Consider the following 53919-nt stretch of genomic DNA (forward strand, 5'->3'; position numbering starts at 1 on the left):
GCATCATCGCTGATCTCAACCGTTTCGATTATTGGTTTTTCTATTTCGATCATCAAATATACCCTCCTTCAAAACGTCGAAACCCCGGCAGGCTATCTGCCTATCCGAAAGTCCCCATGTATACGTTCCCGTATGCGCACAACAACTGGACAAATTTTCTGTATTAAATATTTTGTATCATATCCCATTATAGACAGTGATACAAAATCTATACAGAAAAATTAAACACGGCGACGTTTTGGTGGGCGGCAGCCGTTATGAGGTACTGGAGTTACATCTTTGATCGCAGTTACTTCAAGTCCTGCAGCCTGAAGAGCACGGATTGCAGCTTCACGGCCTGCACCAGGTCCTTTAACGGTTACTTCTAAAGTTTTCATACCATGCTCAATGGAGGTTTTAGCAGCAGTTTCAGCAGCCATTTGCGCAGCGAATGGAGTGGATTTACGAGAACCCTTAAATCCAAGCGCACCTGCACTTGACCAAGAAATTGCGTTACCATGAACGTCAGTGATTGTTACGATTGTATTGTTGAAAGTTGAACGAATATGCGCAACTCCTGCCTCAATATTCTTTTTGACGCGGCGTTTACGAGTATTAGTTTTACGAGCCATTTGTAAGTTTACCTCCCTTACCTATTATTTTTTCTTGTTAGCTACAGTCTTACGAGGACCTTTACGGGTACGAGCGTTGTTCTTGGTATTTTGTCCGCGAACAGGCAATCCACGACGGTGACGAAGACCGCGGTAAGAACCGATTTCCATTAAACGCTTGATATTTAGAGAAACTTCACGGCGAAGGTCACCTTCAACCTTTAGTTTGTCAACGATATCACGGATTTTGTTAAGTTCATCTTCGGTAAGATCACGAACACGAGTGTCTTCGGAAATACCAGCTTCAGCAAGAATCTTCTCAGCAGTTGGTCTGCCGATACCAAAAATATACGTTAAAGAAATAACTACACGTTTTTCACGTGGAATATCTACACCAGCAATACGTGCCATTTGGAAGCACCTCCTTCATTATTAGCCTTGTTTTTGTTTATGTTTAGGGTTTTCACAGATCACCATTACTTTGCCGCGTCTGCGTATGACTTTGCACTTTTCGCAGATCGGTTTAACCGATGGTCTCACTTTCATTACTCTAACCTCCTTGATAGTACGGAGCAACAGATTATTTAAAGCGGTAGGTAATTCTTCCGCGAGTCAAATCATATGGAGAAAGCTCAACTGTTACCTTATCTCCTGGGAGAATGCGGATAAAGTGCATCCGAATTTTTCCGGAAACATGAGCCAACACGTTATGACCGTTCTCTAATTCTACCTTAAACATGGCATTGGGCAAAGTTTCAACCACTGTGCCTTCAATTTCAATTACATCATCTTTCGCCATCGAACTTAGTCTCCCTTCTTCACGTCATATGTGTTTTACAAACGGGGCGTTCGTCAACCTTATGATTATATCACATTTGACTGAATCCGTCTGCTTATTAGGCTAACAATTTATGCTAGCTTCGGTTTTGAAAAACAGTGAGCAAACCAATCTCTTCTAGTCATGGTTTTGTCAGAATCTCATAACCGGTTTCAGTAATTGCGATTGTATGCTCGAAGTGAGCACACATTTTCCCATCGACTGTCACCACGGTCCAATTATCGGATAATGTACTTACATATCGTTTTCCTGCATTTACCATAGGTTCGATACACAGAACCATGCCAGGCTTCAATATTGGACCTCGTCCAGGTGGACCAAAATGAGGGATTTGCGGGTCCTCATGTAATTCTTGCCCGATTCCGTGTCCGACATACTCACGCACAACCGAAAAGCCGTTTGTTTCCACATACGTTTGAATAGCATGGGAGATGTTCGTAAGTCGTTCACCCGGCTTAGCTTCTTTCAGTCCTTGGAAAAGAGACTTCTCTGTCACGTCCAAAAGACGCTTTGTGTCTTCACCGATTTCCCCAACAGGATAGGTCCAGGCAGAATCGCCATGATATCCATTGAGCTTCGCACCGATGTCAATACTGATAATGTCGCCTTTATTCAGAACCCCTCCGCCAGGTATCCCGTGAACTAGTTCATTATTTACCGACGCACAGATGCTGCCCTGAAACCCATTATACCCCTTGAAAGAAGCTTCAGCCCCATGCTTCCTGATATACTCTTCAGCAATGAGATCCAATTCTTTCGTAGTGATACCCGGAGCAACATATTTTTTAAGCTCCTGATGAGTTTGCGCCACAATCCGTCCGGCTTCTCTCATAATATCTATTTCACGAGGAGTTTTGCAAATGATCATTAATTCAAGACCCCAAGCAACTCTTCAATTTCAGCAAAAACTACATTTATATCCTGCTGTCCATTGATATTTCGCAAGTAGCCCTTATCTTCATAAAAGTTTAATAGAGGTTTTGTTTGTTTAATATTGACATCAAGTCGATTTTGAACAGTGTTTGCATTATCATCCGCACGCTGGTAAAGCTCTCCGCCGCAACGGTCGCAGACGCCCTCTTTGGCAGGCGGATTAAACACTAGATGATAAGTAGATCCACAGCTCTTACAGATTCTGCGTCCTGTAAGGCGATCCATCAAAATGCTTTGGTCCACGTCAATATTAATGACAAAATCTATTTTTTTATTAAGGTCTGCAAGCATATGTTCAAGGGCATCTGCCTGAGCAACCGTACGCGGAAAACCATCAAGCAAGAAACCTTTCTCGCAATCAGGCTTGCTTAGGCGCTCACGAACAATCCCGATAGTAACTTCATCCGGAACAAGTGCACCTTGATCCATGAAGGACTTAGCTTTTAAACCTAGTTCCGTTCCTTCTTTCATTGCCGCACGGAACATATCTCCTGTTGAGATATGAGGGATGTTGTATTTCGCAACAATTTTTTCGGCTTGAGTACCTTTACCAGCACCCGGCAGCCCCATTAGAACTAAATTCACAAGAATTCCCCCTAGTCTCTAATGAAGGCCTAGGGAACAGCTGTTCCCCAAACCTTATTTTATAAAACCTTTATAATGACGCTTCACCAATTGGGACTCGAGCTGTTTTTGCGTTTCAAGCGCTACACCGACAACGATCAACAGACTTGTGCCTCCAATTTGAACGGTTTGCGGAAGTCCGGCAAACTTAATAAAGAAAACCGGGAGAACAGAAATAGCCGCAAGGAACAAGGCACCAACAAATGTCAGGCGGTACAGGACTCTGGTCATGTACTCCTGAGTGTTTTTGCCTGGCCGGATTCCAGGTACATACCCGCCTTGTTTTTTCAGGTTTTCAGCAACCTTTTCAGGATTAACCTGAATGAACGCATAAAAATAAGCAAATGCGATGATCAGAGCCACATAAATGATCATACCAATTGGCTGTGTATAATCAAAAGTGTTCTGGATCCAGGCCGTTACATCATTTGTACCGAAGAACTGAGCGATCGTCGGAGGTGTAATGATGAACGAAATAGCAAAGATAACAGGGATAACACCTGCCGCATTCACCTTCAGTGGAAGGTGAGTCGACTGGCCTCCAGCAGGATTGTTTCCTGCAGCCATCCTTTTTGCATACTGAATCGGAATCTTACGCACGGCTTCCTGAATGAAAATGACACCAACAATAATGGCAATCACAGCAAGAGCAAGAAGTACAACAGTCAGAATGCGAAGGAAGAGTGCTTCACCTGCATCTTCAAACTGCTGGGCATAAATCTGGTTAACAATCGTAGGCATACCGGCGACAATACCAGCAAAGATAATAATGGAGATGCCATTACCGACCCCTTTAGCAGTAATCTGCTCACCGAGCCACATAAGAAATGCAGTACCTGCAGTAAGCACGGTGGCAATCAATAAATAATTGCCTATACCGCTATCAGTAATCAATAGACCACCAGCCATATTATTAAAGCCGTAAGACATACCTAATGCCTGGATAAATCCAAGTACAATTGTTGAGTAACGTGTAAACTGGGCAAGTTTCCTACGCCCAACTTCACCTTGTTTGGACCATTCCGTAAATTTCGGGACAACATCCATCTGCAAGAGCTGGATAATAATTGAAGCCGTAATGTAAGGCATGATCCCCATGGCGAAGATTGAGAAGTTCTGCAGCGCTCCGCCGCCGAACGTGTTTAGGACACCGAATACACTTAAGTCATCCTGTGCCTTTAATATATCAGAATTCACTCCAGGCACTGGTATAAAAGCGCCTAAGCGAAATACAATCAACATTAAAAGGGTGAAGAGAATTTTATTTCTAATTTCACCCACGCGCATAAAATTGGAGATTGTCTGAAACATTAAATCACCTCAGTTTGACCCCCAGCAGCTTCAATTGCTTCTTTGGCTGCAGAGGAAAACTTATGAGCTTTAACAGACAACTTTTTCTCCAAGTTTCCTTTAGCAAGTACTTTAACACCTGCTAATTCCTTTTTGACAAGGCCTGTTTCAATCAAAAGTTCTGGAGTCACTTCGGTTCCATCTTCAAAACGGTTTAAAGCATCTAGGTTCACTACTGCGTATTCCTTGCGATTAATGTTCGTGAAACCGCGTTTAGGCAGACGTCTCATTAAAGGTGTTTGACCACCTTCGAATCCTGGACGTACACCTCCGCCTGAACGGGCATTTTGACCTTTATGACCTTTTCCAGCTGTTTTACCATTACCGGAACCGATACCACGGCCTTTACGCTTACGCTCCTGACGAGAACCTTCTGCAGGCTTTAATTCGTGAAGTTTCATGTTGGCACCTCCTTATTCTATAGAAAAATAGATTACTTTTCGTTTACCTTTACAAGATGAGACACTTTGTTGATCATGCCGCGGATAGCTGCATTATCTTCGTGTTCCACTGTGTGGTTAACCTTTTTAAGGCCAAGGGCTTTAACTGTTTCACGCTGGTCTTGCGGACGGCCGATCAAGCTGCGTGTGAGGGTAACTTCCAACTTAGTTGCCATTTTGATTTCCCTCCTTATCCTAACAGTTCTTCTACTGATTTACCGCGTAATTTCGCAACGTCTTCAGCACGCTTTAGTTGTTTAAGTCCATCAACAGTAGCACGAACCATGTTGATTGGAGTGTTAGTGCCAAGAGATTTAGACAGGATGTCAGAAACACCGGCTAATTCAAGTACCGCACGGACTGGTCCACCTGCGATAACTCCTGTACCTTCTGAAGCAGGCTTAAGCAGGATTTCACCAGCACCAAAGTGTCCGATAACTTGGTGAGGAATCGTTGTACCAACCATTGGTACGTGAACCAAGTTTTTCTTCGCATCTTCAATTGCTTTACGGATAGCATCAGGTACTTCTTGTGCTTTCCCAGTACCGAAACCTACATAACCGTTCTTATCACCAACTACTACAAGTGCAGTGAAACGGAAACGACGTCCACCTTTAACGACTTTAGCAACACGGTTAACGGTTACTACGCGTTCTTCTAGTTCAAGTTTGTTTGGATCAATGCGACGCATCTAATTGTGTCCCTCCTTTTTCTATTAAAATTGTAAGCCGTTTTCACGAGCAGCATCTGCAAGGGCCTTAATACGGCCGTGATACAAATATCCGCCACGGTCAAAAACAACTTCGCTATGACCTTTTTCTACAGCACGCTTTGCAACTAATTCTCCGACCTTTTGCGCAGCTTCAAGGTTGCTTGTAGATTCAAGATTGATTTCTTTATCTAAAGTGGAAGCACTCGCTAGAGTAACTCCATTCACATCGTCAATAAGTTGAGCATAAATGTGTTTGTTTGAACGGAACACATTTAAACGAGGACGAGCTTCAGTACCGCTGACTTTCGCACGGACACGAGCGTGTCTTTTGCGGCGAGTAGCGTTTTTATCAGCCTTCGTAATCATTTACGTCACTCCTTTCGTTAGCTTTAAGCGGCATTACTTACCAGTTTTACCTTCTTTACGGCGTACAAATTCGCCTTCGTAACGAATACCTTTACCTTTATAAGGCTCTGGTGGGCGTACTCCGCGGATGTTGGCAGCAAGCGCTCCTACACGCTCTTTGTCAGCTCCCTTTACAATCACTTTTGTGTTTGAAGGAACTTCGATTTCAAGGCCTTCTTCTGCCTCGATTTCAACTGGATGAGAATATCCAACACTCAACACAAGTTTCTTACCTTGCTTAGCGGCACGGTATCCGACACCGATAAGATCAAGGGATCGTTCAAACCCTTTTGATACACCTTCCACCATGTTGGAAAGAACTGCGCGAGTTGTTCCGTGCAATGCGCGGTGTTCTTTAACATCAGATGGACGTGTGATTGTGATAACATTCTCTTCAATGCTAATTTGGATGTCCTGATTAAAAGAACGAGAAAGTTCGCCTTTTGGACCTTTTACTGTTACGTGATTGTTTTCGTTCGTAACTGTAACCCCTGCAGGGATTTCGATTGGTTTTTTACCTACGCGAGACATTTATTGCACCTCCATTCATTAAGGAAATCTATTACCAGACGTATGCTAATACTTCTCCGCCCACTTGCTTAGCGCGAGCTTCTTTATCAGTTAATACGCCGTTTGATGTAGAAACAAGAGCGATACCTAGTCCGTTAAGTACACGTGGTACTTCAGTTGACTTAGCATAAACGCGAAGTCCAGGCTTGCTAATGCGCTTAAGACCTGTAATTACACGCTCATTGTTAGCACCGTACTTTAAGAAGATACGGATAATGCCTTGTTTGTTATCTTCGATATATTCAACGTCACGTACGAAGCCTTCACGCTTTAGAATTTCAGCGATTTCTTTTTTCATGTTAGAAGCAGGTACTTCTAATTTTTCGTGACGAACCATATTCGCATTACGAATACGAGTAAGCAAATCTGCAATCGGATCTGTCATGACCATTGTTTTTACCTCCTTCCCAAACCTTGTGTTTTACCAGCTAGCTTTTTTCACACCAGGAATTTGTCCTTTGTATGCTAATTCACGGAAACAAATACGGCAAAGCTTGAATTTACGGTATACAGAGTGCGGACGTCCGCAGCGCTCACAGCGTGTGTACTCTTGTACCTTGAATTTAGGCGTGCGTTTTTGTTTCGCAATCATTGATTTCTTAGCCACGTTTTCGCCTCCCTCTATTTAGAGATTACTTTTGAAATGGCATTCCGAATGATGTTAATAGTTCACGAGCTTCTTCATCAGTGTTAGCAGTCGTTACAATAACAATATCCATGCCACGTACTTTGCTCACTTTATCGTAATCAATTTCAGGGAAGATTAATTGTTCTTTTACACCCAACGTGTAATTTCCGCGGCCGTCAAACGACTTTTTGGAAATACCGCGGAAGTCGCGGACACGTGGAAGAGAAACTGAAATTAATTTGTCGAGGAATTCATACATACGCTCGCCACGAAGTGTAACCTTCGCACCGATTGGCATACCTTCACGAAGACGGAAGCCTGCGATGGATTTTTTCGCACGTGTGATGACTGGCTTTTGACCAGAGATCTGTGCCAATTCCTCAACTGCATTATCCAATGCCTTTGCATTTGCAACTGCATCGCCTACACCCATATTGATTACGATCTTTTCAAGCTTTGGTACTTCCATTACGGATTTATAGTTAAACTTGCTCACTAGAGCAGGAGAAATTTCTTTGTTGAACTTTTCTTTTAGGCGGTTCATTTATGAGTACCTCCCTTCATCTATAGACTATTTATCAAGAACTTCACCGGATTTTTTCGCTACGCGTACCTTCTTGCCGTTTTCCTCAGTATATCCAACTCGGGTTGGTTTGCCGGATTTCGGATCGATAGGCATAACATTTGATACATGAATAGGTGCCTCTTGGCTGATGATTCCGCCTTGCGGATTCAATTGAGATGGCTTAGCGTGTTTTTTCACGATATTAACGCCTTCTACTAGGACACGGCTTTGCTTTGGATAAGCTGCAAGAATATTGCCTGTTTTACCTTTGTCCTTACCAGAGATGACCATTACTTTGTCACCTTTTTTGACATGCATCTGCTGCACCTCCTTAAAGCCATTTAAATTTGAATTACAATACTTCTGGAGCTAATGAAACGATTTTCATGAAGTTGTTTTCACGAAGTTCACGTGCAACTGGTCCGAAGATACGAGTTCCGCGTGGGCTCTTATCGTCACGGATGATCACACATGCGTTTTCATCAAACTTGATGTATGTGCCGTCTGTACGGCGTGCACCGCTCTTAGTACGAACGATAACAGCTTTAACTACATCACCTTTTTTAACAACGCCACCTGGTGTTGCTTGTTTCACTGTACAAACGATGACGTCACCGATATTCGCAGTTTTGCGACCAGAACCGCCAAGGACTTTAATAGTAAGTACTTCACGTGCACCTGAATTATCAGCTACTTTTAAACGAGTTTCCTGTTGGATCATGTGAGTAACCTCCCTTCGGAATAAACCTTATACCGAACGATTTAGATAATAACTGCTTTTTCAACTACATCAACAAGGCGGAAGCGTTTAGTTGCAGATAGCGGACGAGTTTCCATGATGCGGACTACGTCTCCTACCTTCGCTGTGTTTTGCTCATCATGAGCCTTAAACTTTTTAGAGTACTTTACGCGCTTGCCATATAGAGGATGTTTTTTATAAGTTTCTACTAGAACAGTGACTGTTTTGTCCATCTTGTCAGAAACAACGCGTCCTGTATAAATCTTGCGCTGGTTGCGTTCACTCATTGTGAGGTACCTCCTCTCTGGTTATCGATTGTTAACGCCGATCTCTCTTTCACGAATCACAGTTTTCATACGGGCAATCGCCTTCCGTACTTCACGGATGCGAGCTGTATTTTCAAGTTGTCCAGTCGCTAGTTGAAAGCGTAAGTTAAAAAGTTCTTCTTTTAAAGATTTCACTTTTTGTTCAATTTCGGCAGTGGTAAGGTCACGAATTTCATTAGCTTTCATTGGATTCACCACCAATTTCTTCTCGTTTTACAAACTTGCACTTAACAGGAAGTTTGTGTGCTGCAAGGCGTAATGCTTCACGAGCGATTTCTTCAGAAACACCTGCGATTTCGAACATTACTTTCCCTGGTTTTACAACTGCTACCCAGCCTTCAGGTGATCCTTTACCGGAACCCATCCGCACTTCAAGAGGCTTTGCAGTATATGGCTTGTGTGGGAAGATTTTAATCCAAACTTTACCGCCACGTTTCATGTAACGTGTCATCGCAATACGAGCTGCTTCGATTTGGCGGTTTGTGATCCAGGAGGCTTCCGTAGCTTGAAGGCCGAACTCACCGAATGCTACTTCTGTGCCGCCTTTTGCGCGTCCGCGCATTTTTCCGCGATGTTCGCGGCGATATTTAACGCGTTTTGGCAATAACATAATTATTTGCCTCCTTCCTCAGTTTTCTTCTTCGTAGGAAGGACCTCTCCCTTATAAATCCATACTTTTACGCCAAGCTTGCCGTAAGTTGTATCTGCTTCAGCAGTAGCATAGTCGATATCGGCGCGAAGAGTATGAAGGGGAACTGTTCCTTCGCTGTAATGTTCAGAACGAGCGATGTCTGCACCGCCCAGACGGCCGGATACCATTGTTTTGATTCCCTTAGCACCAGCACGCATTGCGCGTTGGATTACTTGCTTTTGGGCACGACGGAAAGATACACGGTTTTCTAATTGACGAGCAATATTTTCCGCTACCAATTTCGCATCGATATCAGCTTTTTTAATTTCAAGAATGTTTATATGAACGCGTTTGCCAGTAAGCTGGTTAAGTGCTTTACGAAGTGCTTCGACTTCTGTACCGCCTTTACCGATCACCATACCTGGTTTCGCAGTGTGTACTGTTACATTCAAGCGGTTAGCCGCACGCTCAATCTCAATCTTAGAAAGAGAAGCATCGCGTAAGCGCTTAGTGATGTACTCACGGACCTTAAGGTCTTCGTGTAAAAGATCAGCATAGTCTTTGCCTGCGTACCACTTGGACTCCCAATCACGGATGACACCGATACGCAAACCGACTGGATTTACTTTTTGACCCACTGATTATCCCTCCTTCTTCTCTGATAAAACGATTGTAATGTGGCTTGTGCGCTTGTTGATTGCACTTGCACGGCCCTGTGCGCGCGGACGGAAGCGTTTCAATGTCGGTCCCTCGTTAGCGTAGGCTTGTGCTACCACCAGATTGTTTACATCCATCTCGTAGTTGTGCTCTGCGTTAGCAAGTGCAGACTTCAATAATTTTTCAATGACTGGAGAAGCAGCTTTCGGGGTGAGTTTTAAAATCGCCACCGCTTCACCAACTTGCTTTCCTCGAATTAAATCTAGTACTAAACGAGCTTTACGAGGAGCAATACGAACTGTTTTAAGAACAGCTTTAGCTTGCATCAAAATGCCCTCCTCTCATTAACGTCTTGTTTTCTTGTCATCATTACCATGGCCTTTGTAGGCGCGTGTTGGAGCAAATTCCCCAAGCTTGTGGCCTACCATGTCTTCTGTCACATAAACAGGCACATGTTTACGACCATCATAAACAGCGATTGTATGGCCGATGAATTGTGGGAAGATCGTAGAACGGCGAGACCAAGTTTTTACCACTTGCTTGCCTTCAGTTTCATTTAACTTTTCGATCTTATTGATCAAATGCTCATCAACAAAAGGTCCTTTTTTCAAGCTGCGACCCATGATTGAACCTCCCTTCGTGATTGTCCTACGGTTCTTTTGAACCGTAGCTCAATCCCGTTATTTTTTACGACGACGTACGATAAACTTGTCGGATTTGTTTTTCTTCTTGCGTGTTTTGAATCCAAGTGTTGGCTTGCCCCATGGAGTCATTGGAGACTTACGTCCGATTGGAGCACGACCTTCACCACCACCATGTGGGTGATCGTTAGGGTTCATGACAGATCCACGAACAGTCGGGCGCTTGCCTAACCAGCGAGAACGACCTGCTTTACCAATGTTAATAAGTTCATGCTGTTCATTACCTACTTGACCAACAGTCGCGCGGCACTCAGAAAGGATCATGCGGACTTCACCAGAATTCAACCGGATCAATACGTATTTACCTTCTTTACCAAGAACCTGTGCACTTGTACCAGCGGAACGGACCAATTGTCCACCCTTGCCAGGCTTAAGTTCGATGTTGTGAATTACTGTACCGACAGGGATATTGATTAATGGAAGGGCATTACCCACTTTAATGTCAGCTGTTGGGCCAGACATAACTTCCATACCCACTACCAGGTTTTTTGGAGCTAGGATGTAACGTTTTTCACCGTCTACATAATTAATTAATGCAATGTTTGCTGAACGGTTTGGATCATACTCAATTGTGGCAACGCGTCCTGGAATGCCATCTTTGTTACGCTTAAAGTCGATGACACGGTATTGACGCTTATGGCCGCCACCTTGATGACGAACAGTTAACTTACCTTGGTTATTACGGCCGCCTTTTTTGTGCAAAGGAGCAAGCAAGGATTTCTCCGGCTTGTCAGTTGTAATTTCAGCGAAATCAGACGCTGTCATGTTACGACGACCATTGGAGGTAGGTTTGTACTTTTTAATCGCCATTTCTTTTCCCTCCTCTTCTATTTAAATGAATTAAACTTCAAAAAGTTCGATTTCTTTGCTGTCTTGAGTCAACGTAATAACAGCTTTACGGCGTTTGTTTGTATATCCACCGAACTTGCCCATACGCTTGAACTTGCCTTTATAGTTCATGATGTTAACGTTCTTTACTTTAACACCAAAGATTTCTTGTACAGCATCTTTAACTTGTGTCTTGTTCGCTCTGACGTCAACTTCAAAAGTGTACTTTTTGTCAGCCATCAACTCAGAAGAACGTTCTGTAATTACGGGGCGCTTAATGATATCGCGTGCATCCATTATGCAAGCACCTCCTCTACTTTTTCAACGGCTGCTTTAGTCATGATCAACTTGTCATGATTTAAAACATCCAGTACGTTGATCCCTTCAGCGGAAACAACTGTGATTCCAGGAATATTACGCGCAGAAAGAGCTACATTTTCTTCAACACCAGCAGTTACGAACAATGCTTTTGTATCAATAGAAAGTCCCTTTAGTACGTTTTTGAATTCCTTAGTCTTTGGCGCTTCAAAAGCAAGGCTCTCAAGCACTAGAATATTTTCTGCTACTACCTTTGAAGAAAGCGCAGATTTGATAGCCAGACGGCGTACTTTCTTAGGTAACTTGTAGCTGTAGCTGCGTGGAACTGGTCCGAATACTGTACCGCCCCCGCGCCATTGTGGTGAACGGATAGAACCTTGACGTGCGCGTCCAGTACCTTTTTGGCGCCATGGCTTGCGGCCACCGCCTGCTACTTCAGAACGAATTTTAGTTTTGTGAGTTCCTTGACGCAAGGAAGCTCTTTGCATAACAACCGCTTCGAACATTACATGGTTGTTTGGTTCGATACCAAATACAGAATCATTAAGTTCAACTTCCCCAACTTGTGATCCAGCTTGGTTAAATAATGCTACTTTAGGCATTCCTTTTCCTCCTTTCTCTAGGCGTTACTACGCTTTAATCGCGCTTTTGATTTTCAATAAAGCTTTTTTAGGACCAGGTACGTTACCTTTGATTAATAAAAGGTTACGCTCTGCATCAACTTTAACGATTTGCAGGTTTTGAACAGTGATTCGCTCTCCGCCCATGCGTCCTGGAAGCAATTTGCCTTTGAATACACGGTTTGGAGCAACTGGACCCATTGAACCTGGGCGACGGTGATAGCGGGAACCGTGAGCCATAGGTCCGCGGGATTGCCCGTGGCGCTTGATAGCACCCTGGAACCCTTTACCTTTAGAGATTCCTGTTACATCTACTAAATCGCCTTCTGCGAAAATATTAACTTTGACTTCCTGACCAACTTCATATTCTGCTAAGTTAACTCCGTTGAATTCACGTACGAAGCGCTTAGGAGCAGTGTTTGCTTTTGCGACATGCCCTTTTTCAGGTTTGTTTGAAAGCTTTTCACGCTTATCTTCGAAACCTAACTGAACTGCTTCATAACCGTCAGTTTCTGTGTTCTTCACCTGAAGAACTACGTTTGCAGCAGCTTCAACAACTGTTACCGGGATAAGGTCGCCGTTTTCAGCAAATACTTGAGTCATACCGATCTTTCTTCCTAAGATTCCTTTGGTCATTCGTCACACCTCCTAATTTCTTTAATTTAATTTATTTCATTATAATTTGATTTCAATATCAACGCCGGATGGCAGGTCTAAACGCATCAATGAATCCACTGTTTGTGGAGTTGGGTTGATGATGTCGATAAGACGCTTGTGCGTGCGCATCTCGAACTGTTCGCGTGAATCTTTGTACTTATGCACCGCTCGTAGAATTGTGTATACATTCTTTTCTGTTGGCAGTGGAATCGGACCTGACACAGCCGCACCAGAACGTTTTGCTGTTTCAACAATCTTTTCTGCAGACTGATCAAGGATCCTATGATCATAAGCTTTTAAACGGATACGAATTTTTTGTTTTGCCATTATTTTCCCTCCTTTTCGCCTATTTTAAAATAGACATTCTCCGCGAAAATTTCCCACACACTCGCCATGGCAAAGCGGCCGGGTGTGTCGGCAACCTTCCGCATCATCGCAGTCGAAGACCAACATTGTCTATTATACATAAAACATAAAGGGTACGCAAGTAAAATTACGCATTTCTTTATGTCTAACACACTTTTTCTATTATAGCGGCTGTAAAGACGGTTTTCAAGTGGCTCATTAAATAATTATTCATTTCTTTTTAAGCAACTCTTTCCAATTGAATAATAAAAGGCTGGCAGATGCCAGCCTTTTATTATTCTCATAACCTGGTTCCATTTAATGCCTCCCTGGCCCGGTCATGGAGGATTCCTTCTATTATATGATGATATCCAAGCTCATCACACAAAATGAAGCGCTGATTATCATCCAAACTTACTATAGCCTTTTCGATTGTTTTCATTAAGATTCCGGTAAACAATAAATATGGGATGACAAATACCCTGTCTGCTGTGCTGGCACTTGCCTCCATTAGAGCTTCATCGAGGCCAGGGTCTGCAGCCGTCAGAAAACAAATATCTACCCTTTTTAATCCCGATTGTTTTTTAAGCATTTTTGAAATGGTACTTAAATCCCTTTTTACATCAGGGTCGCTGCTTCCCCTTCCGACAAGAATAACCATTGAATGTTCCGTTATTTCTTTTCCTGTTCTCCCTAACTTATCAACCAGAATTTGAACCATAGCATCATGAACCCCAATCGGACGCCCGTACCTCACTTCAATATTGCTGTAATTGGCCGCAATATTTTTTATCTCATTCGGAATATCCTCTTTCGCGTGAGCAGCAGTTAATAGAAGTACAGGGACCACAGCAATCTTTTTTGCCCCTTTTTCAACACAGCGGGCAAACCCTTCCTCCATGGTAGGAGCTGCAAGTTCAAGAAAGCAATATTCCTGGATTTCAGCTGGATTCTTATCCATGCATTTTTCTATAAAAGCTACTGCTTGTTCTTTGGCTTTTGGTACCCTGCTTCCATGGCAAACATACAGTACAGCCTCCATTATTGTTTCCCTGCCTTTCTTCATTCAATTACCCTGTGTCTTTTATACCCTTCAAAGTTCAATATAATAGAAGAACGCAGGGCGTTCAAGCCCTGCGTTCTTCTATTATATATAATTCCTGGACTGGAGAAATTGAATGACCTGTTCCACACAACCCTCAACTGAGCTAAGGTTTGTTTCAATCACCAGTTCGGGATTTGATGGCTCTTCATATGGTGAGTCTATGCCTGTGAAGTCACGGATCAAGCCTTTTCGCGCCTTTTCGTAAAGACCCTTTGGATCGCGTTTTTCACACTCATCCACCGGACATTTCACATACACCTCAATGAACTCTCCATCCTCCAGAAGGTCCCGGACAAGTCCTCTGTCCGCCTGAAATGGTGATATGAAAGCAGTAAGCACCACTTGTCCTGCATCTACAAACAGCTTTGATACTTCACCAATTCTCCGGATGTTTTCTGTTCTGTCCTCATCGGAAAATCCTAAATCTTTATTTAAGCCATGACGAATATTGTCACCGTCCAGGACATAGTTTTTAATTTTGTTGTTATACAGTTCTTGGGCTACCGCATTAGCGACTGTTGACTTTCCTGAGCCTGAAAGCCCTGTGAACCATAGAACAAAACTGTGATGTCCGCTTTGTTTCCTGCGCATCTCTTTTGTCAGTGATGCATCATGCCAGGTAATATTGGTACTTTTATTCAAGATAATCTCCTCCGATGCTCTTTATGCCTTCACGGACTTTTCCTGGAGTCCTTCAATCAATACCTCAACCACTTCTTTACGGCTGAATGTGCTTGGCGGGATTTCTCCATTCCTCAGTAACTCGCGAACCTTTGTTCCAGATAGGATAACATGATCTTCTTTTCCATGCGGGCAGGTTTTTGTAGATGCCATATTCTCACATTTTGTGCAGTAGAAACTGTGCTCAAAAAATAGCAGTGTGATGCCAAGCTCGTCTGCGGTGAACTGGCTGAAAATCAGCTGTGCGTCATATGTTCCATAATAATTGCCTACTCCGGCGTGATCACGGCCAACAATGAAATGTGTGCAGCCATAATTCTTTCGTACCATCGCATGGAAAATAGCTTCACGAGGCCCAGCATAGCGCATCGCTGCAGGAAATACCGCCAGGAAGACACGATCCTCCGGGTAATAGTTTTCAAGAAGCACTTTATAGCTCTTCATTCGGACATCTGCCGGGATGTCATCAGATTTAGTTTCTCCTACAAGGGGATTCAGGAACAATCCATCTACAATTTCTAGTGCAGATTTCTGAATGTATTCATGGGCACGATGTACAGGGTTCCTTGTTTGGAAACCAACAACAGTTTTCCAGCCTTTTTCTTCAAACTCCTTTCTGGTTTCAGCAGGGTCAAGATAATAGCTTTGGAATTGGTCCCTTTTTACTCGTTTCAGAAGTTTAATTGGCCCGCCCACATATACATCGCCGCGTTCGAACATCTTTGCCACACCCGGGTGGGCTCTGTCGGCTGTCTGATATACAGCCAAAGCCTCCGCTGTTTTATCAGGTGTGAAAATCTCGGTTATAGTCAAAACCCCGTATACTTCACCGTTGGCAACAAGTTTTACTTCGTCACCGACTGACAGGTTTTCCGAAGTTGCTTCCGTAACCGGCAATGTAATTGGAATACTCCATACAGAGCCATCGGCGAGTCTCAGGTTGTTAACGACAGACTCATAATCTTTTTGGCCCAGAAATCCAGTTATGGGACTGTAAGCTCCCGATCCAATCAGTTCAAGATCACTTAAAGCAGTGGCGTCTAAAATGATTTCCTTTTTTAGCCCATCTGTTGAATAGTTTGGCTCCCAAAGATTGATCAGTTTTCCTCCGTGCGGCGTGCTCAATGTCATATTGTACTCCTCCTAAAATATAATAGTTATCTTATTTAAATAGTGGGAATTAAAACTAAATTCCTCCACTATTCTCAAAATAGTTTCTGCTGTCTTCCTTTATTGTTTTGGCAAGGGAAAGTGTCCCCAATGTAGCTGTGCAAACTCCAAAAAGAACAAAAAGAGTGTAGATATCAGCATGAACAAACAGCTTTACTAATCCGTATGAAAGAACAAGTGATAGTACAGGTGAAACAATCCATACTTTTAAAATTTTAGTAATTACTCTCTCCTTAAAAATCGCGCTTCCCCTTTGTGCAGCACCAATACCGATAATAGCTGAACTTGTGACCTGTGTTAAAGGAACTGGAAGGCCAAATATGGAAGCGAGTATGACAAGCGTGGCACCTGTTCCTGATATGGCTCCTCCTTCAAGAAGAGAAAAGCTTGTGATGTTCTTTCCATTTGTTTGCAAAACCCTTCCACCCATAAAAATTGCTCCAGCTGCAATGAACAGTCCACCGACAATGACTCCAGTGCTAACAGTCACGATACCGGCGCCTACAAGAGGACCGGCCGTATTGGCAACATTATTCATCCCCGCAGAGAATGCCTCCATAAAACCGACAATGATAACAAAAATAGATAAAGGTTTTCTCATTCCGGAGCTCGTCAGCTTTGGATAACGCTTTTCCAGTTTTTTTATGCCTTTACCTGCCCCGAGGGCTAAAATGAAGGCTACTACGGGAATAATGAACCAAAAACTTACGATAACCAGGATGTTATTGATGAATAAGGCTTTATAGGCAATTCCGACGCCTACAACTGAACCGACTGTAATCTCGCTTGTCGATAAAGGGATTCCCATTAAATTAGCAATGAACAGCGACAGCGCTGCTGATGAGAGTATGATCAAGACAATCTTGGCATCAAGGATGGACTGCGGGATAATATCTGAACCTATTGTCTTAACAACTTCACTTCCCCCTAATGCCGCACCAGCAAATATAGCGATACCGCAAACAAGCAATGCTTTCCTTCTATTCGGAAGGGCACCTGAGCCATAGGCGATGCTAATTGATGCTGCCGCACCACTTGCCCCAATATTCATGGCCAGAAAAAGTGCAACAGCACATGCAGCGTACATAATTATCATATTAGCTGCTCCTTATTGATGAAGTCCGCACTCAATTTTGCCAGTTCCTGTCCACCTGCCAGAACGTAAATCGTCAGCATTGAAGGCAGGTAACGTACAAGTCTGGCAGCCTATGCTTGGATAACCATTGTCATGGAGGAGATTATAAGGGAGATTGTTTTTATGCGCATATCTCCATACATCCTTCCAGGTCCAATGAATCAGCGGGCAAACTTTTACAGATTTAAACTTATTGTCCTTATTCGTAAACTGAGTATGCTTCCTGGTTTCGGATTGTTCCCTTCTTAGTCCGCTAATCCAGGCAGTTGCACCGGATAATACCTCGCCAAGCGGGATGACTTTTCTAATTTCACAACACTTATTTGGGTTGGTCTCCCATAAGTTATCGCCAAACTCCTTGGCCTGTTCTTCCAGTGTCAATTTTGGCTTTTTAATCTCGATATTTAGATTCGGATATCTCTCCCTAACCCTTTCAATAAGATCATAGGTTTCCTGGAAATGTTTATCTGTATCTAAAAAAGCAATATGCGCACGTTCATTTACTTGAGAGATTAAATCAATCAATACCATTCCCTCAATACCAAAACTACAGGCATAGACCAATTCGTCCTCGCTGTAATGGGTATAAGCCCACTTCAGGACTTCCAAAGCCCCCTTTGTTGGATTGTCTATCGGAAATTCTGGAGCTTGATATTCATCAAAGGTGGTATAAGTTAGTTTATCAGCCATCGTAGATCCTCCTCTTCAAAAACCCGTTTGTAAGACCGACAAAAAAGGCAGCCTTAATCAAACAATTGATTAAGACTGCCTCTAGTTTGTCTAGTCAGCAGTGCCCTATTTCATTCTTACCTTTTCATTCCGTTCTATTTGAACCACTTTTCCATCCTGAACAACAAGTGTTATGGATCCGTATTTCAATGACTCTAATAATTCCTGAACTTTTAAAAGAACCTCTTGGTAATCCCGACTTTTTTCCACTCTAGTCCCCCCGTCATTCTACGCTATAAGAATGGCAGACTGTAAATTTTTAATCCCTACTTTATTTATCGGTTTAATTAAATTTACCAAGATAAACATCATTAGTCAACTATTTTTGAGAAAATTTTATTATTTCACTTTATATTTTTTAAGAGGCTGTATTTAAGTCTCTGAAGAATCTGTTTGCTTTTTATTTGTAGCGGGTTAAATTTAAATAACGAGAATTCACGATCTCCACTGGAAAAGAGTTAAGCTTAATTTATCTAAAAAGCATCTATCAAAATAAAACTAAAGAACGAGAACAACAAAAAAACCAGGCGGATTAAAATCCGTCTGGTTTCTTAATATTAATTATTCAACGATAGTTGCAACAACGCCAGCGCCTACTGTACGTCCACCTTCACGAATAGAGAACTTAGTTCCTTCTTCGATCGCGATTGGAGCGATAAGCTCAACGTTCATTTCGATGTTGTCTCCAGGCATAACCATTTCTACACCTTCAGGAAGCTGAACGATACCAGTTACATCAGTAGTACGGAAGTAGAACTGAGGACGGTAGTTAGTGAAGAATGGAGTATGACGTCCACCTTCTTCTTTTGATAATACGTAAACTTCAGCTTTGAACTTTACGTGTGGAGTGATTGAACCTGGCTTAGCTAGAACCTGACCACGTTGGATATCTTCACGTGCAACACCACGAAGAAGGGCACCAATGTTGTCACCAGCTTCAGCATAGTCAAGAAGCTTACGGAACATTTCTACACCAGTTACAGTTGTAGATTTTGGCTCTTCAGTAAGACCGATGATTTCGATAACATCACCGACTTTAACTTGTCCACGCTCTACACGACCAGTTGCAACAGTTCCACGTCCAGTGATTGAGAATACATCCTCAACTGGCATCATGAATGGCTTTTCAGTATCACGAGTTGGTTCTGGAATGTACTCGTCAACTGCTGCCATTAGTTCAATGATTTTTTCTTCCCAATCAGCTTCACCTTCAAGAGCTTTAAGAGCAGAACCTTTGATAACAGGAATGTCATCGCCAGGGAAATCGTACTCAGAAAGAAGGTCACGGATTTCCATTTCAACTAGTTCAAGAAGTTCTTCGTCGTCAACCATATCACACTTGTTCATGAATACAACTAGGTAAGGTACGCCTACCTGACGAGATAGAAGGATGTGTTCACGAGTTTGTGGCATTGGGCCGTCAGCAGCAGATACTACTAGGATTCCGCCGTCCATTTGCGCAGCACCAGTGATCATGTTTTTAACATAGTCGGCGTGTCCTGGGCAGTCAACGTGTGCATAGTGACGGTTTGCAGTTTCATACTCAACGTGAGAAGTGTTGATTGTGATTCCACGCTCTTTTTCTTCAGGAGCGTTATCGATTTGATCGTAACCGCGTGCTTCACCGCCGCCTGCTTTTGAAAGAACAGTAGTGATTGCAGCTGTTAAAGTAGTTTTACCATGGTCAACGTGACCGATTGTTCCGATATTAACGTGCGGCTTAGAGCGATCGAATTTAGCTTTTGCCATTTTAGGAAGTCCTCCTTTGATTTTAAAAAGTTAAGTATTTTGAAGGCTGTAAAAGAGGAATTCCTCTTTTACAGCTGTGCCTACATTAGTAGTTATACTTGATATAAAAGCGAATTGCAATTATTCGCCTTTATTTTTTTTGATGATTTCTTCTGAGATAGATTTCGGTACTTCTTCATAGTGGTCAAAGTGCATGGAGAACACTCCACGGCCTTGTGTACTAGAACGCAACGCAGTTGCATAACCGAACATTTCGGAAAGTGGGATCATCGCCCGAACTACCTGTGCATTACCACGAGCGTCCATACCTTCAACACGTCCACGACGGGAAGTAACTTGACCCATGATGTCTCCCAGGTATTCTTCCGGAATAACAACTTCTACTCTCATGACCGGCTCAAGAATGACTGGCTTACATTTTGAAGCAGCGTTTTTAAGGGCCATTGATGCAGCAATTTTAAACGCCATTTCAGATGAGTCAACATCATGGTAAGAACCGTCAAACAGTCTTGCTTTAATGTCAACCAATGGATAGCCTGCAAGTACTCCTCGATCTAGTGAGTCTTCAAGTCCGGCTTGTACTGCTGGGATATATTCACGTGGAACTACCCCACCGACGATGCCGTTCTCAAATTCAAAGCCTTTTCCTTCTTCGTTTGGAGAAAACTCAATCCATACGTGTCCGTATTGTCCGCGTCCACCAGACTGGCGGGCGAATTTACCTTCAACCTGCGCTGAAGCACGGAAAGTTTCACGGTAGGCAACCTGAGGGGCACCAACGTTTGCTTCCACTTTAAATTCACGGCGCATACGGTCAACGATGATATCCAAGTGAAGCTCACCCATTCCGGCAATGATAACTTGTCCAGTTTCCTGGTCAGTGTGCGCACGGAAAGTTGGATCTTCTTCTTGAAGCTTTTGCAGTGCAGTAGTCATCTTATCTTGGTCAGCTTTTGATTTAGGTTCTACAGAAAGCTGGATAACTGGCTCTGGGAACTGCATAGACTCAAGAATAACAAGATTCTTATCGTCACAAAGAGTGTCGCCAGTTGTAGTGTCTTTTAAACCTACAGCTGCAGCGATATCTCCTGCGTAAACTTTAGAAATTTCTTGTCGGCTGTTTGCGTGCATTTGAAGAATACGACCGATACGCTCACGCTTTCCTTTAGTAGAGTTCTGTACATATGAACCAGACTCTAGTGTTCCGGAATAAACGCGGAAGAATGTCAGTTTACCAACATAAGGATCTGTCATAACTTTAAATGCTAGAGCAGAGAATGGCTCATCATCGCTAGAATGACGCTCAACTTCCTCATCTGAATCTGGAAGAGTACCTTTGATTGCAGGTACATCCAATGGAGATGGAAGGTAGTCAATAACTGCATCAAGCATTAACTGAACACCTTTGTTTTTAAATGCTGAACCACAGATAACTGGGTAAAATTCAACATTTGTTGTTCCTTTACGGATAGCAGCTTTAATCTCTTCGATTGTAAGCTCTTCACCGCCAAGGTACTTTTCCATTAATTCTTCATCAAGCTCTGCTACTGCTTCAATCAGCTTTTCACGGTATTCTTCTGCTTGTGCCATGTATTCTTCTGGGATTTCACCTTGAGTGATTTCTGTACCAAGGTCATTTCCGTAGAAGATTGCCTTCATTTCAACAAGGTCAATGATTGCTTCGAACTCATCTTCAGCACCGATTGGAAGCTGGATTGGATGAGCGTTAGCTTGAAGGCGGTCATGCAGTGTGCTTACAGAATACAGGAAGTCTGCCCCAAGCTTATCCATTTTATTAACGAATACAACACGAGGAACACCATAAGTAGTAGCCTGGCGCCAAACAGTTTCGGTCTGAGGCTCTACACCTGACTGTGCATCGAGTACTGCAACAGCTCCATCAAGGACACGAAGGGAACGCTCAACTTCAACTGTGAAGTCTACGTGTCCTGGTGTGTCAATGATGTTTACACGGTGTTCTTTCCATGATGCAGTAGTGGCAGCAGAAGTGATTGTGATACCACGCTCTTGTTCCTGCTCCATCCAGTCCATTTGAGAAGCACCTTCATGAGTTTCACCGATCTTGTGGATACGGCCGGTATAATAGAGGACACGCTCAGTTGTTGTTGTTTTACCAGCATCAATGTGAGCCATGATTCCAATATTACGTGTTCTTTCCAAGGAGAACTCTCTTGCCATTTGGTCTTTCTCCTTCCATGTATGAGTGTTTTATTTTTAAAGGTAAGATTACCAACGATAGTGAGCAAATGCTTTATTTGCTTCAGCCATTTTGTGTGTATCTTCACGCTTTTTAACTGATGCTCCAGTGTTGTTGGCTGCATCAAGAATTTCGTTAGCCAAACGCTCTTCCATGGTCTTTTCACCGCGAAGACGAGCGTAGTTAACCAACCAGCGAAGACCTAAAGTAGTACGGCGGTCTGGGCGCACCTCAACTGGAACTTGATAGTTAGCACCACCCACGCGGCGTGCTTTTACTTCTAGTACAGGCATGATGTTCTTAAGCGCTTGGTCGAATACTTCGATTGCCTCTTTTCCTGAACGCTCAGCGATGATATCAAATGCAGAGTATAAAATCTTTTGGGATTTACCTCTCTTGCCATCGATCATCATTTTGTTAATTAAACGAGTAACTAACTTTGAATTGTAAATCGGATCCGGTAATACGTCTCTTTTTGCAACTGGACCTTTACGTGGCATATTATTTCCTCCTTTCAAAAAGGGTGTTTATAGTTTAATTATTATTTCTTTGGTGCTTTCGGACGCTTAGTACCGTATTTTGAACGGCCTTGCATACGGTTGTTTACGCCTGCTGTATCAAGTGCTCCACGAACGATATGGTAACGTACCCCTGGTAAGTCCTTTACACGTCCGCCACGGATAAGAACAACACTGTGCTCTTGCAGGTTGTGGCCGATACCAGGAATATATGCTGTTACCTCGATTCCGTTAGTCAAACGTACACGGGCATACTTACGAAGCGCTGAGTTTGGCTTCTTTGGAGTCATTGTACCAACACGAGTACATACACCACGCTTTTGTGGAGAAGTAAGGTTGGTTTGCGCTTTTTTAAAGCTGTTATAGCCTTTGTTTAGCGCTGGGGATTTAGATTTTTCCTCGGCTGATTTACGAGGTTTGCGTACTAATTGGTTAATTGTAGGCATTATTTTTCCTCCTTTCACTTCTTTGGTAGACCCACACATCCAGGTGGTTCATTTTTTGCCAAAAAACAAAGTTCTTGCAGGCTCAAGGCACCACAAAAACAGTTTTTACATTTGTATCGCAACAGCAGCGGCTCCAACATTGATCCCGCATGCTATACCTAGTTTCTTCATCGAATCTGCATATGTCACTGGTACATCTGCTGTAGAAGCGGCCTGCAGCAACATGGATTTGATAACCGGGTCTGCATCCGAGGCCAGGACTAACTCGTTAACCTTGCCAGCCTTCAGAGCTTTTACTGTTTGCCTAGTTCCTATAAATAGGTGTTTCGCCTGTGCTACTTTTTCGTAAGACATTTGCATCCTCCAAAGTAACAGGTAAATAGGAGCACCTTTGATATAGTAGCATCTCCCGGAATAGATGTCAACATTGTTATCGTATTTTATTCATATTCCTTAAAATGCCAATACCATTGAAACAGGACGGCACTCCCAAATATCAGGAAGTGCCGTATGTTTAATGGGAAATTAATGCTTTAATCTACGGTAACTGTGTCATCTGCAGTTTCACTGTTCAGTACCGGCTCTGCTCTGCGGTAGCGCTGCATGCCTGTACCAGCTGGCACAAGTTTACCGATGATAACATTCTCTTTCAGGCCAAGCAGTTCATCCCGCTTGCCTTTGATTGCAGCATCGGTAAGAACCCTTGTTGTTTCCTGGAAAGATGCAGCAGACAAAAATGAATCTGTCTCAAGAGATGCCTTGGTAATACCAAGAAGAACCGGACGTCCAGTAGCTGGCAATCTGCCTTCCAGCAGTGCCTTGCGGTTTGCTTCTGTAAATTGATGGATCTCCAGAAGCGTACCTGGAAGAACTTCAGTTTCTCCGGCATCAATAACTCGGATTTTCCTCATCATTTGTCTAACCATTACCTCGACGTGCTTGTCGCCGATTTCAACACCTTGCATCCGATAAACCTTTTGTACCTCACGAAGCAGGTACTCCTGGACAGATTTAACGTCTTTAACCCTTAACAGCTCTTTTGGATCAATTGAACCTTCTGTCAGCTCCTGACCACGTTCAACCTGACTGTTTACAGCCACTTTGAGCCTTGCCGTATACGGGGCCGTGTATGTGCGGGATTCAACTTCACCCTGCACAACAATTTCATGCTGCCTGTCGCGGCCTTCATTAATCCCTACGACTACACCGGAGATTTCCGAAATAACGGCCTGACCTTTAGGATTACGGGCTTCGAACAATTCCTGGATACGAGGTAGACCCTGGGTAATGTCATCACCGGCAACCCCGCCTGTATGGAATGTACGCATTGTAAGCTGCGTTCCTGGTTCACCGATTGATTGAGCTGCAATAATACCTACGGCTTCACCAACCTCAACTTCCTGACCGGTAGCAAGGTTACGGCCATAACACTTCTTACATACTCCGTGCTTTGTATTACATGTAAAGGCAGATCGAATCCAGACTTCCTCAATGCCAGCTTCAACGATTTCAGTGGCAAGATCCTCGGTAATCAGGTCATTTTCAGCAACAAGCACCTTGTTTGTTTCAGGGTGTTTGATTGCTTTTCTAGCATAACGTCCAATTAAGCGCTCATCCAACGGCTCGATGACTTCAGTGCCATCTTTCAATGCTCTGACATCCAGGCCGCGGTCTGTTCCGCAATCATCTTCACGGACAATGACATCCTGGGCTACGTCAACAAGTCGACGTGTCAGGTAACCTGAGTCAGCTGTTTTAAGAGCTGTATCTGCAAGACCCTTACGTGCACCGTGCGTGGAAATAAAGTATTCCAATACTGTCAGACCCTCACGGAAACTGGACTTGATAGGCAACTCGATAATCCGGCCAGCCGGGTTAGCCATCAATCCGCGCATTCCTGCAAGCTGAGTGAAGTTGGATGCATTACCACGGGCACCAGAGTCACTCATCATGAAGATTGGGTTCGTTTTGCTGAGGGATTTCATCAGCTTAGACTGAATGGTATCTTTCGCAGCACTCCAAATGGAAATAACACGGTCATAACGCTCATCCTCGGTAATTAGACCGCGTCTGAACTGCTTCATGACATTGTCAACCTTTGTTTGTGCTTCATTGATGATTTCCTGCTTCTCTCCAAGGACCACGATATCAGCAACACCGACAGTGATTCCCGCTTTGGATGAATAGCGGAAGCCAAGATCCTTCATCCGGTCAAGCATTTTAGAAGTTTCCGTGATAGCAAAGCGCTTGAATACTTCCGCAATGATATTCCCCAGGATTTTCTTCTTGAATGGATCAACAAGCGGCATATCTTTAATGATCGCCTTAACATCAGTACCTTTTTCAACAAAGTACTTTTCAGGAGTTTTCTCCTCCAGGTTTGTTTTAGTAGGTTCGTTGATGTACGGGAACGAAGACGGAAGAATTTCGTTAAAGATCAGCTTTCCTACTGTTGTCAGAAGGAGCTGGCTGTTTTGTACCTCATTAAATGTCTGGTTGCCAAGTGACCCGGCATGGACCGCAACTCGAGTATGAAGATGAACATATCCGTTCTGGTAAGCAATGAGAGCTTCGTTGGTATCTTTAAAGATCATGCCTTCCCCAACTGCTCCTTCTCTCTCAAGAGTAAGGTAATAGTTTCCTAAAACCATGTCCTGGGATGGAGTAACAACTGGCTTACCGTCCTTAGGATTCAGGATGTTTTGGGCCGCAAGCATTAGCAGGCGGGCTTCAGCCTGTGCTTCAGCAGAAAGCGGCACGTGAACAGCCATCTGGTCACCGTCGAAGTCCGCATTATATGCCGTACATACCAGCGGATGAAGACGGATTGCACGTCCTTCCACAAGGGTAGGCTCAAATGCCTGGATTCCAAGCCTGTGAAGAGTAGGTGCACGGTTAAGCAATACCGGATGCTCCTTAATGACATCTTCAAGGACATCCCATACTTCCGGCTGCACTCTTTCAATCTTGCGTTTCGCCGATTTGATATTATGCGCCAACCCTTTTTGTACAAGTTCCTTCATAACAAAAGGCTTGAAAAGTTCAAGGGCCATCTCTTTTGGCAAGCCGCATTGATACATCTTCAAGTTAGGGCCGACAACAATAACAGATCGGCCGGAGTAGTCAACACGTTTACCCAGCAAGTTCTGACGGAAACGGCCTTGTTTCCCTTTTAGCATATGAGATAGAGATTTTAACGGACGGTTACCCGGTCCCGTAACAGGACGGCCGCGGCGGCCATTGTCGATCAAAGCATCAACGGCTTCCTGAAGCATCCTTTTCTCGTTTTGAACGATAATGCTTGGAGCACCCAGATCCAGAAGTCGCTTTAAACGGTTATTACGGTTGATAACACGGCGGTATAAATCGTTTAAATCGGAAGTAGCGAAACGTCCGCCATCCAGCTGAACCATTGGGCGGAGTTCAGGAGGAATTACAGGAAGTACATCAAGGATCATCCAAGATGGCTCATTTCCTGAGTTGCGGAACGCCTCCAGAACTTCCAGACGCTTGATCGCACGGGTTCTGCGCTGACCCTGGGCAGTTTTCAGTTCCTCTTTCAATGCATCTACCTCTTTATCAAGGTCGATATCGGAAAGCAGCTTTTTGATTGCTTCTGCACCCATCGATGCCTGGAACTTAGTGCCATACTTATCTCGATAAGCACGATATTCTTTTTCTGAGAGCAGCTGCTTTTTCTCTAAAGCCGTATCTCCCGTTTCAGTAACTACATATGATGCAAAGTAGATCACTTCTTCCAGGGCACGCGGCGACATATCAAGAACGAGTCCCATACGGCTAGGGATTCCTTTAAAGTACCAAATATGAGATACAGGAGCAGCAAGCTCAATGTGGCCCATGCGTTCACGACGAACTTTAGCACGAGTTACCTCAACGCCGCATCGGTCACAGACGACACCTTTGTAGCGCACTCGCTTGTACTTGCCGCAGTGACATTCCCAATCCTTGGTTGGTCCAAAGATACGCTCGCAGAACAATCCGTCCTTTTCCGGCTTAAGCGTACGGTAGTTAATTGTTTCCGGTTTTTTGACTTCACCAAAAGACCATGAACGAATCTTGTCCGGTGATGCAAGGCCAATCTTCATGTATTCAAAATTATTGACATCCAGCAAGGGGCCTACCTCCCTTTTAATCTAGGGTTTTACCCGAAAGCGGAAGCGCCTTGACAGAGATGAGCCGGCCAAGGCCAGCTTCACATCTCCGTTCAAGTCCGCCAGGCATAAGCTAGCAATCTAACTTCAGCCCGGCGTCCAGACGCTATAGCTATATAAATATCGAATGCGACAGCCAGGTGCCAAGAGCACTGGCCATCTCTTTAAATTATTCTTTAGATCCTACTTTTTCTGAATCAATATCCTCTGATTCAGGGGCAATGGTCAAAGTTTCAGCATGCTGCAGATCATCGTCTTCATCGAAGTCCCGCATTTCGATTTCTTTTTCGTCACCTGAAAGGATTTTCACGTCCATACCAAGGCTCTGCAGTTCCTTCATCAATACCTTGAATGATTCAGGGACACCTGGTTCTGGCACGTTTTCTCCTTTAACAATTGCTTCATACGTTTTCACACGTCCGACGACATCATCCGACTTGACTGTCAGAATTTCCTGAAGTGTATAAGCAGCTCCATAAGCCTCAAGTGCCCAAACCTCCATCTCTCCGAAACGCTGTCCGCCAAACTGGGCTTTACCGCCAAGTGGCTGCTGTGTAACAAGAGAATAAGGACCTGTAGAGCGGGCATGAAGTTTGTCATCAACCATGTGTGCCAGTTTGATCATATACATGACCCCGACAGATACACGGTTATCAAACGGTTCTCCGGTACGGCCATCATAAAGGACGGTTTTGGCATCCCTGGCCATTCCTGCTTCTTCAATTGTATTCCATACATCTTCTTCACGGGCACCATCGAATACAGGGGATGCAACATGAATATTAAGATAGCGCGCTGCCATTCCTAAATGAAGCTCCAATACCTGACCGATGTTCATCCGGGATGGAACCCCCAATGGATTCAACATGATATCAACAGGCGTTCCATCAGGAAGATAAGGCATATCTTCTTCTGGAAGGATACGGGAGATAACCCCTTTGTTACCATGGCGTCCGGCCATCTTATCCCCTTCATGGATTTTACGCTTCTGAACGATATAGACACGTACAAGCTGGTTTACACCTGGAGGAAGCTCATCTCCATCTTCACGGTTGAACACCTTCACATCATGAACGATACCGCCGCCGCCATGTGGTACACGAAGGGAAGTATCGCGTACTTCTCTGGCCTTTTCACCAAAGATAGCATGCAGCAAGCGCTCCTCTGCAGTCAGCTCGGTCACCCCTTTTGGTGTAACTTTACCGACCAGCAAGTCGCCGTCCTTGACTTCTGCACCGATGCGGATAATTCCACGCTCATCCAGGTTGCGAAGTGCATCTTCACCAACATTCGGGATATCACGTGTAATTTCTTCAGGTCCAAGTTTTGTATCACGTGACTCAGACTCGTATTCTTCAATATGGATAGATGTATATACATCGTCTTTTACAAGACGTTCACTCATGATGATTGCATCCTCGTAGTTATAGCCATCCCAGTTGATGAAGGCTACAAGGACATTACGGCCAAGGGCAAGTTCTCCCTTTTCCATAGAAGGTCCATCAGCAAGGATCTCACCTTTCGTCACCCGGTCGCCAACACTTACAATCGGCCGCTGGTTATAGCAGGTTCCCTGGTTAGAACGAACGAATTTGAGCATACGGTACTTATCCAGGTCGCCTTTTACTTCCTGCCCGTCAACTTCCTTGACACGGCGGACCCAAACTTCGCGTGCTTCCACGTGCTCAACGATTCCCTCATGCTTACAGATTACAGCAGCACCTGAATCCTTCGCGGAAACGTGCTCCATTCCTGTTCCTACTCTTGGAGCTTCCGGCATTAACAACGGAACTGCCTGCCGCTGCATGTTCGCTCCCATAAGGGCACGGTTGGAGTCGTCGTTTTCCAGGAAAGGAATACATGCAGTCGCTGCAGATACTACCTGCTTTGGCGATACATCCATATAATCAATGCGGTCACGCGGAACAACAGTGTTTTCACCCCGGAAACGGGCTACCACCATTTCGTCCAGGAATGCACCGTCTTCGGATAGAAGGGCATTTGCCTGTGCAACTACATAATTATCTTCTTCATCAGCTGTCAAATAATCAAAGTGAGAAGTAACTTTGCCTGTTTCCGGATCAACACGGCGATATGGTGTCTCAATGAAACCGAAGCGATTCACTTTCGCAAAGGACGACAATGAGTTAATCAACCCAATGTTCGGACCTTCAGGAGTTTCAATCGGGCACATACGTCCGTAGTGGGAATAGTGAACGTCACGCACTTCAAAGCCGGCGCGTTCACGTGTTAAACCACCAGGTCCCAATGCAGAAAGACGGCGTTTATGCGTCAATTCAGCAAGCGGGTTGGTCTGATCCATGAACTGGGAAAGCTGGGAGCTTCCGAAAAACTCTTTGATGGACGCAATAACCGGTCGGATATTAATAAGCTGCTGTGGCGTAATTGTGTTCGTGTCCTGGATGGACATCCTTTCACGAACCACACGTTCCATTCTGGATAAACCAATACGGAACTGGTTTTGAAGGAGCTCACCAACAGAGCGCAGACGTCTGTTCCCCAAGTGGTCGATGTCATCTGTATCTCCAACACCATGAAGAAGGTTGAAGAAATAACTGATTGACGCAATGATATCGGCAGGAGTGATATTTTTGACTGGCTCTTGGACATATGCATTGCCAATGACATTAATCACTTTTTCTCCCTCATCATTTGGAGCAAAGATCTTTATGGATTGAAGCAGGATGTCCTCTTCTACCACACCGCCAACAGGTCTGTGTGTGCCAAAGCCCACATCTTTTTCTAAATTAGGAATAATTCTGTCAAGTGTGCGGCGGTCAAGTGTGACACCTTTTTCCGCAATGATTTCACCAGTTTCAGGATCGACAAGAGTCTCAGCTAATTTCTGGTTGAACAAACGATTTTTAATATGAAGCTTTTTATTGATCTTATAGCGACCAACATTAGCCAAATCATAGCGCTTTGGATCGAAGAATCTAGATACTAGCAGGCTTTTCGCATTGTCTACTGTTGGCGGTTCACCAGGGCGAAGACGCTCATAAATTTCAAGAAGCGCTTTTTCAGTACTTTCTGTGTTGTCTTTTTCAAGAGTGTTGCGGATATATTCATTATCACCGATCAACTCAATAATTTCCTGATCGGAACCAAAGCCAAGAGCACGCAAAAGAACCGTAACAGGGAGCTTCCTCGTACGATCGATCCTTACATATACAACGTCTTTCGCATCTGTTTCGTACTCGAGCCAGGCTCCGCGATTAGGAATAACGGTGGCAGAAAAGCCTTTCTTTCCGTTCTTATCCATTTTCCCGCTGTAATATACGCTCGGAGAACGTACTAGCTGGGATACGATAACCCTTTCGGCACCATTGATAACGAAAGTTCCAGTTTCAGTCATTAAAGGGAAATCACCCATAAAGACATCCTGGTCTTTAACCTCACCAGTTTCTTTATTAACAAGGCGGACTTTTACCCTTAATGGAGCAGAGTACGTAACGTCCCTTTCCTTGGATTCTTCCACTGGATATTTTGGTTCGGCTAAACTGTAATCAATAAATTCAAGCGACAAGTTACCAGTAAAATCTTCAATTGGAGAAATATCCTGGAACATTTCTCTTAGTCCCTCATCAAGGAACCATTGATAGGACGCCGTTTGAATTTCAATCAAATTCGGCAAATCCAATACTTCACTGATGCGTGCGTAACTTCTGCGCTGGCGGTGTCGTCCATACTGAACTAGTTGACCTGTCAACTGATTCACCCCTTAAATCAAGCGTAATATTCCATAATCGTGTCCATCTCTTGCTGATCACTCACAAGACAAAAAGAAAAAGGGTTTTCTCGTCCAAAAACCACATTTCCTTCAACGAACAATTATTTTGTTAGTTTTCCCTTAATGACCAAAATTATACTTAATTCGTTTATTTTAGCATTATAGAGAAACCTAATCTATTGGCATTTTACAATATTATCATAGCCCTATACGGGAGTCAACTTTTTTTGCACGTGCACGGATAATAAAATACCCTTTCTTCTTCTCTACCACGTCTACCTGTCCAAATAACGTTTCGAGCTTCTCAATTGCAGAAGGGGCTCCTTGTTTTTTTTGGATGACTACCCATAATTCTCCTGTATCCGCAAGATGTCCCGCACTTTGCTCAAATATTTCATGAACGACCTTTTTCCCAGCCCTGATTGGAGGGTTCGTCAAAATTGCCTGGAATTGAGTTTCCTCCACTTGAGTGAGACGATCACTTTCATATATCTTAACATTATCCACCTGATTCAAGATGGCATTCTCCCGGGCAAGCCCAAGAGCTCTTTCATTGACATCGACCATATGTACCGTAGTTTCCGGAAATGACTTTGCCAGAGAGATACCTATAGGACCGTAACCGCAACCGACATCTAGAACCAGGCCATTCTGCTCAAGCTGAAATGCTTCTATTAATAAACGTGATCCATAATCCACTTCTTTTTTGGAAAATACGCCTCTGTCGGTCTTAAACCGAAATGACCGGCCCTTTAATTGAAAGTCCCAGTAGACAGGAGCACTTTCCGTTTCAGGATTCTTTGAATAGTAGTGATTTGACACAACAGCCACCTCCGCACATTTTATGGGAAAAAGGGCTTATATTCTCATTTTTCTCCAGTCAAAAAAAGCCCGCTTGACAGCGAGCTTTTTTCAGGTTTTTATTACTTAACTTCAACGTTTGCTCCAACTTCTTCAAGCTTAGCTTTGATTTCTTCAGCTTCTTCTTTAGAAGCTCCTTCTTTAACAGCTTTTGGAGTGTTGTCAACAAGTTCTTTTGCTTCTTTAAGTCCAAGGCCTGTGATTTCACGAACAACCTTGATAACTTTGATTTTTTGGTCTCCTGGAGAAGCAAGTACCACGTCAAATTCAGTTTGCTCTTCAACAGCAGCGCCGCCAGCAGCTCCGCCCATCATTGCTACAGGAGCTGCAGCAGTTACGCCGAATTCTTCTTCGATTGCTTTTACTAAATCGTTAAGTTCTAAAACAGTCATGGATTTAACTGCTTCAATGATTTGTTCTTTAGTCATTGTTAAATTTCCTCCTTAGAGTGGTTGTTTTTTTATGGTTAAACGTAGATCAGCTTACGCGCCTTGTTCTTCTTTTTGTTCTGCAACTGCTTTTGCAGCAAGAGCAAGATTGCGGATAGGTGCTTGAAGCACGCTGAGTAGCATAGAAAGCAAGCCTTCGCGAGATGGTAGGTCTGCAAGAGCCTTTACATCTTCAACTGTAGCAATATTTCCTTCGATGACACCAGCTTTGATTTCCAATGCATCATTTTGCTTAGCAAAATCATTAAGAATTTTTGCTGGAGCGACAACATCGTCAGCACTGAATGCAATTGCATTAGGGCCTGTCAATGCATCATTCAAGCCAGCAAGATCAGCAGCTTCAGCCGCACGGCGAGTCATTGTGTTTTTGTACACTTTGAATTCTACGCCTGCTTCACGAAGCTGTTTACGAAGTTCTGTTACTTGTGCAACAGTCAATCCGCGGTAATCAACAACAACTGCTGTTTTGCTTGATTTTAACTTATCGGTAATTTCATCAACGATCAGTTTTTTTGTTTCGATAACACTGCTCATCTTTACACCTCCTGTTAAATTCATTTATACCGGGCAATAAAAAGCCTCCGTGCCTTATGCAGACAAGGAGGCATATACAATAGTGGTACAAGTTTATCTATCGTATGACCTCGGCAGGAGATTAAGCCATGTGGCACCTGCTGTCTGCGGTACAAATGTTTAGTTTATTTTCACAACAGAATCTATTATATAAAATCTATTATAGATTGTCAATTGGAATTATTTTGCAGCTGTAGTTGAAGGATCTACTTTTACGCCAGGTCCCATTGTAGTGGAAACAGTAACGTTTTTGATGTATGTTCCTTTTGCTGCAGAAGGCTTAACCTTCATCATTGTATCAAAAATTGTGTTGAAGTTTTCAACAAGCTTTTGATCTTCGAAAGAAACCTTGCCAATAGGCACATGAATATTACCGGCTTTATCAACACGGTACTCAACTTTACCTGCCTTGATTTCATTGACAGCTTTTGTTACATCGAATGTAACTGTGCCTGTTTTAGGGTTTGGCATTAAGCCTTTAGGTCCTAATACACGGCCAAGCTTACCAACTTCACCCATCATGTCTGGTGTAGCAACGATTACATCAAAATCAAACCAGCCTTGCTGAATTTTATTGATGTACTCTGCATCCCCAACATAATCTGCACCGGCAGCTTCAGCTTCTTTTAATTTTTCGCCTTTTGCGAAAACAAGGACACGCTGAGTTTTACCAGTTCCGTTTGGAAGAACGACTGCTCCACGGATTTGCTGGTCTGCTTTCTTAGGATCTACTCCTAGACGGAATGCAGCTTCTACAGTTGCATCGAATTTAACAACGCTTGTCTTTTTCGCAAGATCGATAGCTTCTGCAATAGAGTAAGCTTTTGTACGATCTACAAGCTTAGCGGCTTCTTGATACTTTTTACCTTTGTTAGCCATTTTTATTTCCTCCTTGAATGTGGTTTTAGCGGAATAACCTCCCACGTAGAAAGGCTGCGGACGCCACAGGCGCCGGAGCCAGACAGTACAAAGGTTGCGAGTGAAAAATTTTCAGCATCGCAACCCCATCATCCCCTGCACTACCCTGAAAATTAGTCTTCGATGACAATTCCCATGCTGCGTGCAGTACCTTCAACCATGAGCATAGCTGCTTCAACGCTTGCTGCGTTCAGGTCAGGCATTTTCTGTTCAGCAATCTCGCGTACCTTGTCACGCTTGATTGTTGCCACTTTATTACGGTTTGGTTCACCAGAACCAGACTGGATTCCAGCTGCTACTTTCAAAAGAACGGCAGCAGGAGGAGTTTTCGTAATAAATGTAAAGGAACGGTCTTCAAATACCGTAATTTCAACAGGAATGATCAAACCAGCCTGATCAGCTGTACGAGCATTAAACTCCTTACAGAATCCCATGATATTAACACCAGCTTGACCAAGTGCTGGACCAACCGGCGGCGCTGGATTTGCTTTACCAGCAGGGATTTGCAATTTTACAATCTTAATTACTTTTTTAGCCACGAGACACACCTCCTTAAAGTCCGTGATGTGGTAATAGGGCTCTGCCCTCCCACTCAATGCAGTCTTTATCTAAAATAAAAGACATGATCTATGTCAGTCCCGTTATCTGAGACATACTGACCTATGAAATATTACCACTTTTCAATTATGATTTCAAGTTATTTCAAGTTATATTTTTTTAATCTGTGAAAATTCCAATTCAACTGGGGTATCGCGGCCGAACATATTGACCAAAACTTTAAGTTTTGCTTTATCCTTATCAATCTCTTCAATCGTGCCAGTGAAGTTAGTAAACGGCCCTTCACTCACCTGGACTGTTTCACCCAGTTCAAAATCGAAGTCCACACGCTGTTCTTCCACGCCCATGCGTTTCAGGATAAACGCCACCTCTTCCGGAAGCAGGGCGGTCGGCTTGGAGCCAGATCCGGCTGATCCTACGAATCCAGTAACTCCTGGCGTGTTGCGGACTACATACCATGAGTCATCAGTCATAACCAGTTCCACTAGAACATAACCGGGGAATGTTTTTCGTTTAACTACCTTTTTCTTGCCGTTCTTGATATCGGTCTCTTCATCTTCAGGTACGATTACACGAAAAATTTTATCCTGCATACCCATTGTTTCTACACGTTTTTCTAAATTTGTCTTAACCTTATTTTCATATCCAGAGTACGTATGAACAACATACCAATTCTTTTCCATTAAAGAGGACTAAATGTCCTTCCCTCCCTACTATGAAATGCGCAGCGCTGCCGACCTTCAACGTCATAAGGACATCCCCCGCGGACCTTCGTTCTGGAATTTCACCGGGCACGTCCTATGTCTTCCAGGGTTTGGCACTGCAGCTGGAGCCAATAACTGCGTCAACACTTTTAAAGCAAATGAAAAAACCCGTAAACCGGGCTTTTTAGATTTATCCTGCGTTATACTCCATTATACCATGAGTTGGCAGGGGTTATTCAAGGATTAAACGAATCAATTCAGAAATACCAAGATCAAGGACTGCGAAAAATAAAGCCATTATGATGACAGTGGTTAAAACAGTAATGGTATATCGAACAAGCTGCTTGCGCTTCGGCCAGCTGACCTTTCTCATTTCGCTTGCAACTTCAGGTAAAAACTTAGTGATGCGCATTCTGTAACCTCCAACTATGGAAATAACTATAAATCTATCTGCGTTATTTTGTTTCCCTATGAACAGTATGAGCGTTGCAATTATTACAGAACTTCTTAAGTTCAAGGCGCTCGGTCTGGTTCTCTTTGCTGCCCGCAGTTGTATAATTGCGTGACCCGCAATCAACACAAGCAAGCGTTATCTTTTTTCTCATCATACACCTGCTATCTTAATGTCTTTAAAACTGTATCACGGCTGATAGAATGTGTCAATAAGCCATATAGGAATTGTTATTCGAGTTTCAGGGACTGCATATAAGGATAAATTCTATATCGAAGGCTCTCTGACATCCAAATATTTCTCCAGCTTTCTTTTTACCCGCTGTAAGGCGTTGTCGATCGATTTTACATGGCGGTTCAGCTCTTCGGAAATCTCCTGATAGGTTTGGCCGTCGAGGTAAAGTGCCAGCACCTTTCTTTCAAGATCGCTAAGAAGCTCGTCCATTTTGACTTCTATCAGGTTAAATTCTTCCTGGTTGATGATCAGTTCTTCTGGATCCATGATTTTCGCTCCCGACAGCATATCCATCAAGGTTCTGTCGGATTCTTCATCGTATATTGGTTTATCAAGGGATACATATGAGTTTAGTGGAATATGTTTCTGTCTAGTGGCTGTTTTGATTGCGGTAATAATCTGTCTCGTAATACAGAGTTCTGCAAAGGCTCTGAAAGAACTGAGCTTGTCCCCCTTGAAGTCGCGAATAGCCTTGTACAGGCCAATCATCCCCTCCTGGACAATGTCCTCCCTGTCAGCACCTATTAAAAAGTAGGATCTTGCCTTTGCCCTGACAAAGTTTCGGTACTTACGGATAAGATAATCAAGTGCCTCACTTTCCCCATTGTGGACGGCATCTACTATTTCTTCATCTTCCATTTCCAAGTACTTTACGGCCTGCGTTACACCGGAATTCACACTCACTAGATCCCCTCCGCCCGTACTATTCCTTATATAGAAATATTATACAGCAGAAATTTTTTTAGCGTCAACAGGTCAGCTGCCGCCTCTGCGCCATTTTTCAAAAATTTCTGCCATTTCGTCTGTGAGCGGAATCTTTGTGACAGGTTTCCTTTTATAGTTTTTCTCCACTTTTTTTTCGATTTTTTTTTCAATGACGGTGGTTTCTGTAAAAAGCTCCCTTGCTGATTTACGCAAGGCACCTTGTCCAAAAATCGCCCATTGTTCGGTAAAGTCTGAAGTCGCAACATGAATCTGTGTCAATCTGTTATTTAACGCTATTGCCATTTTCTCGATCCGCTCATCTGCCGTTTCATTTTCCCTTGTAAAAATGACTTCAACCTCATGATTTTTAAACTTCTTTTCCGTTCCCTGCACATAATGGGCATCAAAAACCACAATTACGCGATAGCCTGTATAAGCCTGGTATTCAGCCATTTTCTCAATCAAAAGGTCTCTTGCAGCTGAAAGGTCTTTATTCTTCAGCACTCTTAATTCTGGCCAGGCACCGATAATGTTGTATCCATCTACAAGCAGGATGTCCATTTTATTGTCCTAGCGGATGACGTTTACGATACACTTCATACATTAGCAAGGATGCAGCCACTGAAGCATTTAATGAAGTCACTTTCCCGGCCATTGGGAGACTGAGCAGGAAATCGCACTTATCGCGGATCAAGCGGCTCATTCCTTTGCCTTCACTTCCGATTACAAGCGCCAGCGGCAGTGGCCCATCAATGGACCGGTAATCTTCTTTGGCGGAAGCATCGGTTCCTGCAATCCAGACACCCCGCTCCTTCAATTCTTCTATTGTCCTGGACAGATTGGTGACCCTCACGACAGGGATGTATTCAATAGCACCCGTCGATGCTTTCGCAACAGTGGCCGTCAGTCCTACCGCCCGCCGCTTGGGAATAATAATTCCATGCGCTCCTGCTGCATCAGCAGTCCTCATGATGGACCCAAGATTATGCGGATCTTCAATTTCATCCAGCAGAAGGAAGAAAGGAGCTTCATCCTTCTTCTCTGCTGCTGTGAACAAATCGTCAAGCTCTGCGTACTTATAGGCTGCCACCTGGGCAACAACGCCCTGATGGTTCCCTTCGTAAATCTGATCCAGCTTTTTCTTTGGAACGAACTGGACAATGACATTCGCCTCTTTTGCCAATTTCGTCACCTGCTGCATCTGTCCTCGCTGAGAGCCCTCTGAAATTAAAATTTTATTTATATCCCTGCTCGATTTTAACGCTTCAATAACGGGGTTTTTTCCTGCGATATATTCTTCACTCATGATGTAGATCCTCCCTCTTCAACAATTCCAAAAGCGGCGTCAACTAATTCCTGCAGCCGCTCCTCACGCCCAGCCAGGAAAAGATAGCCAAGCAATGCTTCAAATGCGGTGCTGTACCGATAGGTCTGGACATCTGTATTCTTTGGGACTGTTCCTGATTTAGCATTCCTGCCGCGTCTTACGACAGCCAGCTCTTCTTCCGACAAGTCCCCTTTGTCCATTAAGGCATGGATGATCTTCGCCTGCGCTTTCGCAGAAACATAATTTGTTGCTTCTTTATGAAGCTTGTGGGGCTTTACCTTCCCGCTTCTCAATAGGTGCAGCCGTACATATTTTTCAAAAACGGCATCACCCATATATGCGAGAGCCAGACTGTTCAATTGTTTTTCATCGACTACACTGGTATCTGAAACCATTCTTTATCCTCTTTTCCACCTAGTCCCTTGTGCCGTATCTTCAAGAATGATATTCATTTCTTTCAGCTTGTCACGAATCTCGTCTGAAAGCTTGAAATCCCGGTCTTTCCTGGCTTGATTTCGCTGTTCGATCAATGCCTCGATTTCCTCATCCAGCAAATCCTCGCTTCCAGGGGTAAGCCCCAGAATCTGGAACAGCACTTCAAACTGGTTCATGAAGGCCTGGATGACCTCCTCGGCAGTATTCTTTTCAAGCAAGTAGAGATTTGCAAGCTTTGATAGCTCAAACAGGACTGATATAGCATTGGCTGTATTAAAATCGTCATCCATTTCCGCTACGAACTGGTCATGCAGCTTCTCAATTTTTTCAAGCCAGGCTTCATTGTTATCTGTTAAATTTGTACTGGCTCCAATGCGGTGCTTTAGATTCTCATAAGAGGTTTGCAGCCGCTCGAAAGAGGCCTTGGTATTAGCCAGAAGCTCTTCACTGTAGTTGATTGGATTCCTGTAGTGTACAGACAGCATGAAAAATCTCAGGACCTGAGGATCATGTTTTTTAATGATGTCATGTACTAAAACAAAGTTTCCAAGTGATTTAGACATTTTCTCGTTATTAATATTAATATAACCGTTATGCATCCAATAACGCGCAAACGTTTTTCCAGTCAGAGCTTCAGACTGGGCGATTTCATTTTCATGATGCGGAAAAGCTAGATCCTGGCCGCCTGCGTGAATATCAATCGTATCTCCAAGGTATTCCCTCGCCATTGCAGAGCACTCTATGTGCCACCCTGGACGCCCTTTTCCCCATGGACTATCCCAGGCAATTTCTCCCTCTTTAGCGGTTTTCCAAAGAGCAAAATCCAGGGCATTCTCTTTCTTTTCCCCAACCTGTATTCTCGCTCCAACTTTCAGCTCATCAATGGACTGGTGAGACAGCTTCCCGTACTCTTTAAATTCCCTTGTCCGGTAATAGACATCCCCGCCTGATTCATATGCATATCCTTTTTCAATCAATGCAGAAATAAACTCAATGATTAAATCCATAGTCTCTGTGACCCGGGGGTGCACATCTGCCCGTTTGCAGCCCAATGCGGAAACATCTTCAAAATAGGCGTTGATAAAGCGGTCGGCCAGAGCAGGCACATCCTCCCCAAGCTCATTGGCAGCCCTGATCAGCTTGTCGTCTACATCCGTAAAGTTGGAAACGAACCGAACATCGAAACCTCTGAACTCCAGATAGCGGCGAACAGTGTCAAATACAATAGCAGGACGTGCATTTCCTATATGGATATAGTTATAAACGGTCGGACCGCATACATACATCTTCACTTTACCCTCTTCAAGCGGGATGAAGTCTTCCTTTTTACGTGTTAACGTATTATATAATTTAATTGGCATTGATTTTTCTCCTTTCTTCCTTTAGCCCTTCAAGCTCTCTTTGCAGTTCAGCCATCTCTGCCTCAATCGCCTTGAAGCGATCAGCCGTTGGATCCGGAAGATCTGAATGGTTTAGGTCCTTCTTGATTTTTACCCCGTCCTGAATGACCACGCGGCCAGGGACTCCTACAACAGTTGAATTCGGCGGGACATCCTTTAACACAACGGACCCTGCCCCGATTTTAGAGTTTTCGCCGATCGTAATGGAACCAAGCACTTTTGCCCCAGTGGCGATGAGGGCATTATCCATAACAGTAGGGTGGCGTTTTCCCTTTTCCTTCCCTGTTCCTCCCAGTGTCACGCCCTGAAAAATCGTGACATTGTCGCCAATTTCACACGTTTCCCCAATGACGATTCCCATTCCGTGATCAATGAATAGACGTTTGCCGATTTTGGCTCCAGGATGGATTTCAATCCCGGTAAAGAAGCGGCTCACCTGGGATATGACTCTGGCAATAAAATAAAACTTCCGCTTAAAACATGCATGAGCCAGCCGGTGAGCCCAAATGGCATGCAAGCCTGAATACGTTAAAACGACCTCCAGGTAGGTTCGCGCAGCAGGATCCTGCTCGAATATCACTTCAATGTCTTCCTTTAGCATTTTAAACATATTCTATCCCCCTTTATGCTCCCTATAAATAAAAAAAACGCCTCTGTCATCATGACAGAGACGCTTTGTGCGCGGTTCCACTCTGTTTAGGCAAAAAAGCCTCAACTTAATCCTGTTAACGGGGGGACCCGCCCTAAACTAGTTGGAAACATCCGTTCCCGTTCATCCAGGGGCTCCGAGGCGCATTTCAAAAAATGAGAGGCTTGAACCACTTTCAGCCGGTGATGGTTCTCTCTGAAAAAGCTTCACTTATCTACTTTTCCTCTTCAACGCTTTCATGCTATTGAATACTCTTACTATATAATATTTCATCAATTCTGTTAACATATTTCATAAAAAATTCTATCCCAGCAGATTTGTTACTCTCTGTTCCACTTTTTCCCTGCCAAGAAGCTCAATCGCCAGCATTAAGTCAGGTCCATGAGTCTGCCCTGTCACTGCCGCACGAATTGGCATGAATAATTTTTGTCCTTTATGCCCTGTCCCTTTCTGAACAGCTTTAACAGCTCCTTTAATAAGGGAGGCAGTAAATTCCGGCAGCGACCTGATCTCTTCAAGGAAAGCCCGAAGCACTTCCGGCACTTGTTCGCCTGACAGCACCTCCCTGGCCTCTTCCTCGAACTGAACATCAGTCTGGAAGAAAATTTCGGAAAGCTCCACAATTTCAGCCCCGTAGCTCATTTTCTCCTGATAAAGGGAAATTAGGCTGCGGATCCAGCTGTCTGCCTCTAATGAACGATTTTCATCGACGCGGCCCGCCTTAATTAAATGCGGAAGGGCAAGCTCAATGACTCGATCAAGATCAGCCTGCTTCATATACTGATTGTTCATCCAGGTAAGCTTTTGCCTGTCAAACAGGGCCGGAGATTTCGAGAGCCTCGACGAATCAAACTTCTCTATGAACTCATCCTTCGAGAAGATTTCCTCCTCACCCGCTGGGGACCAGCCAAGCAAGCCTATAAAGTTAAACAATGCTTCCGGAAGATAGCCCAATTCTTCATACTGTTCGATAAACTGGATAATGGATTCATCCCGTTTGCTCAGCTTTTTTCTGCTCTCATTGACAATGAGAGTCATGTGGCCAAACACAGGAGGCTCCCACCCAAATGCTTCATAAATCAATAACTGCTTAGGGGTGTTTGAAATATGATCATCTCCGCGAAGAACATGGGAAATTTTCATAAGATGGTCGTCAAGGACAACTGCATAGTTATAAGTTGGAATGCCATCTTTTTTGACGATGACAAAATCCCCAAAGCCATCCGATTCAAATGATACTTCACCTTTTACCATATCGTCAAAGCTGAGGATTTTTCCAGCTGGAACTTTAAAGCGGATGCTTGGCTTTCGTCCCTCTTTTTCCAGCTTTTCCTGGTCTTCCTTGGATAAATGGCGGCAGCGTCCGGAATATTTAGGTGTTTCATTCCGCTCCATCTGTGCTTCACGTTCGGCTTCCAGTTCTTCCTCGGTGCAATAGCACTTGTAGGCAAGCCCTTTTTCAAAAAGCTCCTGGTTGTACTTTTCATAGATATGATTCCGTTCCGATTGGCGGTAGGGACCATATTCGCCGCCGATATCCACGCTTTCATCCCAATCGATGCCGAGCCACTTCAAATAGTGAAGCTGGCTTTGCTCCCCGCCTTCTATATTCCTTTTTTGGTCAGTATCCTCGATCCGGATAATGAATTTGCCGCCCTGATTGCGTGCAAATAAATAATTAAAAAGAGCTGTACGTGCATTTCCAATATGTAAATGACCCGTTGGACTTGGGGCATAGCGAACACGAATATCTGACATAAAAATCCTCCTTAATCTTCATCCAGTTATCCTGGAAATAAAAAAACAGACAAACGGACTTAAATTTTTTCCAGCAGGATGACTGCCTGTGCAGCGATCCCTTCCCCACGGCCGGTAAAACCAAGTTTCTCCGTAGTAGTAGCCTTTACATTTACCTGGTCTGCATTTCCTTCAAGCAGCTCTGCTACTCTCTTTGTGATGGGCTCAATGTAAGGAGCCATCTTGGGTTTCTGGGCAATGATGGTACAATCCACGTTGCCAAGCCGGTAGCCCTTTTCCTTAACAATTCTCCAGACTTCCTCCAGCAGCTTTGCAGAATCTGCATCCTTGAAATCAGGGTCGGTATCAGGAAAATGTCTGCCGATATCCCCCTCGCCAACCGCCCCAAGACAGGCATCGGCAATTGTATGCAGAAGGACATCCGCATCAGAATGACCCAAAAGACCTTTTTCATAAGGAATCGTTACCCCGCCAATGATCAAAGGCCGTCCCTCGGTCAGCTGGTGTACATCGAATCCTTGTCCAATTCGAAACATGCATTTTACTCCTTTTCCATAATTAGAATTCTATAGATGTTTAAAAGGAAAGCCTTCCCTGATTCTGCCTTTTTCTTAATATCGCTTCGGCAAAATACACATCTTCAGGCGTAGTCAGCTTTATATTATCATAATCGCCTTCAATAATAACTACTTTATGCGGCAGCCTCTCAACAAGACTGGCATCATCTGTGCCAACAAAGTCATTCTTTGCGGCCTCTTCATGGGCTTTACGGAGAACAGAAATGCGAAAAGCTTGTGGGGTTTGGACTGCCCACAAGCTGGAACGCTCAATTGTTTCTGTTACCTGGAGATCTTCCGCTTTTTTTATTGTATCCTTTACCGGCACAGCCGCGATTGCGGCCCCATCCTTTTCTGCAGCCTTTACCAGCTCATGAATGGTTTGCTGTTTGATAAATGGTCTGGCGCCATCGTGGACAAGCACAGTTCCATCTACAGCAAGGGCCTTGACTCCGCCATACACGCTGTCTTGGCGCTCCTTGCCTCCGTAGACAAAGCTGGTAACTTTTTGGATGCCATATTGCATTAATAGCTGCTTAAATGCCTGTTCGTCATCCGGATGTATTGCAAGGATAATCCCGCTGCACTCGCCATCCTCTTCAAATACTTTTAAAGTATGGATCAGGACTGGAATCCCATCCAATGGTAAAAAAAGCTTGTTTCTCCCCGCTCCCATCCTCTTCCCCTGGCCCGCTGCAGGGATTACGACCTGGTAAGCCATAACAAAAACTCCAATCTGTCTATAACGCTTTTTCTAATAGCTTTGGCTTGGCAAAAATCATTCTTCCTGCAGATGTCTGCAGCACACTGGTGACGAGGACATCAATTCGTTTCCCAATGTAATCCCGTCCCTCTTCAACGACAATCATAGTCCCATCATCGAGGTAGGCAATGCCTTGATTATGTTCTTTGCCGTCTTTGATCACCTGGATGCTCAATTCTTCTCCCGGAAGAACGACAGGCTTAACGGCATTAGCCAGATCATTAATATTCAACACAGCCACACCTTGAAGTTCACAGACTTTATTTAAATTAAAATCATTTGTGACCACAACACCACTCGTCAATTTTGCCAGTTTGACAAGCTTGCTGTCCACTTCCTGAATTTCTTCAAAGTCGCCTTCATAAATATCAACTTTTATGGCGAGCTCCTTCTGGATCCGATTCAGGATATCAAGACCCCGACGGCCGCGGTTCCGCTTTAGCACATCTGAAGAATCGGCGATATGCTGCAGTTCCTCCAGAACGAATTGAGGAATCACAATTGTTCCCTCAAGGAATCCGGTCTGGCAGATATCGGCAATCCGCCCATCGATAATGACCGAGGTGTCAAGAATTTTCCAGGCAGCGGATGCTTCCTTTTCAGTATCATCGTCTTCAGCCCCTTTTTTCTTCCGGGGTGAAAAAAGCCCGAGCAATTCATCTCGTTTTTTGAACCCAACCTGAAAACCAAGATATCCAAATAACAGGGTAAGTAATGCTGGTGCCACCGTATTAAAAATAGGTACTTGAATTGCATTCAGGGCAAATCCGATTAAAAAGGCAACCAATAGGCCGAAAAATAAACCTACACTGCCGAAAAGAACATCGGTAATTGGCAATTTTACTAACGACTCTTCCACCCATCTAATAAAATTGGTTACATAATCAACTGCCCAAAAAGTAATTAAGTAAAAGATAAGTGCACCAAGTACAGCCGAAACATACGGATTAGCAATTAGAGGTATGTCCTCAAGATTGGCTAACGATAGTAAATCAGGAATTAAGAATATTCCAAGCGTCCCTCCAATAATCAGAAAACAGGCTTGAACGATACGTCTTAACATCCCTTCACCTCCTTGTTCATCATTATAAACAATTTCCATAATTTGAAACCTGAGCTTAAAGAGTTTTTTAAGAAATATTAACAGACAGCACATCTTTACAATCTGTTTGTAACACTGGTGTTTTTATCATAGCGATAGGTTTAACTCTTCCTTAAAAGTAGCATCAGGGCTCCGGGAGTGTCAAATAATAGCCGGAAACATCACATATGACGATCGGCAGTAAGCTGTTCCCTGATTAACTTCAGCCCTTCTTTTATCTTTCTCGCCCTGACTTCCCCTATTCCTTCTACTTCATCAAGGTCGGCTACAGTGGCGGAAGCGATGGCTGGCAGTCTTCCGAACCGCTTTACAAGGTTCTCAATGATGATAATCGGAAGGCGGGGAATCTTGTTCAGGATCCTGTACCCTCGAGGATAAATTGCTTCCTCTAGATGAATGTAGCCCTGGTATCCAAGCAATTTTAAAATGACCGAGTCCTCAATTACACTTGCTTTCGCCAGCTCCTGCAGCCGGGCTAAAACTTCATTCGCCCTAAGTTCAGGTTCACAGTAATAATCCTTAATCAAATGGATGGTTTCCTTTTCAATATCGGTCATTAACTCCAGCATCTGCAGGCGGACAAGCCGTCCTTCAACGCCAAGTTCGCTCAAATATGACATTAATTCATTTTTAATTCTCAGGACCATTTCAACCCTATGCATTACCTGCAGCAAATCGTTATATGTAACAAGCTCTTCATATTCCAAAAGGCCCAGATTGGCAATGCTTCGTTCCAATACAATTTTGTACTTTTCAAGGGTCTGGATAGCCTGGTTCGCCTTGGCAAGAATCACTGAAATTTCCCTTAGTGAATAACGGAGATTGCCTTGATAAAGAGTGATGACGGTCCTCCGCTGCGAGATGGCAATGACGAGGGCCTTGGTTTGCTTTGCGACCCGTTCTGCTGTCCGGTGGCGCATCCCCGTTTCTGTTGACGATACAACAGGGTCTGGTGCCAGCTGGGCATTCGCAATCAAAATACGATTGCCAGTATCATTCAAAATAATGGCCCCATCCATTTTAGCCAATTCATACAAGGAGCTGGGACTGAACCTGCAGTCTATTTGAAAACCTCCATCAACCAGTTCTTTGACCTTGTCATTATACCCAACGACAATGAGCCCGCCTGTATTAGCCCGTAGAACATTATCGATGCCCTCCCTTAAAGGAGTTCCGGGAGCAATAAACTGAAGAATTTCACTTAAAGCTTTATCTTCCAGGCCTTTATTTTCCAATTCGGCTATCCCTCCAACGTTACTTTTAATGCCTGGCTGACCGATGACACACCTATAAGCTGAATGCCTCTGGGACCCGTCCACCCGCCAAGGTTATTTTCAGGCAAGATGATTCGCTCAAACCCAAGTTTAGCGGCTTCCTGTACCCTTTGCTCGATTCTCGATACACGCCTTACTTCGCCTGTAAGGCCAACCTCGCCGATAATACAATCCGAGGGTCTTGTTGGCTTATCACGAAAGCTTGAAGCAATGCTGACCGCAATGGCCAGGTCAATGGCCGGCTCATCCAACTTAACCCCTCCTGCAACTTTCAGATAGGCATCCTGATTCTGAAGCAGCAGTCCAACTCTTTTTTCTAGCACAGCCATAAGCAGGCTTACTCTATTATGATCAATCCCAGTCGCCATCCTTCTCGGGTTCCCAAAGCTCGTTGGCGAAATGAGTGCCTGGACTTCTACAAGGACAGGCCTTGTGCCTTCCATGGATGCGACCACGGTGGACCCCGAAGCACCCTGTGACCGTTCCTCCAGAAATATTTCAGATGGATTGGCCACCTCTTCCAATCCGCTCTCCTTCATTTCAAAAATACCCATTTCATTGGTTGAACCAAACCGATTTTTAACCGCCCTCAAAATCCTGTACGTGTGGTGCCGCTCTCCCTCGAAATAAAGGACAGTGTCCACCATGTGCTCAAGGAGGCGAGGACCTGCAATGGACCCTTCCTTTGTGACATGGCCAACAATAAAAATAGCTATCCCTTTTGTTTTAGCAATCCTCATGAGTTCAGCTGTGCATTCCCTAACCTGTGAAACACTTCCGGGTGCAGAGGTCACCTCCGGATGGAAGACAGTCTGAATGGAATCCACGATTACAAAGTCCGGATTGGACTTCTCAATGGTTGAGCTAATTTGTTCCAGATTGGTTTCCGAATATACGAGCAGGTTCTCCGATGAAACGGACAGCCTTTCCGCCCTGAGCTTAGTCTGCCTCATCGATTCTTCGCCCGAAATATAAAGGACGGACTGCCCTATCTTTGCAAGCTGATACGATACCTGGAGCAAAAGTGTGGATTTCCCAATCCCCGGGTCTCCGCCGATAAGAACAAGCGATCCTTTCACGACTCCCCCGCCAAGCACCCGGTTCAATTCTTTCAGCTCAGTTTTTATCCTAGGCTCACTAACCGTTTCAATTGATGTTATCGGAGTTGCCTTAGCTGCCAGTCCAGGGCTGCTAGTGTTGGTAAAAGCTCCCCTGCGGCCTGTCCCGGTACTCTCCGTTTCTTCCACCATCTTGTTCCATTGGCCACACCCAGGGCATTTGCCCATCCATTTGGGAGATTCATATCCGCATTCCTGGCACATGAATTTCGTTTTTCGTTTTGCCATTTGTATTCTTCCTCTCGCTAACTTCCTAGCTGTCTATCTCATAAAAGCTGCTGGGTAATTCAAAGATGTTTAAGGGTTCCGAAAACTCGGTTGATTTGCAGAAGGATGAGCGGATAAAGGGAGACCCCCAGGAGCAATTAAGAACCAATGAGGCTTCTCCGCATCCCCACAGCGAATATCAGCGAGTTTAACAGATCCAGGGTAATAGAAAAGGTATACGTACACATTCATACGTATACCTCTTTATTATAAAGGATAATAGAGTTATTTATTAACTGTTCGCTCGGGAGTTTTCACGGTAAACTCCCCATTTTCGACATCAATAACCACATTCTGTCCTCTTAATACTGTCCCTTTTAACAGCTCTTCAGACAGCTGGTCTTCAATATGCTTCTGAATGGCCCTGCGCAAAGGACGGGCACCATATTCCGGATCATATCCTTCTTCCGAGATTTTCTCTTTGGCGGCTTCTGTCAGTTCAAGATGGATATCCTGTTCTGTCAGACGCTTCATTAACTGGTCGGACATCAAGGTTACAATTTGTTTTAGATGTTCTTTTTCAAGAGCATGGAAGACAATGATTTCATCGATACGGTTCAGGAACTCAGGACGGAATGCTTTCTTTAATTCCTCCATGACTTTTCCTTTCATATCCTTGTAATCCTGTTCTCCATCCTGGATGTTAAAGCCGACATACTTATTGCGTTTCAAAGCTTCCGCTCCAACGTTTGAGGTCATGATCAGCACGGTATTGCGGAAGTCGACTGTGCGTCCTTTTGAGTCTGTCAGGCGGCCGTCTTCAAGAACCTGAAGCAGGATATTGAAGACATCCGGATGAGCTTTTTCGATTTCATCAAGCAGGACGACGGAGTAAGGCTTTCTGCGCACCTTCTCTGTAAGCTGTCCGCCTTCTTCATAACCCACATAACCAGGAGGTGAACCGACCAGGCGGGAAGTCGAGTGCTTCTCCATATATTCTGACATATCTACGCGGATCATGGCATCCTCGTCGCCGAACATGGATTCTGCAAGAGCACGGGCCAATTCCGTTTTACCAACCCCTGTTGGTCCAAGGAAAATGAATGATCCAATTGGACGTTTAGGGTCCTTCAAACCAGCTCTGGCGCGGCGCACAGCCTTTGATACAGCTTTAACCGCTTCTTCCTGCCCAATCAGGCGGGAGTGGAGAATTTCTTCAAGCTTCAAGAGCTTATCTGTTTCTGTCTGAGCGAGCTTGGAAACAGGGATTCCCGTCCAGCTGGAGACAACATTGGCGATATCCTCGACTGTCACTTCGCTGTTCTCCTGCCCTTGCTTCTCTTTCCAGGTTTTCTTGGTATTTTCAAGCTGTTCACGAAGGCGCTGTTCCGTATCCCTTAAGGAAGCAGCTTTTTCAAATTCCTGACTTTGGACTGAAGCATCCTTTTCCTTGCGAACTTCCTCCAATTTCACTTCAAGCTCTTTTAAGTTTGGAGGGGTTGTATAGGAACGGAGACGCACCTTGGACCCAGCCTCATCGATCAAATCAATGGCCTTATCAGGCAGGAAGCGATCGGAAATATAACGATCGGATAATTTTACTGCTGCATCAATTGCCTCATCTGTAATCGATACTCTGTGATGTGCCTCATAACGGTCCCTTAAGCCTTTTAGAATCTGAACGGATTCTTCCGCAGTCGGTTCATCAACAGTAATTGGCTGGAAGCGTCTTTCCAAGGCCGCATCCTTTTCAATATATTTGCGATATTCATCCAGAGTAGTGGCACCGATACACTGAAGTTCGCCGCGTGCAAGGGATGGTTTTAAAATATTCGAAGCATCAATGGCCCCCTCTGCTCCACCTGCACCAATTAAGGTATGCAATTCATCAATGAAAAGAATAATATTGCCAGCCTGGCGAATTTCATCCATCACTTTCTTCAAGCGGTCCTCAAACTCTCCCCGATATTTTGTACCGGCAACAACCGTTCCCATATCGAGTGTCATAACGCGTTTATCCCTTAAAATTTCCGGGACTTCATTATTCACGATTTGCTGTGCAAGGCCTTCGGCAATAGCTGTTTTACCAACCCCTGGCTCTCCAATCAATACTGGATTATTCTTGGTCCGGCGGCTTAGCACTTCTATTACCCTTTGAATTTCCTTGCTTCTGCCGATAACTGGATCCAGGCTGCCTTCACGGGCAATAGCAGTCAAGTCCCTGGCGAGGCTATCCAATGTTGGAGTATTGGCATTCACGGAACCTCCGCCCTGATGGCTTGAAGATTCATTGCTGCCCAATAATTGAAGAACCTGCTGCCTCGCTTTGTTCAGGCTAACACCAAGATTATTAAGGACTCGTGCTGCCACACCTTCTCCTTCACGGATCAGTCCAAGCAGGATATGCTCGGTACCCACATATGAATGACCCAGTTTGCGTGCCTCATCCATGGAAAGCTCGATAACCTTTTTTGCCCTGGGTGTATAATGAATGGTTTGGGATCCTTCCTGCCCTCTTCCAATCAGATTTTCCACTTCTTTCTGGATCTTTTCTGCACCCAGGCCTAAGCCGTATAGTGCCTTGGCAGCAATGCCTTCTCCTTCACGGACCAGGCCGAGGAGGATATGTTCTGTCCCAATATTATTATGTCCAAGGCGTATTGCTTCTTCCTGTGCAAGTGCTAGCACTTTTTGTGCTCTTTCTGTAAACCGACCAAACATCATAAAGCTCATCCTCCTTATTATTGGTTCTTTTCCATATTGATTCTTTCTCTAATAAAGGCGGCCCTTCTTATATCCCTTTCGTCGGGACTGAGCGGACCTCCTGCATATTGTTGTAAAAAACCCGGCTGAGTTAAAATCATAAGTTCATTCAGTATGTTCCTGGGAATATCTTTAATATATCCCATATCTATGCCAAGCCGGACATCCGAAAGACAGTTCGCAGCTTCCTTCGTTTCGATAATCCTGCTATGAGCCAAGGTTCCATAAGACCTGAACACTCTATCCTCTAATTGTATGTTTGATGTCTTCTGTAATGCGCCCCTTGCCGACCTTTCCTGTGCGATCAGCTGGGAAACTACACTATTTAGATCTTCAACTATATCTTCTTCCGACTTGCCCAGAGTGATTTGGTTCGATATCTGAAATATATTTCCTAAAGCTTCACTGCCTTCACCGTATATCCCCCTGACTACGAGGCCAAGCTGGTTGATTGCCGGCAGGATACGGTTCATCTGCCTTGTCAGGACCAGCCCTGGCAAATGCATCATGACCGAGGCCCTTAAGCCGGTCCCAGCATTTGTGGGACAGCTGGTTAAATAACCATAGTGTTCGTCGAAAGCATAATTAATGTTCTCCTCAAGCCAATCATCGATGAGATTTGCTGCCTCCAGGGCTTCCGTGAGCTGGAGTCCCGGAAACAGGCACTGAATCCGAATATGGTCCTCCTCATTGATCATAATGCTTATTTCTTCATTTTCAGAAAGAAGGAAAGCACCATGTGGAGCATTCTCCGCTAAATGCGGGCTGATCAAATGCTTTTCGACTAACACCCTTTTTTGCAGCGGCTTGATATCATCCATTTTTAAGAGCTCCATTTTACCAAACCCTGGAGCAGGACCTTTGCTGATTCGATCTTCAATGGTTTCGATAACCTTCCCCGATTCCTCATTTGTTGCCAAAGTAGGAAAGTTTATTTCACTTAAATTCCTGGCCAAACGAATTCGGGAACTTAGGACGATGTCTGAATCCGGTCCGTCTTCACTCATCCAGGAACTTACTGCCTGACTGATAAATCGTTCCAAAGACATCCCTTATTCCCCTCCCTTGCGCTTATCCTCAAGCTGCTTTTCCAATGAACGAATTTGATCACGTACCTCAACAGCCTTTTCAAACTCTTCTTTGGAAATATGCTCACTTAGCACTTGCTTTAAATTTGCTATGTTTCTCTGAATCTGGATGTTTCCGCCAATCCGTCTTGGAATCTTGCCCATATGTGTTGAATTTCCGCTATGGAGCCTGCGGATGATCGGCGGTAATTGCCCTTTGAATGTCTCATAACAATTGGCACATCCAAACCGGCCAACCTTCACAAATTGAGGAAAAGTCATGGAACAATGGTTGCACTTGAGGACATGTTCCTGATGAAACGCTTCCTGTTTTTTAGTCTGAAAAGAGGGCTCCATGTTGAGAAGACCGGCCAATAGGTTATTAATAGAAAAACCCGAACCCTGATTCATCATAAACATTTCGCCCTGTTCCTGTGCACACCGTTCACATAAGTGCATTTCCGTTTTGTCGCCATTACTGATATTTGTAAAATGCAAAGTTGCCGGCCTTTGATTACATTCCTGGCATATCATGCTTACACCTCACAGTCGCCTTGCCTCACTTATACTTAATTGCTACTAACATCGCCCGAAGCATTCTCGAACGCAGCTCATCTCTCTGGGGAAGTTCTATATGCAGGACAGAACGGTCTAAAACACTAAGCATGATTTTAGCCTCCCTGCTCGTAATGACTTCCTCATCCACCAGCCTGTAGACTACATGCTCTGCGCTTGCCTGGGGGATTCGATGATTAATAAGCGCTAACAGCTGATCAATCAGTTGGGCATGATCCTGAGTCTGCACTTTCATAATGCGGATATATCCGCCCCCGCCCCGCTTGCTTTCAACTATATAGCCGCGCTCAATCGTAAACCTTGTATTTATCACATAATTAATTTGGGACGGTACGCACTCAAATTTATCGGCGATTTCACTTCGCTTAATTTCAACGAGATCTTCATCACTCATCTCCAATACCTTTTTAAGGTAACCTTCAATGATATCCGATATATTCCTCACTAAACCTCCCCCAATCTGACTTTGACTATCTTTGACATTAATTATACATAAAATAACCCTACGTTGCAATTCCCCTGCAGTAGTCCTATTTTGTCCATATTTATGTAGGTCAAAACCCGATTAGAAAGGATAATATTCTCTACCCTGCATTATTAATTTCAAACCGATTTTCGTTCGACAATAAGTTGGATCATTCGATTCCTGCAGGCTGTTTACATGAACTGCATCATTGATAGGCACCTTTCTTTAATGTAAATATATACGCAGCGAATCAATTTGGTACCTGTCCTTTTTAGTCCAGAAAAGATATTTTCTAGTACTATTCCTCCTGACCTGCTTTTATTCCTGCCGCCAAATAGAAATCCACGGTTTTATCTGCAGAAAATAGATGATGGAGCGGGCATTAACGGAGTAGGCGGTTTTTGCTTTGCTGCGGCCATGGAATCTGGAGCGGATGCCAAGGTCAGGGGTTGAAAGGGAAGCTCGTTTAGTGTGGCCGGAAGACTGGAATCTATTTATAGGGGCTATATTTCAGGCAATCGTTGTCCAGCTTGGCAATTCTAGTTTTGCGTTTATAGAAAGGTAATTTGATTTATTGAAAAATAAGTGTCCAATATGTGAGAACTATAGAGAAGACAAGCTTTTTTCTATTAAAAATGAATATGATTCCTGGAGATTTAGCCTCAAGGGGGAGTAAATGGTGAAAAATATGCTTTTATACCTGATATTCAGTCGTTGGGTTATAGCAAAAGTGGTGTACTATCGTTTATGGATTGATTCATTCCAAACCTGAGGCCGGACTGTGAAAAATAGGAGAAAAAAAGGGAACTAAGTTGTTTATATCTAAAGGGGGGCAGGTTTGCAGAAAGGTTGTGGTAGATACCTTAATTACATTGGTTGATCTTTTGGGGAAATTATCTTTGATGCCTCTTCAAGTTATCAACCGATAAATCTGAAATTGCATCGTGAATTTTGGTTTATCTATGGATAGCCTCTCGTTTTTTTATTTCCAGTATCCAGGCTATGAAAACATAGTTCCTTGTTTTAAAAGGAATTATAAATTATATTCTTTCATCTAAAAAATATACCATTTTTACGAATAAGTAGGGTGCTGAATCTTGATTTTAACTAGTTGGTCTTTAGAAAAGAGGTCTCTTTATTTTCTATTGATGGTTTCTTGCAAGTTATCGATCGATTGTTTCCAGTTATGCATCGATTCTTCTCGTTTATTGAAAAACCTGTGTCCGAGCTGTGAAAACAAGGGAAAAACCAGCTTCTTTGTTTTAAAAGAGACTGTAAACTTTATTCATATATCTTAGTAGGTATCAGTTTGACGTATAAGTAGGCTGCAAATGCTTGATTTTAACTAGTTGATTTCTAAAAAAAAGGGCATTTTTCATTTATGCATCGATTCTTGTTAGTTATCGATCGATTGTTTCCAGTTATGCATTGATTATTTTTGGTTATGAATAGATTCTTCTCGTTTATTGAAAAACCTGTGTCCAGAGTGTGAAAACAAGGGAAAAATCAGCTTCTTTGTTTTAAAAGGGACTGTAAAATTTATTCATATATCTAAATAGGGTATCAGTTTAACCAATAAGTTGGCTGCAAATGCCTGATTTTAACTAGTTGATTTCTAAGAAAAAGGTCATTTTTCATTTATGCATGTATTCTCGCAAATTATCGATTGATTATTTCCAGTTATGCATCGATTATTTTCCGTTATGCATCGATTCTTCTCGTTTATTGAAAAACCTGTGTCAGAGTGTGAAAACAATAAAAAAGACCAGCTTATACAGCTGGTCTTTCGTGTGCCTGGCAACGTCCTACTCTCACAGGGGGAAACCCCCAACTACCATCGGCGCTGAGAAGCT

General features: G+C 43.8%; 67 protein-coding genes and 2 other annotated features. Of the genes, 1 reads left to right on the forward strand and 66 read right to left on the reverse strand.

The window, feature by feature from the left end:
- Positions 1–221: 221 nt before the first annotated feature.
- The 66 genes from rpsK to EV146_RS24595 form a co-directional block, all read right to left on the reverse strand.
- Positions 222–611: a 30S ribosomal protein S11 gene (gene rpsK, locus EV146_RS24275; protein ID WP_121610283.1), complete on the reverse strand. Its 390-nt coding sequence runs from the start codon at positions 609–611 to the stop codon at positions 222–224.
- A gap of 24 nt (positions 612–635) precedes the next feature.
- The gene (rpsM, locus tag EV146_RS24280) at positions 636–1001 is read right to left on the reverse strand and encodes a 30S ribosomal protein S13 (protein WP_121610284.1); all 366 of its coding nucleotides are present in this window, start codon (positions 999–1001) and stop codon (positions 636–638) included.
- Positions 1002–1022: 21 nt separating this feature from the next.
- The gene (rpmJ, locus tag EV146_RS24285; protein WP_000868344.1) at positions 1023–1136 is read right to left on the reverse strand and encodes a 50S ribosomal protein L36; all 114 of its coding nucleotides are present in this window, start codon (positions 1134–1136) and stop codon (positions 1023–1025) included.
- A gap of 34 nt (positions 1137–1170) precedes the next feature.
- On the reverse strand, positions 1171–1389 hold the full coding sequence (gene infA, locus EV146_RS24290) for a translation initiation factor IF-1 (protein WP_121610285.1): 219 nt from the start codon (positions 1387–1389) through the stop codon (positions 1171–1173).
- Between the two features lie 160 nt (positions 1390–1549).
- On the reverse strand, positions 1550–2296 hold the full coding sequence (map, locus tag EV146_RS24295; RefSeq protein WP_132011315.1) for a type I methionyl aminopeptidase: 747 nt from the start codon (positions 2294–2296) through the stop codon (positions 1550–1552).
- Positions 2296–2946 (reverse strand): adenylate kinase, encoded by a 651-nt coding sequence (locus tag EV146_RS24300; protein ID WP_132011316.1) that lies wholly within the window; start codon positions 2944–2946, stop codon positions 2296–2298. The genes map and EV146_RS24300 overlap by 1 nt, the downstream gene beginning before the upstream one ends.
- Positions 2947–3000: 54 nt before the next feature.
- A complete protein-coding gene (gene secY / locus EV146_RS24305) occupies positions 3001–4296 on the reverse strand; it encodes a preprotein translocase subunit SecY (RefSeq protein ID WP_132011317.1) in 1296 nt (431 codons plus the stop codon).
- The gene (gene rplO / locus EV146_RS24310) at positions 4296–4736 is read right to left on the reverse strand and encodes a 50S ribosomal protein L15 (protein ID WP_121610289.1); all 441 of its coding nucleotides are present in this window, start codon (positions 4734–4736) and stop codon (positions 4296–4298) included. Before rplO ends, secY begins: the two co-directional genes overlap by 1 nt.
- Before the next feature lie 32 nt (positions 4737–4768).
- Positions 4769–4951, reverse strand: coding sequence for a 50S ribosomal protein L30 (rpmD, locus tag EV146_RS24315; RefSeq protein WP_121610290.1), 183 nt, complete (start codon positions 4949–4951; stop codon positions 4769–4771).
- Positions 4952–4965: 14 nt separating this feature from the next.
- Positions 4966–5466 carry a 30S ribosomal protein S5 gene (gene rpsE / locus EV146_RS24320; protein ID WP_121610291.1) on the reverse strand — a complete coding sequence of 167 codons (501 nt, stop codon included), beginning with the start codon at positions 5464–5466 and terminating at the stop codon, positions 4966–4968.
- A gap of 24 nt (positions 5467–5490) precedes the next feature.
- Positions 5491–5853 (reverse strand): 50S ribosomal protein L18, encoded by a 363-nt coding sequence (rplR, locus tag EV146_RS24325; RefSeq protein ID WP_121610292.1) that lies wholly within the window; start codon positions 5851–5853, stop codon positions 5491–5493.
- Positions 5854–5886: 33 nt separating this feature from the next.
- Positions 5887–6423 carry a 50S ribosomal protein L6 gene (rplF, locus tag EV146_RS24330; RefSeq protein WP_121610293.1) on the reverse strand — a complete coding sequence of 179 codons (537 nt, stop codon included), beginning with the start codon at positions 6421–6423 and terminating at the stop codon, positions 5887–5889.
- A 31-nt stretch (positions 6424–6454) separates the two neighbouring features.
- Positions 6455–6853, reverse strand: a complete 399-nt coding sequence (rpsH, locus tag EV146_RS24335) for a 30S ribosomal protein S8 (protein ID WP_121610294.1) — start codon at positions 6851–6853, stop codon at positions 6455–6457.
- Positions 6854–6883: 30 nt separating this feature from the next.
- Entirely contained in the window at positions 6884–7069 is a 186-nt protein-coding gene (gene rpsN, locus EV146_RS24340; RefSeq protein ID WP_001085700.1) for a 30S ribosomal protein S14, read from the reverse strand.
- A 25-nt stretch (positions 7070–7094) separates the two neighbouring features.
- Positions 7095–7634 (reverse strand): 50S ribosomal protein L5, encoded by a 540-nt coding sequence (rplE, locus tag EV146_RS24345; RefSeq protein WP_121610295.1) that lies wholly within the window; start codon positions 7632–7634, stop codon positions 7095–7097.
- A 27-nt stretch (positions 7635–7661) separates the two neighbouring features.
- Positions 7662–7973: a 50S ribosomal protein L24 gene (gene rplX, locus EV146_RS24350; RefSeq protein ID WP_121610296.1), complete on the reverse strand. Its 312-nt coding sequence runs from the start codon at positions 7971–7973 to the stop codon at positions 7662–7664.
- 34 nt (positions 7974–8007) lie between these two features.
- The gene (rplN, locus tag EV146_RS24355; protein WP_121610297.1) at positions 8008–8376 is read right to left on the reverse strand and encodes a 50S ribosomal protein L14; all 369 of its coding nucleotides are present in this window, start codon (positions 8374–8376) and stop codon (positions 8008–8010) included.
- Positions 8377–8417: 41 nt separating this feature from the next.
- Entirely contained in the window at positions 8418–8681 is a 264-nt protein-coding gene (gene rpsQ / locus EV146_RS24360; protein WP_121610298.1) for a 30S ribosomal protein S17, read from the reverse strand.
- 21 nt (positions 8682–8702) lie between these two features.
- A complete protein-coding gene (gene rpmC, locus EV146_RS24365) occupies positions 8703–8906 on the reverse strand; it encodes a 50S ribosomal protein L29 (protein WP_003351417.1) in 204 nt (67 codons plus the stop codon).
- Positions 8896–9330 (reverse strand): 50S ribosomal protein L16, encoded by a 435-nt coding sequence (gene rplP / locus EV146_RS24370; protein ID WP_121610299.1) that lies wholly within the window; start codon positions 9328–9330, stop codon positions 8896–8898. Before rplP ends, rpmC begins: the two co-directional genes overlap by 11 nt.
- A gap of 2 nt (positions 9331–9332) precedes the next feature.
- The gene (gene rpsC, locus EV146_RS24375; protein ID WP_121610300.1) at positions 9333–9989 is read right to left on the reverse strand and encodes a 30S ribosomal protein S3; all 657 of its coding nucleotides are present in this window, start codon (positions 9987–9989) and stop codon (positions 9333–9335) included.
- A 3-nt stretch (positions 9990–9992) separates the two neighbouring features.
- Positions 9993–10334 carry a 50S ribosomal protein L22 gene (rplV, locus tag EV146_RS24380; RefSeq protein ID WP_121610301.1) on the reverse strand — a complete coding sequence of 114 codons (342 nt, stop codon included), beginning with the start codon at positions 10332–10334 and terminating at the stop codon, positions 9993–9995.
- Between the two features lie 18 nt (positions 10335–10352).
- A complete protein-coding gene (rpsS, locus tag EV146_RS24385) occupies positions 10353–10631 on the reverse strand; it encodes a 30S ribosomal protein S19 (RefSeq protein ID WP_121610302.1) in 279 nt (92 codons plus the stop codon).
- A gap of 57 nt (positions 10632–10688) precedes the next feature.
- Positions 10689–11519, reverse strand: coding sequence for a 50S ribosomal protein L2 (rplB, locus tag EV146_RS24390; RefSeq protein ID WP_121610303.1), 831 nt, complete (start codon positions 11517–11519; stop codon positions 10689–10691).
- 30 nt (positions 11520–11549) lie between these two features.
- Positions 11550–11834 carry a 50S ribosomal protein L23 gene (rplW, locus tag EV146_RS24395; protein ID WP_046524768.1) on the reverse strand — a complete coding sequence of 95 codons (285 nt, stop codon included), beginning with the start codon at positions 11832–11834 and terminating at the stop codon, positions 11550–11552.
- Positions 11834–12457: a 50S ribosomal protein L4 gene (rplD, locus tag EV146_RS24400; RefSeq protein ID WP_121610304.1), complete on the reverse strand. Its 624-nt coding sequence runs from the start codon at positions 12455–12457 to the stop codon at positions 11834–11836. Before rplD ends, rplW begins: the two co-directional genes overlap by 1 nt.
- A 27-nt stretch (positions 12458–12484) precedes the next feature.
- A complete protein-coding gene (rplC, locus tag EV146_RS24405) occupies positions 12485–13111 on the reverse strand; it encodes a 50S ribosomal protein L3 (RefSeq protein WP_121610305.1) in 627 nt (208 codons plus the stop codon).
- 39 nt (positions 13112–13150) lie between these two features.
- Positions 13151–13459 carry a 30S ribosomal protein S10 gene (rpsJ, locus tag EV146_RS24410; protein ID WP_046524765.1) on the reverse strand — a complete coding sequence of 103 codons (309 nt, stop codon included), beginning with the start codon at positions 13457–13459 and terminating at the stop codon, positions 13151–13153.
- Complete coding sequence (locus EV146_RS27720; RefSeq protein ID WP_199232717.1) at positions 13459–13599, reverse strand: hypothetical protein; 141 nt, start codon at positions 13597–13599, stop codon at positions 13459–13461. Before EV146_RS27720 ends, rpsJ begins: the two co-directional genes overlap by 1 nt.
- A 179-nt stretch (positions 13600–13778) precedes the next feature.
- The gene (locus EV146_RS24415; RefSeq protein WP_241994045.1) at positions 13779–14543 is read right to left on the reverse strand and encodes a sirohydrochlorin chelatase; all 765 of its coding nucleotides are present in this window, start codon (positions 14541–14543) and stop codon (positions 13779–13781) included.
- Between the two features lie 81 nt (positions 14544–14624).
- The gene (gene cysC / locus EV146_RS24420; RefSeq protein WP_132011318.1) at positions 14625–15224 is read right to left on the reverse strand and encodes an adenylyl-sulfate kinase; all 600 of its coding nucleotides are present in this window, start codon (positions 15222–15224) and stop codon (positions 14625–14627) included.
- Positions 15225–15245: 21 nt separating this feature from the next.
- Positions 15246–16394: a sulfate adenylyltransferase gene (gene sat, locus EV146_RS24425; RefSeq protein ID WP_121610307.1), complete on the reverse strand. Its 1149-nt coding sequence runs from the start codon at positions 16392–16394 to the stop codon at positions 15246–15248.
- Between the two features lie 55 nt (positions 16395–16449).
- On the reverse strand, positions 16450–17529 hold the full coding sequence (locus EV146_RS24430) for an inorganic phosphate transporter (RefSeq protein ID WP_158287210.1): 1080 nt from the start codon (positions 17527–17529) through the stop codon (positions 16450–16452).
- 12 nt (positions 17530–17541) lie between these two features.
- The gene (locus tag EV146_RS24435) at positions 17542–18258 is read right to left on the reverse strand and encodes a phosphoadenylyl-sulfate reductase (protein WP_132011319.1); all 717 of its coding nucleotides are present in this window, start codon (positions 18256–18258) and stop codon (positions 17542–17544) included.
- Positions 18259–18363: 105 nt separating this feature from the next.
- Positions 18364–18507 carry a YezD family protein gene (locus EV146_RS24440; RefSeq protein ID WP_121610309.1) on the reverse strand — a complete coding sequence of 48 codons (144 nt, stop codon included), beginning with the start codon at positions 18505–18507 and terminating at the stop codon, positions 18364–18366.
- A 351-nt stretch (positions 18508–18858) separates the two neighbouring features.
- On the reverse strand, positions 18859–20046 hold the full coding sequence (tuf, locus tag EV146_RS24445; protein WP_121610310.1) for an elongation factor Tu: 1188 nt from the start codon (positions 20044–20046) through the stop codon (positions 18859–18861).
- Between the two features lie 120 nt (positions 20047–20166).
- Positions 20167–22245, reverse strand: coding sequence for an elongation factor G (fusA, locus tag EV146_RS24450; RefSeq protein ID WP_132011320.1), 2079 nt, complete (start codon positions 22243–22245; stop codon positions 20167–20169).
- A gap of 48 nt (positions 22246–22293) precedes the next feature.
- Positions 22294–22764, reverse strand: a complete 471-nt coding sequence (gene rpsG, locus EV146_RS24455; RefSeq protein WP_132011321.1) for a 30S ribosomal protein S7 — start codon at positions 22762–22764, stop codon at positions 22294–22296.
- 41 nt (positions 22765–22805) lie between these two features.
- The gene (rpsL, locus tag EV146_RS24460) at positions 22806–23228 is read right to left on the reverse strand and encodes a 30S ribosomal protein S12 (RefSeq protein WP_090749686.1); all 423 of its coding nucleotides are present in this window, start codon (positions 23226–23228) and stop codon (positions 22806–22808) included.
- Between the two features lie 105 nt (positions 23229–23333).
- Positions 23334–23582, reverse strand: coding sequence for a 50S ribosomal protein L7ae-like protein (locus EV146_RS24465; protein ID WP_132011322.1), 249 nt, complete (start codon positions 23580–23582; stop codon positions 23334–23336).
- A 179-nt stretch (positions 23583–23761) separates the two neighbouring features.
- Positions 23762–27361 carry a DNA-directed RNA polymerase subunit beta' gene (gene rpoC / locus EV146_RS24470; RefSeq protein WP_132011323.1) on the reverse strand — a complete coding sequence of 1200 codons (3600 nt, stop codon included), beginning with the start codon at positions 27359–27361 and terminating at the stop codon, positions 23762–23764.
- A 208-nt stretch (positions 27362–27569) separates the two neighbouring features.
- Positions 27570–31130, reverse strand: a complete 3561-nt coding sequence (gene rpoB, locus EV146_RS24475) for a DNA-directed RNA polymerase subunit beta (RefSeq protein WP_132011324.1) — start codon at positions 31128–31130, stop codon at positions 27570–27572.
- A 219-nt stretch (positions 31131–31349) separates the two neighbouring features.
- Positions 31350–31973, reverse strand: a complete 624-nt coding sequence (locus EV146_RS24480; protein WP_132011325.1) for a class I SAM-dependent methyltransferase — start codon at positions 31971–31973, stop codon at positions 31350–31352.
- A 101-nt stretch (positions 31974–32074) separates the two neighbouring features.
- The gene (gene rplL / locus EV146_RS24485; protein WP_121610317.1) at positions 32075–32440 is read right to left on the reverse strand and encodes a 50S ribosomal protein L7/L12; all 366 of its coding nucleotides are present in this window, start codon (positions 32438–32440) and stop codon (positions 32075–32077) included.
- Positions 32441–32494: 54 nt separating this feature from the next.
- Entirely contained in the window at positions 32495–32995 is a 501-nt protein-coding gene (gene rplJ, locus EV146_RS24490; protein WP_121610318.1) for a 50S ribosomal protein L10, read from the reverse strand.
- Positions 32996–33023: 28 nt separating this feature from the next.
- Positions 33024–33163: a sequence feature (ribosomal protein L10 leader region), on the reverse strand.
- A gap of 51 nt (positions 33164–33214) precedes the next feature.
- Positions 33215–33958: a 50S ribosomal protein L1 gene (gene rplA / locus EV146_RS24495; RefSeq protein ID WP_338419229.1), complete on the reverse strand. Its 744-nt coding sequence runs from the start codon at positions 33956–33958 to the stop codon at positions 33215–33217.
- Between the two features lie 107 nt (positions 33959–34065).
- The gene (gene rplK, locus EV146_RS24500; RefSeq protein WP_158287211.1) at positions 34066–34491 is read right to left on the reverse strand and encodes a 50S ribosomal protein L11; all 426 of its coding nucleotides are present in this window, start codon (positions 34489–34491) and stop codon (positions 34066–34068) included.
- Positions 34492–34659: 168 nt separating this feature from the next.
- On the reverse strand, positions 34660–35193 hold the full coding sequence (gene nusG / locus EV146_RS24505; protein WP_132011326.1) for a transcription termination/antitermination protein NusG: 534 nt from the start codon (positions 35191–35193) through the stop codon (positions 34660–34662).
- A 253-nt stretch (positions 35194–35446) separates the two neighbouring features.
- Complete coding sequence (gene secE, locus EV146_RS24510; RefSeq protein WP_121610323.1) at positions 35447–35626, reverse strand: preprotein translocase subunit SecE; 180 nt, start codon at positions 35624–35626, stop codon at positions 35447–35449.
- Between the two features lie 43 nt (positions 35627–35669).
- Positions 35670–35819, reverse strand: coding sequence for a 50S ribosomal protein L33 (gene rpmG / locus EV146_RS24515; RefSeq protein WP_121610324.1), 150 nt, complete (start codon positions 35817–35819; stop codon positions 35670–35672).
- A gap of 113 nt (positions 35820–35932) precedes the next feature.
- Entirely contained in the window at positions 35933–36538 is a 606-nt protein-coding gene (gene sigH / locus EV146_RS24520) for an RNA polymerase sporulation sigma factor SigH (protein WP_132011336.1), read from the reverse strand.
- A 117-nt stretch (positions 36539–36655) separates the two neighbouring features.
- Positions 36656–37165, reverse strand: coding sequence for an NYN domain-containing protein (locus tag EV146_RS24525; protein ID WP_121610325.1), 510 nt, complete (start codon positions 37163–37165; stop codon positions 36656–36658).
- A gap of 1 nt (position 37166) precedes the next feature.
- Positions 37167–37910 (reverse strand): 23S rRNA (guanosine(2251)-2'-O)-methyltransferase RlmB, encoded by a 744-nt coding sequence (gene rlmB, locus EV146_RS24530; protein ID WP_132011327.1) that lies wholly within the window; start codon positions 37908–37910, stop codon positions 37167–37169.
- Complete coding sequence (locus EV146_RS24535; protein ID WP_132011328.1) at positions 37907–38326, reverse strand: Mini-ribonuclease 3; 420 nt, start codon at positions 38324–38326, stop codon at positions 37907–37909. The genes rlmB and EV146_RS24535 overlap by 4 nt, the downstream gene beginning before the upstream one ends.
- 3 nt (positions 38327–38329) lie before the next feature.
- A complete protein-coding gene (gene cysS, locus EV146_RS24540) occupies positions 38330–39727 on the reverse strand; it encodes a cysteine--tRNA ligase (RefSeq protein WP_132011329.1) in 1398 nt (465 codons plus the stop codon).
- Positions 39717–40376: a serine O-acetyltransferase gene (gene cysE, locus EV146_RS24545; RefSeq protein ID WP_121610329.1), complete on the reverse strand. Its 660-nt coding sequence runs from the start codon at positions 40374–40376 to the stop codon at positions 39717–39719. Before cysE ends, cysS begins: the two co-directional genes overlap by 11 nt.
- Positions 40377–40429: 53 nt before the next feature.
- Positions 40430–40655, reverse strand: a binding site (T-box leader).
- Positions 40656–40718: 63 nt separating this feature from the next.
- Entirely contained in the window at positions 40719–42173 is a 1455-nt protein-coding gene (gene gltX / locus EV146_RS24550) for a glutamate--tRNA ligase (protein ID WP_132011330.1), read from the reverse strand.
- Positions 42174–42232: 59 nt separating this feature from the next.
- Positions 42233–42709, reverse strand: a complete 477-nt coding sequence (gene ispF / locus EV146_RS24555; RefSeq protein WP_121610331.1) for a 2-C-methyl-D-erythritol 2,4-cyclodiphosphate synthase — start codon at positions 42707–42709, stop codon at positions 42233–42235.
- 40 nt (positions 42710–42749) lie between these two features.
- The gene (gene ispD, locus EV146_RS24560) at positions 42750–43451 is read right to left on the reverse strand and encodes a 2-C-methyl-D-erythritol 4-phosphate cytidylyltransferase (RefSeq protein WP_132011331.1); all 702 of its coding nucleotides are present in this window, start codon (positions 43449–43451) and stop codon (positions 42750–42752) included.
- A gap of 19 nt (positions 43452–43470) precedes the next feature.
- A complete protein-coding gene (locus EV146_RS24565; protein ID WP_121610333.1) occupies positions 43471–44556 on the reverse strand; it encodes a PIN/TRAM domain-containing protein in 1086 nt (361 codons plus the stop codon).
- 200 nt (positions 44557–44756) lie between these two features.
- Entirely contained in the window at positions 44757–45830 is a 1074-nt protein-coding gene (gene disA / locus EV146_RS24570; protein ID WP_121610334.1) for a DNA integrity scanning diadenylate cyclase DisA, read from the reverse strand.
- Positions 45831–45835: 5 nt separating this feature from the next.
- Positions 45836–47215 carry a DNA repair protein RadA gene (gene radA / locus EV146_RS24575; RefSeq protein ID WP_121610335.1) on the reverse strand — a complete coding sequence of 460 codons (1380 nt, stop codon included), beginning with the start codon at positions 47213–47215 and terminating at the stop codon, positions 45836–45838.
- Positions 47216–47479: 264 nt separating this feature from the next.
- Positions 47480–49918: an ATP-dependent protease ATP-binding subunit ClpC gene (gene clpC, locus EV146_RS24580; RefSeq protein WP_121610336.1), complete on the reverse strand. Its 2439-nt coding sequence runs from the start codon at positions 49916–49918 to the stop codon at positions 47480–47482.
- Between the two features lie 17 nt (positions 49919–49935).
- Positions 49936–51006 carry a protein-arginine kinase McsB gene (locus EV146_RS24585; protein WP_132011332.1) on the reverse strand — a complete coding sequence of 357 codons (1071 nt, stop codon included), beginning with the start codon at positions 51004–51006 and terminating at the stop codon, positions 49936–49938.
- 3 nt (positions 51007–51009) lie between these two features.
- Complete coding sequence (locus EV146_RS24590) at positions 51010–51558, reverse strand: protein-arginine kinase activator protein McsA (protein ID WP_121610338.1); 549 nt, start codon at positions 51556–51558, stop codon at positions 51010–51012.
- Between the two features lie 25 nt (positions 51559–51583).
- Positions 51584–52045, reverse strand: coding sequence for a CtsR family transcriptional regulator (locus tag EV146_RS24595; RefSeq protein WP_121610339.1), 462 nt, complete (start codon positions 52043–52045; stop codon positions 51584–51586).
- A gap of 427 nt (positions 52046–52472) precedes the next feature.
- Between EV146_RS24595 and EV146_RS27330 the strand changes: the two genes are divergently transcribed.
- Complete coding sequence (locus EV146_RS27330) at positions 52473–52631, forward strand: hypothetical protein (protein WP_158287212.1); 159 nt, start codon at positions 52473–52475, stop codon at positions 52629–52631.
- Positions 52632–53919: the final 1288 nt, after the last annotated feature.

It is taken from the genome of Mesobacillus foraminis, assembly GCF_004340465.1.
GTDB lineage: Bacteria > Bacillota > Bacilli > Bacillales > Cytobacillaceae > Mesobacillus_B > Mesobacillus_B foraminis.

Excerpts from the sequence above, each read along its gene's own strand:
- rpsK (WP_121610283.1), bottom strand. The coding sequence starts at position 611 with ATGGCTCGTAAAACTAATACTCGTAAACGCCGCGTCAAAAAGAATATT.
- rpsM (WP_121610284.1), bottom strand. The coding sequence starts at position 1,001 with ATGGCACGTATTGCTGGTGTAGATATTCCACGTGAAAAACGTGTAGTT.
- rpmJ (WP_000868344.1), bottom strand. The coding sequence starts at position 1,136 with ATGAAAGTGAGACCATCGGTTAAACCGATCTGCGAAAAGTGCAAAGTC.
- infA (WP_121610285.1), bottom strand. The coding sequence starts at position 1,389 with ATGGCGAAAGATGATGTAATTGAAATTGAAGGCACAGTGGTTGAAACT.
- map (WP_132011315.1), bottom strand. The coding sequence starts at position 2,296 with ATGATCATTTGCAAAACTCCTCGTGAAATAGATATTATGAGAGAAGCC.
- secY (WP_132011317.1), bottom strand. The coding sequence starts at position 4,296 with ATGTTTCAGACAATCTCCAATTTTATGCGCGTGGGTGAAATTAGAAAT.
- rplO (WP_121610289.1), bottom strand. The coding sequence starts at position 4,736 with ATGAAACTTCACGAATTAAAGCCTGCAGAAGGTTCTCGTCAGGAGCGT.
- rpmD (WP_121610290.1), bottom strand. The coding sequence starts at position 4,951 with ATGGCAACTAAGTTGGAAGTTACCCTCACACGCAGCTTGATCGGCCGT.
- rpsE (WP_121610291.1), bottom strand. The coding sequence starts at position 5,466 with ATGCGTCGCATTGATCCAAACAAACTTGAACTAGAAGAACGCGTAGTA.
- rplR (WP_121610292.1), bottom strand. The coding sequence starts at position 5,853 with ATGATTACGAAGGCTGATAAAAACGCTACTCGCCGCAAAAGACACGCT.
- rplF (WP_121610293.1), bottom strand. The coding sequence starts at position 6,423 with ATGTCTCGCGTAGGTAAAAAACCAATCGAAATCCCTGCAGGGGTTACA.
- rpsH (WP_121610294.1), bottom strand. The coding sequence starts at position 6,853 with ATGGTCATGACAGATCCGATTGCAGATTTGCTTACTCGTATTCGTAAT.
- rplE (WP_121610295.1), bottom strand. The coding sequence starts at position 7,634 with ATGAACCGCCTAAAAGAAAAGTTCAACAAAGAAATTTCTCCTGCTCTA.
- rplX (WP_121610296.1), bottom strand. The coding sequence starts at position 7,973 with ATGCATGTCAAAAAAGGTGACAAAGTAATGGTCATCTCTGGTAAGGAC.
- rplN (WP_121610297.1), bottom strand. The coding sequence starts at position 8,376 with ATGATCCAACAGGAAACTCGTTTAAAAGTAGCTGATAATTCAGGTGCA.
- rpsQ (WP_121610298.1), bottom strand. The coding sequence starts at position 8,681 with ATGAGTGAACGCAACCAGCGCAAGATTTATACAGGACGCGTTGTTTCT.
- rpmC (WP_003351417.1), bottom strand. The coding sequence starts at position 8,906 with ATGAAAGCTAATGAAATTCGTGACCTTACCACTGCCGAAATTGAACAA.
- rplP (WP_121610299.1), bottom strand. The coding sequence starts at position 9,330 with ATGTTATTGCCAAAACGCGTTAAATATCGCCGCGAACATCGCGGAAAA.
- rplV (WP_121610301.1), bottom strand. The coding sequence starts at position 10,334 with ATGCAAGCTAAAGCTGTTCTTAAAACAGTTCGTATTGCTCCTCGTAAA.
- rpsS (WP_121610302.1), bottom strand. The coding sequence starts at position 10,631 with ATGGGTCGCAGCTTGAAAAAAGGACCTTTTGTTGATGAGCATTTGATC.
- rplB (WP_121610303.1), bottom strand. The coding sequence starts at position 11,519 with ATGGCGATTAAAAAGTACAAACCTACCTCCAATGGTCGTCGTAACATG.
- rplW (WP_046524768.1), bottom strand. The coding sequence starts at position 11,834 with ATGGATGCACGCGATATCATTAAGCGCCCCGTAATTACAGAACGTTCT.
- rplD (WP_121610304.1), bottom strand. The coding sequence starts at position 12,457 with ATGCCTAAAGTAGCATTATTTAACCAAGCTGGATCACAAGTTGGGGAA.
- rplC (WP_121610305.1), bottom strand. The coding sequence starts at position 13,111 with ATGACCAAAGGAATCTTAGGAAGAAAGATCGGTATGACTCAAGTATTT.
- rpsJ (WP_046524765.1), bottom strand. The coding sequence starts at position 13,459 with ATGGCAAAACAAAAAATTCGTATCCGTTTAAAAGCTTATGATCATAGG.
- EV146_RS27720 (WP_199232717.1), bottom strand. The coding sequence starts at position 13,599 with ATGTATAATAGACAATGTTGGTCTTCGACTGCGATGATGCGGAAGGTT.
- EV146_RS24415 (WP_241994045.1), bottom strand. The coding sequence starts at position 14,543 with ATGAAGAAAGGCAGGGAAACAATAATGGAGGCTGTACTGTATGTTTGC.
- sat (WP_121610307.1), bottom strand. The coding sequence starts at position 16,394 with ATGACATTGAGCACGCCGCACGGAGGAAAACTGATCAATCTTTGGGAG.
- EV146_RS24430 (WP_158287210.1), bottom strand. The coding sequence starts at position 17,529 with ATGATAATTATGTACGCTGCATGTGCTGTTGCACTTTTTCTGGCCATG.
- EV146_RS24435 (WP_132011319.1), bottom strand. The coding sequence starts at position 18,258 with ATGGCTGATAAACTAACTTATACCACCTTTGATGAATATCAAGCTCCA.
- tuf (WP_121610310.1), bottom strand. The coding sequence starts at position 20,046 with ATGGCAAAAGCTAAATTCGATCGCTCTAAGCCGCACGTTAATATCGGA.
- fusA (WP_132011320.1), bottom strand. The coding sequence starts at position 22,245 with ATGGCAAGAGAGTTCTCCTTGGAAAGAACACGTAATATTGGAATCATG.
- rpsG (WP_132011321.1), bottom strand. The coding sequence starts at position 22,764 with ATGCCACGTAAAGGTCCAGTTGCAAAAAGAGACGTATTACCGGATCCG.
- rpsL (WP_090749686.1), bottom strand. The coding sequence starts at position 23,228 with ATGCCTACAATTAACCAATTAGTACGCAAACCTCGTAAATCAGCCGAG.
- EV146_RS24465 (WP_132011322.1), bottom strand. The coding sequence starts at position 23,582 with ATGTCTTACGAAAAAGTAGCACAGGCGAAACACCTATTTATAGGAACT.
- rplL (WP_121610317.1), bottom strand. The coding sequence starts at position 32,440 with ATGACTAAAGAACAAATCATTGAAGCAGTTAAATCCATGACTGTTTTA.
- rplJ (WP_121610318.1), bottom strand. The coding sequence starts at position 32,995 with ATGAGCAGTGTTATCGAAACAAAAAAACTGATCGTTGATGAAATTACC.
- nusG (WP_132011326.1), bottom strand. The coding sequence starts at position 35,193 with ATGGAAAAGAATTGGTATGTTGTTCATACGTACTCTGGATATGAAAAT.
- secE (WP_121610323.1), bottom strand. The coding sequence starts at position 35,626 with ATGCGCATCACTAAGTTTTTACCTGAAGTTGCAAGCGAAATGAGAAAG.
- rpmG (WP_121610324.1), bottom strand. The coding sequence starts at position 35,819 with ATGAGAAAAAAGATAACGCTTGCTTGTGTTGATTGCGGGTCACGCAAT.
- sigH (WP_132011336.1), bottom strand. The coding sequence starts at position 36,538 with ATGGAAGATGAAGAAATAGTAGATGCCGTCCACAATGGGGAAAGTGAG.
- EV146_RS24525 (WP_121610325.1), bottom strand. The coding sequence starts at position 37,165 with ATGGACATCCTGCTTGTAGATGGATACAACATTATCGGTGCCTGGCCA.
- rlmB (WP_132011327.1), bottom strand. The coding sequence starts at position 37,910 with ATGAGTGAAGAATATATCGCAGGAAAAAACCCCGTTATTGAAGCGTTA.
- EV146_RS24535 (WP_132011328.1), bottom strand. The coding sequence starts at position 38,326 with ATGGTTTCAGATACCAGTGTAGTCGATGAAAAACAATTGAACAGTCTG.
- cysS (WP_132011329.1), bottom strand. The coding sequence starts at position 39,727 with ATGCCAATTAAATTATATAATACGTTAACACGTAAAAAGGAAGACTTC.
- cysE (WP_121610329.1), bottom strand. The coding sequence starts at position 40,376 with ATGTTTAAAATGCTAAAGGAAGACATTGAAGTGATATTCGAGCAGGAT.
- gltX (WP_132011330.1), bottom strand. The coding sequence starts at position 42,173 with ATGTCAGATATTCGTGTTCGCTATGCCCCAAGTCCAACGGGTCATTTA.
- ispF (WP_121610331.1), bottom strand. The coding sequence starts at position 42,709 with ATGTTTCGAATTGGACAAGGATTCGATGTACACCAGCTGACCGAGGGA.
- ispD (WP_132011331.1), bottom strand. The coding sequence starts at position 43,451 with ATGGCTTACCAGGTCGTAATCCCTGCAGCGGGCCAGGGGAAGAGGATG.
- EV146_RS24565 (WP_121610333.1), bottom strand. The coding sequence starts at position 44,556 with ATGTTAAGACGTATCGTTCAAGCCTGTTTTCTGATTATTGGAGGGACG.
- radA (WP_121610335.1), bottom strand. The coding sequence starts at position 47,215 with ATGGCAAAACGAAAAACGAAATTCATGTGCCAGGAATGCGGATATGAA.
- clpC (WP_121610336.1), bottom strand. The coding sequence starts at position 49,918 with ATGATGTTTGGTCGGTTTACAGAAAGAGCACAAAAAGTGCTAGCACTT.
- EV146_RS24585 (WP_132011332.1), bottom strand. The coding sequence starts at position 51,006 with ATGTCTTTGGAACGATTTATCAGTCAGGCAGTAAGTTCCTGGATGAGT.
- EV146_RS24590 (WP_121610338.1), bottom strand. The coding sequence starts at position 51,558 with ATGATATGCCAGGAATGTAATCAAAGGCCGGCAACTTTGCATTTTACA.